Annotated in this window: 47 protein-coding genes (1 of these 47 running past the window's edge); 24 read left to right on the forward strand and 23 right to left on the reverse strand. The window is 71.9% G+C overall.

Annotated elements, in window-relative coordinates; translation table 11 throughout:
• The first annotated feature begins 142 nt into the window (after positions 1-142).
• The 6 genes from EJ357_RS36650 to EJ357_RS36675 all read left to right on the forward strand — a co-directional run bounded on the left by EJ357_RS36650 (position 143) and on the right by EJ357_RS36675 (position 7,065).
• Positions 143-1,195 (forward strand): rhamnogalacturonan acetylesterase, encoded by a 1,053-nt coding sequence (locus EJ357_RS36650; RefSeq protein ID WP_126400495.1) that lies wholly within the window; start codon positions 143-145, stop codon positions 1,193-1,195.
• A gap of 70 nt (positions 1,196-1,265) precedes the next feature.
• Positions 1,266-2,954 (forward strand): DUF2264 domain-containing protein, encoded by a 1,689-nt coding sequence (locus EJ357_RS36655; RefSeq protein WP_126395963.1) that lies wholly within the window; start codon positions 1,266-1,268, stop codon positions 2,952-2,954.
• 153 nt (positions 2,955-3,107) lie between these two features.
• Positions 3,108-5,207 (forward strand): HEAT repeat domain-containing protein, encoded by a 2,100-nt coding sequence (locus EJ357_RS36660; protein ID WP_228472721.1) that lies wholly within the window; start codon positions 3,108-3,110, stop codon positions 5,205-5,207.
• Between the two features lie 216 nt (positions 5,208-5,423).
• On the forward strand, positions 5,424-5,684 hold the full coding sequence (locus EJ357_RS36665; protein WP_126395964.1) for a hypothetical protein: 261 nt from the start codon (positions 5,424-5,426) through the stop codon (positions 5,682-5,684).
• A gap of 79 nt (positions 5,685-5,763) precedes the next feature.
• Positions 5,764-6,546 (forward strand): isocitrate lyase/PEP mutase family protein, encoded by a 783-nt coding sequence (locus tag EJ357_RS36670; RefSeq protein ID WP_126395965.1) that lies wholly within the window; start codon positions 5,764-5,766, stop codon positions 6,544-6,546.
• A gap of 93 nt (positions 6,547-6,639) precedes the next feature.
• A complete protein-coding gene (locus EJ357_RS36675; protein WP_126395966.1) occupies positions 6,640-7,065 on the forward strand; it encodes an NUDIX hydrolase in 426 nt (141 codons plus the stop codon).
• Here EJ357_RS36675 and EJ357_RS36680 read toward each other — a convergent pair.
• From EJ357_RS36680 to EJ357_RS36690, 3 genes are all read right to left on the reverse strand, one after another.
• A complete protein-coding gene (locus EJ357_RS36680; RefSeq protein WP_126395967.1) occupies positions 7,052-7,780 on the reverse strand; it encodes a hypothetical protein in 729 nt (242 codons plus the stop codon). The genes EJ357_RS36675 and EJ357_RS36680 overlap by 14 nt on opposite strands.
• Before the next feature lie 37 nt (positions 7,781-7,817).
• A complete protein-coding gene (locus EJ357_RS36685; RefSeq protein WP_126395968.1) occupies positions 7,818-9,245 on the reverse strand; it encodes a prenyltransferase/squalene oxidase repeat-containing protein in 1,428 nt (475 codons plus the stop codon).
• A gap of 82 nt (positions 9,246-9,327) precedes the next feature.
• The gene (locus EJ357_RS36690; protein WP_126395969.1) at positions 9,328-9,909 is read right to left on the reverse strand and encodes a TetR/AcrR family transcriptional regulator; all 582 of its coding nucleotides are present in this window, start codon (positions 9,907-9,909) and stop codon (positions 9,328-9,330) included.
• 169 nt (positions 9,910-10,078) lie between these two features.
• On the opposite strand from EJ357_RS36690, the gene EJ357_RS36695 reads away from it, so the two are divergent.
• A complete protein-coding gene (locus tag EJ357_RS36695; protein ID WP_126395970.1) occupies positions 10,079-11,014 on the forward strand; it encodes an aminoglycoside phosphotransferase family protein in 936 nt (311 codons plus the stop codon).
• 70 nt (positions 11,015-11,084) lie between these two features.
• On the opposite strand, the gene EJ357_RS36700 is transcribed toward EJ357_RS36695, so the two are convergent.
• A complete protein-coding gene (locus EJ357_RS36700) occupies positions 11,085-12,626 on the reverse strand; it encodes a hypothetical protein (protein WP_126395971.1) in 1,542 nt (513 codons plus the stop codon).
• A gap of 18 nt (positions 12,627-12,644) precedes the next feature.
• Entirely contained in the window at positions 12,645-13,967 is a 1,323-nt protein-coding gene (locus tag EJ357_RS36705; protein ID WP_126395972.1) for a jacalin-like lectin, read from the reverse strand.
• A gap of 260 nt (positions 13,968-14,227) precedes the next feature.
• Between EJ357_RS36705 and EJ357_RS36710 the strand changes: the two genes are divergently transcribed.
• The gene (locus EJ357_RS36710; protein ID WP_126395973.1) at positions 14,228-15,967 is read left to right on the forward strand and encodes a PHP domain-containing protein; all 1,740 of its coding nucleotides are present in this window, start codon (positions 14,228-14,230) and stop codon (positions 15,965-15,967) included.
• Entirely contained in the window at positions 15,964-16,476 is a 513-nt protein-coding gene (locus EJ357_RS36715; RefSeq protein ID WP_126395974.1) for a hypothetical protein, read from the forward strand. The genes EJ357_RS36710 and EJ357_RS36715 overlap by 4 nt, the downstream gene beginning before the upstream one ends.
• 1 nt (position 16,477) lies before the next feature.
• Here EJ357_RS36715 and EJ357_RS36720 read toward each other — a convergent pair whose 3' ends face one another.
• The 10 genes from EJ357_RS36720 to EJ357_RS36765 all read right to left on the reverse strand — a co-directional run bounded on the left by EJ357_RS36720 (position 16,478) and on the right by EJ357_RS36765 (position 28,396).
• A complete protein-coding gene (locus EJ357_RS36720; protein ID WP_323377649.1) occupies positions 16,478-16,645 on the reverse strand; it encodes a hypothetical protein in 168 nt (55 codons plus the stop codon).
• A gap of 3 nt (positions 16,646-16,648) precedes the next feature.
• Positions 16,649-17,464 (reverse strand): ABC transporter permease, encoded by an 816-nt coding sequence (locus EJ357_RS36725; protein ID WP_126395975.1) that lies wholly within the window; start codon positions 17,462-17,464, stop codon positions 16,649-16,651.
• A gap of 1 nt (position 17,465) precedes the next feature.
• Positions 17,466-18,272: an ABC-2 family transporter protein gene (locus tag EJ357_RS36730; RefSeq protein ID WP_126395976.1), complete on the reverse strand. Its 807-nt coding sequence runs from the start codon at positions 18,270-18,272 to the stop codon at positions 17,466-17,468.
• Position 18,273: 1 nt separating this feature from the next.
• Entirely contained in the window at positions 18,274-19,281 is a 1,008-nt protein-coding gene (locus EJ357_RS36735; RefSeq protein ID WP_126395977.1) for an ABC transporter ATP-binding protein, read from the reverse strand.
• A 137-nt stretch (positions 19,282-19,418) separates the two neighbouring features.
• The gene (locus EJ357_RS36740; RefSeq protein WP_126395978.1) at positions 19,419-22,292 is read right to left on the reverse strand and encodes a glycoside hydrolase family 2 TIM barrel-domain containing protein; all 2,874 of its coding nucleotides are present in this window, start codon (positions 22,290-22,292) and stop codon (positions 19,419-19,421) included.
• 12 nt (positions 22,293-22,304) lie between these two features.
• A complete protein-coding gene (locus EJ357_RS36745) occupies positions 22,305-23,195 on the reverse strand; it encodes a carbohydrate ABC transporter permease (protein WP_126395979.1) in 891 nt (296 codons plus the stop codon).
• Positions 23,192-24,160 carry a carbohydrate ABC transporter permease gene (locus tag EJ357_RS36750; RefSeq protein ID WP_126395980.1) on the reverse strand — a complete coding sequence of 323 codons (969 nt, stop codon included), beginning with the start codon at positions 24,158-24,160 and terminating at the stop codon, positions 23,192-23,194. Before EJ357_RS36750 ends, EJ357_RS36745 begins: the two co-directional genes overlap by 4 nt.
• Before the next feature lie 20 nt (positions 24,161-24,180).
• On the reverse strand, positions 24,181-25,440 hold the full coding sequence (locus tag EJ357_RS36755; RefSeq protein ID WP_126395981.1) for an ABC transporter substrate-binding protein: 1,260 nt from the start codon (positions 25,438-25,440) through the stop codon (positions 24,181-24,183).
• 199 nt (positions 25,441-25,639) lie between these two features.
• On the reverse strand, positions 25,640-26,908 hold the full coding sequence (locus tag EJ357_RS36760) for an ROK family protein (protein ID WP_126395982.1): 1,269 nt from the start codon (positions 26,906-26,908) through the stop codon (positions 25,640-25,642).
• A gap of 234 nt (positions 26,909-27,142) precedes the next feature.
• The gene (locus tag EJ357_RS36765) at positions 27,143-28,396 is read right to left on the reverse strand and encodes a D-arabinono-1,4-lactone oxidase (protein WP_126395983.1); all 1,254 of its coding nucleotides are present in this window, start codon (positions 28,394-28,396) and stop codon (positions 27,143-27,145) included.
• 111 nt (positions 28,397-28,507) lie between these two features.
• On the opposite strand from EJ357_RS36765, the gene EJ357_RS36770 reads away from it, so the two are divergent.
• The 6 genes from EJ357_RS36770 to EJ357_RS36795 all read left to right on the forward strand — a co-directional run bounded on the left by EJ357_RS36770 (position 28,508) and on the right by EJ357_RS36795 (position 36,342).
• The gene (locus EJ357_RS36770; RefSeq protein ID WP_126395984.1) at positions 28,508-29,515 is read left to right on the forward strand and encodes a hydroxyacid dehydrogenase; all 1,008 of its coding nucleotides are present in this window, start codon (positions 28,508-28,510) and stop codon (positions 29,513-29,515) included.
• Positions 29,516-29,880: 365 nt separating this feature from the next.
• Positions 29,881-31,200 (forward strand): radical SAM protein, encoded by a 1,320-nt coding sequence (locus EJ357_RS36775; RefSeq protein ID WP_126395985.1) that lies wholly within the window; start codon positions 29,881-29,883, stop codon positions 31,198-31,200.
• Between the two features lie 216 nt (positions 31,201-31,416).
• Positions 31,417-32,910: a cellulose binding domain-containing protein gene (locus EJ357_RS36780; RefSeq protein WP_126395986.1), complete on the forward strand. Its 1,494-nt coding sequence runs from the start codon at positions 31,417-31,419 to the stop codon at positions 32,908-32,910.
• A gap of 241 nt (positions 32,911-33,151) precedes the next feature.
• Positions 33,152-34,243 (forward strand): ribosome small subunit-dependent GTPase A, encoded by a 1,092-nt coding sequence (gene rsgA / locus EJ357_RS36785; protein ID WP_126395987.1) that lies wholly within the window; start codon positions 33,152-33,154, stop codon positions 34,241-34,243.
• Between the two features lie 186 nt (positions 34,244-34,429).
• Positions 34,430-35,830 (forward strand): DNA-3-methyladenine glycosylase 2 family protein, encoded by a 1,401-nt coding sequence (locus EJ357_RS36790; RefSeq protein ID WP_126400500.1) that lies wholly within the window; start codon positions 34,430-34,432, stop codon positions 35,828-35,830.
• A 2-nt stretch (positions 35,831-35,832) separates the two neighbouring features.
• Complete coding sequence (locus EJ357_RS36795) at positions 35,833-36,342, forward strand: methylated-DNA--[protein]-cysteine S-methyltransferase (RefSeq protein WP_175647649.1); 510 nt, start codon at positions 35,833-35,835, stop codon at positions 36,340-36,342.
• A gap of 121 nt (positions 36,343-36,463) precedes the next feature.
• Here EJ357_RS36795 and EJ357_RS36800 read toward each other — a convergent pair whose 3' ends face one another.
• Both EJ357_RS36800 and EJ357_RS36805 read right to left on the reverse strand, forming a co-directional pair.
• A complete protein-coding gene (locus EJ357_RS36800; RefSeq protein WP_126395988.1) occupies positions 36,464-36,946 on the reverse strand; it encodes a DUF456 domain-containing protein in 483 nt (160 codons plus the stop codon).
• Between the two features lie 64 nt (positions 36,947-37,010).
• On the reverse strand, positions 37,011-38,000 hold the full coding sequence (locus EJ357_RS36805) for a helix-turn-helix transcriptional regulator (protein ID WP_126395989.1): 990 nt from the start codon (positions 37,998-38,000) through the stop codon (positions 37,011-37,013).
• Between the two features lie 971 nt (positions 38,001-38,971).
• Here EJ357_RS36805 and EJ357_RS36815 point away from each other — a divergent pair.
• Complete coding sequence (locus EJ357_RS36815) at positions 38,972-40,312, forward strand: PP2C family serine/threonine-protein phosphatase (protein ID WP_126395990.1); 1,341 nt, start codon at positions 38,972-38,974, stop codon at positions 40,310-40,312.
• 28 nt (positions 40,313-40,340) lie between these two features.
• On the opposite strand, the gene EJ357_RS36820 is transcribed toward EJ357_RS36815, so the two are convergent.
• Positions 40,341-41,657: a helix-turn-helix domain-containing protein gene (locus EJ357_RS36820; protein ID WP_126395991.1), complete on the reverse strand. Its 1,317-nt coding sequence runs from the start codon at positions 41,655-41,657 to the stop codon at positions 40,341-40,343.
• Between the two features lie 252 nt (positions 41,658-41,909).
• Between EJ357_RS36820 and EJ357_RS36825 the strand changes: the two genes are divergently transcribed.
• On the forward strand, positions 41,910-42,527 hold the full coding sequence (locus EJ357_RS36825) for a hypothetical protein (RefSeq protein WP_126395992.1): 618 nt from the start codon (positions 41,910-41,912) through the stop codon (positions 42,525-42,527).
• Positions 42,528-43,118: 591 nt separating this feature from the next.
• Positions 43,119-43,601: an ATP-binding protein gene (locus EJ357_RS36830; protein ID WP_126395993.1), complete on the forward strand. Its 483-nt coding sequence runs from the start codon at positions 43,119-43,121 to the stop codon at positions 43,599-43,601.
• Between the two features lie 101 nt (positions 43,602-43,702).
• Here EJ357_RS36830 and EJ357_RS36835 read toward each other — a convergent pair whose 3' ends face one another.
• Together EJ357_RS36835 and EJ357_RS36840 are read right to left on the reverse strand one after the other, a co-directional pair.
• Complete coding sequence (locus EJ357_RS36835; RefSeq protein WP_126395994.1) at positions 43,703-44,749, reverse strand: DUF2637 domain-containing protein; 1,047 nt, start codon at positions 44,747-44,749, stop codon at positions 43,703-43,705.
• A gap of 325 nt (positions 44,750-45,074) precedes the next feature.
• On the reverse strand, positions 45,075-45,926 hold the full coding sequence (locus EJ357_RS36840) for a (2Fe-2S)-binding protein (protein WP_126395995.1): 852 nt from the start codon (positions 45,924-45,926) through the stop codon (positions 45,075-45,077).
• A gap of 154 nt (positions 45,927-46,080) precedes the next feature.
• Here EJ357_RS36840 and EJ357_RS36845 point away from each other — a divergent pair, with 154 nt between their 5' ends.
• Complete coding sequence (locus EJ357_RS36845; protein WP_228472722.1) at positions 46,081-47,016, forward strand: GntR family transcriptional regulator; 936 nt, start codon at positions 46,081-46,083, stop codon at positions 47,014-47,016.
• A gap of 451 nt (positions 47,017-47,467) precedes the next feature.
• On the opposite strand, the gene EJ357_RS36850 is transcribed toward EJ357_RS36845, so the two are convergent.
• The gene (locus tag EJ357_RS36850) at positions 47,468-48,253 is read right to left on the reverse strand and encodes a hypothetical protein (RefSeq protein ID WP_126395996.1); all 786 of its coding nucleotides are present in this window, start codon (positions 48,251-48,253) and stop codon (positions 47,468-47,470) included.
• A gap of 326 nt (positions 48,254-48,579) precedes the next feature.
• Positions 48,580-50,253, reverse strand: a complete 1,674-nt coding sequence (locus EJ357_RS36855; RefSeq protein ID WP_126395997.1) for a PucR family transcriptional regulator — start codon at positions 50,251-50,253, stop codon at positions 48,580-48,582.
• 376 nt (positions 50,254-50,629) lie between these two features.
• Between EJ357_RS36855 and EJ357_RS36860 the strand changes: the two genes are divergently transcribed.
• The 5 genes from EJ357_RS36860 (at position 50,630) to EJ357_RS36880 (ending at position 57,367) form a co-directional block, all read left to right on the forward strand.
• Positions 50,630-51,523, forward strand: coding sequence for an FAD binding domain-containing protein (locus EJ357_RS36860; protein WP_126395998.1), 894 nt, complete (start codon positions 50,630-50,632; stop codon positions 51,521-51,523).
• Positions 51,523-52,131, forward strand: coding sequence for a (2Fe-2S)-binding protein (locus EJ357_RS36865; RefSeq protein WP_126395999.1), 609 nt, complete (start codon positions 51,523-51,525; stop codon positions 52,129-52,131). The genes EJ357_RS36860 and EJ357_RS36865 overlap by 1 nt, the downstream gene beginning before the upstream one ends.
• A gap of 5 nt (positions 52,132-52,136) precedes the next feature.
• Positions 52,137-54,521 carry a xanthine dehydrogenase family protein molybdopterin-binding subunit gene (locus EJ357_RS36870; RefSeq protein WP_126396000.1) on the forward strand — a complete coding sequence of 795 codons (2,385 nt, stop codon included), beginning with the start codon at positions 52,137-52,139 and terminating at the stop codon, positions 54,519-54,521.
• Between the two features lie 182 nt (positions 54,522-54,703).
• A complete protein-coding gene (locus EJ357_RS36875; protein WP_126396001.1) occupies positions 54,704-56,161 on the forward strand; it encodes an NCS2 family permease in 1,458 nt (485 codons plus the stop codon).
• Between the two features lie 48 nt (positions 56,162-56,209).
• Positions 56,210-57,367 carry an XdhC family protein gene (locus EJ357_RS36880; RefSeq protein ID WP_126396002.1) on the forward strand — a complete coding sequence of 386 codons (1,158 nt, stop codon included), beginning with the start codon at positions 56,210-56,212 and terminating at the stop codon, positions 57,365-57,367.
• On the opposite strand, the gene EJ357_RS36885 is transcribed toward EJ357_RS36880, so the two are convergent.
• Positions 57,313-57,671: the 3' portion of a lanthionine synthetase LanC family protein gene (locus EJ357_RS36885; RefSeq protein WP_126396003.1), read on the reverse strand. The gene runs 952 nt beyond the window's last position; the window shows 359 of its 1,311 coding nt (coding positions 953-1,311); its start codon lies off the right edge, out of view; its stop codon occupies positions 57,313-57,315. The two genes, EJ357_RS36880 and EJ357_RS36885, sit on opposite strands and share 55 nt — an antisense overlap.

A 57,671-nucleotide genomic window follows, 5' to 3' on the forward strand; every position in this document is an offset into this window, starting at 1 on the left:
TCGATTTCGCGAAAGGGCTTTCGATGGCAGGGGATTGGCAATTCTGTGAAATGAGCCCTAGCTCTAGAAAGCGCTTGCAGATCGCGGTACGGTCCACCGCCAGGCCTTGTTCGTCCGTGGAGGATTTCGACGCATGAGACGCATGAGACGTTTCAACCTCGCCGTCCTGACGGCGGTGACGCTGAGCACCGGCCTGCCGGTCCTGTCGGCCGTACCGGCCCAGGCGTACGGCGGGCAGCGCCCCCTCGGCATCGACAACTGCACCGCCACCGCCTGCCACTTCGACGTCCCGCCCGGCACCTACGACGTGCAGGTCCTCCTCGGCGGCGAGGCCGCGTCGAGCACGAGCGTCACCGGCGAGACCCGCCGCGCCCTGCTCCCCGAGACGCCCGCCCCGGCAGGTGGGCGCGTCGCCCGCAGCTTCACCGTGAACGTCCGCACCCCCGAGGGCGAACCCACCGGCCCCGACGGAAGCCCTGGCCTGGACCTTCAACTCGGTGGCGCGGCCCCCGCCCTGGCCGACATCAGGATCACCCCGGCCCGGCACGCCCGCCAGATCTTCCTCGTCGGCGACTCCACGGTCTGCGACCAGCCCGGCGACCCGTACTCCGGCTGGGGCCAGCGGCTCCCGCGGTACCTCCGCAAGGGCGTGTCCGTCGCCAACTACGCGGATTCCGGGGAGAGTACCGTCACCTATCTGGGGAACCCGCGGCTGTGGGCCACCGTCCAGCCGCAGATCCACCCCGGCGACCTGGTCCTGATCCAGCTCGCCCACAACGACAAGACGACCGACGAGGCGACCTACCGCGCCAACCTCGAAACCCTGGTGGCGGGCGTCCGGGAGAAGGGCGGCCGGCCGGTCCTCGTCACCCCGGTCGTGCGCCGCTGGTTCAACGCCGACGGCACGCTGAACAACAACACGGCTCTCCTCGTGAACGGCCTGGGCGTGGACCACCCCGCCGTCCTCCGCTCGGTCGCCGCCGCCCACGACGTCCCCCTGATCGACCTCACGGCGAAGACCAAGGCGCTGGTGGAGTCCCTGGGCGTCGAGGCCTCCAAGGCCCTGTACCTCTACGACGAGAAGCGGGACAACACCCACACCTCGGTGCACGGAGCCACGGTGTACGCGGGCCTGGTCCGTGACGAACTCGCGGCCCTGCGTCTGGTGCCGCAGGGCACGGTGCGGGTGGGATGAGCCCCTGGGGCGTCCTGACCGGAACCGGGGCGCCCCAGGCCTGACCTTCACGAAGCCGGAAAGAGAACCGATGGACCTGCCCCGGGACGACCGCACCCTCAGCCCGCACACCGGCTACACCCGAGCCCACTGGGAGGCGGCCGCCGACGCCCTGCTCGCCGCGGTGGAGCCGTACGCCACCGAGGGCCGCGCCCTCTACCACTTCCCCGGCGACCACGGGAGCTGGTCCGGGCGTCTCTCCGACGGCCTGGAGGGATACGCCCGTACGCTCCTCCTGGCGGCCTTCCGCCGCGACGAGACAGCCCTTCAGCGGTACGCGGACGGACTCGCGGCCGGCGTCTCGGGCGTCTGGCCCCGGATCGAGGACCGCGGCCAGCCCCTGGTCGAGGCGGCGTCGATCGCGCTCGCGCTGCGGCTGACCCGGCCGCTGCTGTGGGACCGCCTGGACGACCGGGTGCGGCAGCGCGCGGCGGACTGGCTCGGCGACGCCCTGACCGCCGAGGCCTGGCCCTGCAACTGGGAGTTGTTCCCGGTGACGGTGGGCGGCTTCCTGGCGGAGATCGGACACGAGACCGAGGAGTCCCGCAAGGCGATCGACCGGGGCCTGGAGCGCATCGAGGACTGGTACGTCGGCGGCGGCTGGTACACGGACGGCGACGGCCGCAAGTACGACTACTACAACGGCTGGGCGATGCACCTCTACCCGGTGCTGCACGCCTGGCTGGCGCAGGACGAACGGCTCCTGGACCTGTACGGCGGCCGGCTCTCCCGCCACCTGGAGGACTACGCCCGCCTGTTCGGCGGCGACGGCGCCCCCATGCACCAGGGCCGCTCCCTGACCTACCGTTTCGCGACCACCGCCCCCCTGTGGCTCGGTGCCCTGACGGGACGTACGCCGCTCGCTCCGGGCGAGACGAGGCGGCTGGCCTCCGGCGCCCTGAAGTACTTCCTGGAGCGGGGCGCGGTGAACGCCGACGGACTCCTCACCCTCGGCTGGCACGGCCCCGACGAGGCGGTCCTGCAAGGCTATTCGGGCCCGGCGTCCCCGTACTGGGCGAGCAAGGGCTTCCTCGGCCTGCTCCTGCCGGCGGACCACGAGGTCTGGACGGCCGCCGAGGAGCCCGCCCCGGCCGAGCGTACGGACGCGGTCACCGCGATCGCCGCCCCCAACTGGCTTCTGCAGTCCACGAGTTCGGACGGCGTCGTCCGCCTCCACAACCACGGCAGCGAGGACGTCCGCTACGACCCGTACTACACCCGCCTCGCCTACTCGACGCTGACGCGGCCCGCACCGGCGTACGACAACAGCGTGATCCTCGGCCACGACCCGAGCCGTACGGACATCGTGCCGCTGGGCGTTGGGGAGGGCTGGGCGGCGTCGCGGCACTCGGCGGGCGGCGGCGCCCGGGTGACCAGCCTCGTGCTCGCGCAGGGGGCCGTGGAGGTGCGGGCGCACCTGGTGGCGGGGGCCGAGGCGGGGACGCCGGTGAGGATCACCGGCTGGGCCTGCCGGGACGGTGTGCGCGCGGAGATCCGGCCGGTCGCGGGCCTGGCCAACGACCTCACCGGCGCCACCGGCGACGGCCCGACCCTCTTCGTCGCCCTCGCCCGCCTCACGGCCGAACCGGACCCCGCACCGCTGGGCGGCCTGGTGACCGTACGCGTGGACGACGAAGGCACGATCCACGTCCGCTGGAGCGACGGGCGGGAGATCCGCGCACGCCTGGCGGACGGCGACGGTGTCAGCGTGCGAGCCTGAGCCGCCGCGGGAGTCCGCTGCCGACGGCCGCACCCATCACGCCGAACGGCAGCAGGCCCCAGGCGGGGACGAGGACGAGGACCCAAACACGGCGTCGGTGACGTTCGCGCACAGGGGGTAGAGGTTCTCGCCTCCAGCAGGGTGCCCGTCACCGTGCTCCACACCGTCGTCCGCACGCCCGCCCGGCAGGACCGGCACACCGCGGCGGCGACCGCCGAGCCCAGAATGGGGCAGGGGAGGATGGGGATCATGGGGATCGTGGGTGGGAGAGACGGGGCCGCTGAACTGCTGGAGCGGGCCGGGCTGTTGATCGTGGGGGACCCGCAGGCGGAGGAGGTGTTGCCGACGCCTTTCGCCCGGCGTCTTGTCGTCGGGCCGGATGCCGAGCCGACCGTGACCGTCGCGGCGGACCGGACCGGCCTTGTCGCGGAGGTCAACGCCCAGTGGCACCGGCTGGCGTCCGAGGCGGGGATTCTCGGCGCGGACGGGGTGTTCCTCATCCACGTCGAATGCGTCGGCACGTGCAGGTGCGCCAGGCGCTGGTTCAGGGTTCGGCTCGGCGACGGCTGGGATCTGGCCGGAGTGCTGGGGGAGCGGCCCGGGCAGCCGGAGTTCGTCACGCTGTCGCCGGCCGGGGACGCCTTGGTGGGGGCCACGACGCAGGAGCACGAGGTCCGGCTCGTCGCCGTCGACCGGCTCCGCGAGCGGCGGGAGGAGGCGGCGCGGGCGGCGGCCGAGGAGACCCCCCAGGAGCGGGCGGCCGCCTGGGAGTCGCTGTTCGAGGAGCCGGAGCCCACGCAGGAGTTGCTGAACGCGTGGGCCTGCGGACTCTCGCTCAACGCGGCCACCCCGGCGGACCTGCGCCCCCAGCTGCTGGAGAGATCCCCCTACGCCGTGTACAGCGCCATGCCGACGGAGGTCGTGGACGCGCTGCTGGCCCACCCGGACTGGAAACTGCGGTCGCAGGCGGCCGAGGTCCAGCCGAACATCACCCCCGAGCAGTGGTCCCGTGTGATCCTCGGCGAGCGGGACGAGCGGCGCCGGTGGATCCTCACCCTGCTGGCCGCGGACCGCTGGGCCGAACTCGACGAGAACACCTGCCGCCGGCTCGCCGCCGATCCTTCCCCGCGTGTCCGCTCCGAGACCGCCCGCCTCAAGGGCCTGCCCGCCTCCCTGGCGGTCGAACTCGCCAACGACTCCGACGGCGGAGTCCGGTACGCGGCCTGCGACGTGGCATGGCCGCATCTCGACGCCCCGGCACGGGAGGCGCTGCTGACCGACGCCCAGGGCAGGGTGCGCGCGGCGGCCAGGCTGCTGCACCACCGGGAGCACCCGATGCCCCGCTCGGTGTACGACGCCCTGGACGTCAAGACCCCCGCACTGGAGGCCTGCCGCCTGGAACGCGACCTCGCCGAGCACCTGGCACACCACGGCGAGCACGCCGAGCGCCGCGCCCTCGCCGGAAACCCCCGCCTCGACGCGGACCTGGTCGCCGTCCTCGGCGACGATCCCGATGCCGCCGTCCGCTTCGAGGTGTCGACGCGTGCCGACCTCACCGAGGACCAACGCGCGGGCATCCGCATCGACTTCGACCCCGGCATTCACTACTACCCGCTCGACTGGATCGTCGACCTCCACCACGACCACGACGCCATGCGCCGCCTGGCCGCCTCCTCGCACCCCCTCGTCCGCCGCAGCGTGGCCCGCGCCCGGCGCCTCCCGCCGGACGTCGTCGAGCGCCTCGCCCAGGACGAGGACCGCGTCGTCCAGCTCTTCCTCGCCGAGTCCTGCGACGACGCGCCCGCCGAGATGCTCATGCGGGTGTGGCAGTGGTGGACCGGCAGCCTGAGCACCCCCGACCGCCCGCGCGGCCACCCGAACTTCCCCCGTCAGGACCTCCTGCGCTACGCCGACGACCCGAACCCGCGTATGCGCACACTGGCCCTCGACGACCCGGAGTCGACACCCGAACTGGTGGAGCGGCTCAGCCGGGATCCGAGCGAGGAGGTGCGCTACCGGGCCGCCAGGGACCCCCGCCTGTCGGCGGTGGCCGCAGCACGGTTGCTGGAGGACCCGCGCGACGACGTCCGGCAGGCCGCCGCCCTGCATCCCCGGCTGCCGGTGCGGATCCTGACCGACCTGCTGCGGGGCGCCGGCAACGCGGAGACCGCCGCCCGCAATCCGGCGCTGCCCGTCGAGGTCGTGCGCCGGATGGTGGAGCGGATCAGCGGTCCCGCGACGGAAGGCGGGTGATCGCGGCGAAGGTCGCCAGGGCCGCCAGGGTCCAGGCCACGTGGACGCCGTACTCGCCCCACAGCGAATCGGAGGCGGCGGGTACGAGGACGTGGGCGAGCCGGTCGACGACCCATCCGACCGCCGGCGCCGCCGCGAAGGCCGGCCAGCGGTGCGGTACGCCCTTAGGGGCACCGGCTGCGCCGGGTGACGTGGCGTCCCCCGGGGCAGCCAGCCGTGCCGGGACTGGGACCTCAGGGCTTCAGGCGGGCGTTCGCCGAACTGCGTTCCTTCGTCGCCGAGCCGGCGCGCGACGGCATGGTCGCCTCGGACGGCACCGTGACCGATCCGGGCGCGGTCGTGGCCGCCGTCAACTCCCGGCCGGGCCGCTTCCAGGCGCTCACCAGGGCCCTCGCCGGCGGCGCCAGGGACGCCGTTCTGTCCGCGGTGCAGGGCGGAGTCGCCGCCCTGGTCACGGCCCTGGTCCGGCCGATGTGATCGATGTGCCGGTCCGGTCGATGTGACCGAGCCGCACACTTCGGCGAGCACCGAAGCGACCCGGCTCTAGCGTGCCGGGATGACCGACAAACCCTTCACCTCCCTGCACCGCACAGGCCGGCCCCTCCTGCTCCCCACCGCCTGGGACCACGCCTCCGCTTCCGCCTTCGCCGAACAGGGCTTCCCGGCGATCGGCACGACGAGCCTCGGTGTCGCCGCGGCCGCCGGTCTGCCCGACGGGACGTCGGCCACCCGTGTGGAGACGCTCCGCCTCGCCCTCACCCTCGGCTCCGAGCCCTACCTGCTCTCCGTCGACGCCGAGGACGGGTACAGCGAGGATCCCGCCGCAGTGGGGGAGTTCGCCCGGGAGCTCGCGGCCGTCGGCGCCGTCGGCATCAATCTCGAGGACCGGATGGGTTCCGCCGCCCTGCATGCCGCGAAGATCGCGGCCGTCAAGTCGGCCGTACCGGACCTCTTCGTCAACGCCCGCACGGACACGTACTGGCTGGGCGACGGTGACCGTGCGCAGACCACGGCCCGGCTCGACTCCTACCGACGGGCCGGTGCCGACGGAGCGTTCGTCCCCGGACTGACCGACCCCGGGGAGATCGCCGCCCTGGTCAAGAGCCTCGACGTGCCCCTCAACATCCTCTACTCGCCGGGCGGGCCCACCGTCCCGCACCTCGCCGACCTCGGCGTGCGCCGCGTCAGCCTCGGATCGCTGCCGTACCGGCGGGCACTCGGCGCGGCCCTGGAAGCGGTCGCGGAGATCCGGGCGGGCCGCACACCGCGGGGCGCCACACCGACGTACCAGGAGGTCGACGCACTCAGCCGCCGGGAGACCGCCCACGGCGCGACCTGACTCACAGCGGCGGATCGCGCGTTCCTGTTACCGTTGACACTTTCCCGGGTATCAGACCCTTTGGACTCATCACCGGCGAGGGACCGAGGAACCATGACCATGGACATCCCCGGCGACAGGCGACTGGCGGCCGCCGTCGTGATGGACGACAAGCAGCGGGTGCTTCTGGTGCGCCGCAGCGAGAAGGAGCGGTTCCTGCCGCGCGTGTGGGGCGTTCCCTGCGGGAAGCTGGAGCCCGGTGAGAGTCCCGAGGACGGCGCGCTGCGGGAGTTGAAGGAAGAGACCGGACTGCTCGGCGAGGTCGTCCGCAAGGTCGGCGAGTCGTCCTTCCTCAGTGACTACCGAGGGCACGAGATCAAGAACTGGCAGGAGAACTTCCTGGTCCGGCCCTTGTCCACGGCGATCACCCTGCCCGAGCCCGACCAGGACTGCGTCTGGCTGGCCCCGGCCGAGCTGACCGCGGTCGACATCGACGACTACAACCTCGACATCGTCCGGCAGGCCTTCACACAGCCCTGAGCCGCTCCGCCAGTTCACGCAACGCGTCGAGATAGTCCGGCACCTCCAGCGGGACCTTCGCCACCGCACCCGGATGCGGTCCCGCCGCCGTGAACACATCGGTGTGCGGCCGCCGTTCGGCGCCGGTCTCCAGGAAGAGCGTGACCGTCGGCGCGTCCGTGTCGCACCAGGCCCGGTGCAGGGTGTGCGCGGGCAGCGCGTACGAACTGCCCGCCGCGTACTGCCCCACATGCGTCAGCCGCAGTCGCGCCGGACCGGCCGGCCTCAGCACCCAGTCCGCGGACCGCTCCGCCAGCGACTCCTCGTAGCGGGCCGCCGCGATACCGTCGGCCTCGTCGCGGACCTCGTACAACTCCATCGCCAGCCGCCCCTGGACGACGTAGGACGCCAGCGGTGAACGGTGGTTGTGGATGTCCTCCTCGCCGATCGCGCCCGTGCCCGGATGCCACACGTGCGCCCGCAGCATGTGGCGCGGGCCGCCGTCGATCAGCAGCAGCTTGTCGAAGCCGAGGACATGACGGTACGACAGCCGAGCGCAGCCCACCGGATCGCCCTCGCCGGACGCGAGTTCGGCGACCAGTTCCCACAGCCGGTCGGGGGAGCCGAGTTCGGTGACGACCGAGCGTGCGGCGGCCGCCAGCTCGTGCTCGGGCAGTTCAGCGTCCAGCGCCCCGGCCAGCCGCCGTCGCGCCGCCAGGACCTGCCGACCGCCCATGCACTCATCCTCCAACAGCCGCTCTTCACCCTTGAGTTCAGCCACCCGGCTGATACATCCATACGGCATGCGCGCGCAGCGCCGACAGCCCCTGATAGGTCATCCACATGGGCCGCCGCAGCTCGGTGCCGGCGCCCAGCCCCCAGTACCAGGTGCCGTCCGCCTGCCCCGCCCACACCGCGGCGAGGGCCCCGTCCAGCCGTACCCGCCACTCGTCCTCCAGCCCGTCGCCGCGGGCGATCTCCAGGGCGCCGGGGGAGAGCAGGGCGCGGACCAGCCAGGACGCGGTGAAGTGCCGTACGTTCAGCACCTCGTGGCGGGAGGGGTCGTCGGTGCGGGGCCGGCGTACCTCCTCGTGCAGGTTCTCCAGGTCGGGGCAGGTGTCGTGCGGTGCGTCCGGGCAGGACAGCAGCCAGCGGACGCCGTCCTCGCGGGCGGTCCTGGCGCGGGCGGCGCGGGCGTCGCCGTCCTCGCCCAGGACCCGGGCGGCCCGGTCGAGGGCGACGACGGCCTGGGCGGTGTGCAGCGGGGACGGTCTGCCGTACGGCGGCTGCAGCCGGTAGCCCCAGCAGCGCAGGTGCTCGCGGCGCGGGTCGCTGATCGCGCCGTCCGCGAGGGCCTCGCGCAGCACGGGCAGGCTCTCGGAGCGGGGCGCGGCGCGCAGCAGCCCGCGCAGCACCGTCGTCACCACATGGGTCGACTCCCTTCCCGCGCGGTCGAGTTGGCGCGTGAAGCCGCTCGTGCAGTGGTCCACCTCCGCCGCCAGCCGCTCGGCGGACGTGCCCGCCCGGGCCAGCGCGCCCAGCACCAGAGCGGTGACCTCCGGACGCGCCTCGGACCCCTGCGACCGCGCCGACCAGCCACCGTCCGGCAGCCGCAGCCGCCACAGCGTGTCCACCAGGTCGCCGGTGCTCAGCCGCCCGTCCGGCACGCCCAGGTCGAGCATGATGTGCAGGCCGTACGCGGTGCCGACGGGGGTGGGCCGGGACGGCGAGTCCTCGCCGAGGGAGTGCGGCCAGCCGGTGAGCCGCCCGCTCTCGGGGTCGTCGACCACGGACACCTGGTCGACGAGGGTTTCGTAGGCGGAGGCGAAGACCTTCGGGAGCGGGCCGGGCGCCCCCGGCGCCATCGCGGCGGTCCCCACGGCGGTGGCCCGTGCGGGATCCGCCGCCGCTGCCGTCCTGGCCCGCAGCAGCGCCGCCGCCAGCCACGCCGCGACGGAGGTGCCGACTCCGCTGATCCCGGCGATCACATACCGGGCTGCCGAACCCTCGATGGAGCCGGGCAGCACACTGAACAGGAACTGGAACACGCCGTACCCGGCGGCCAGACAGCCGAGACCGCCGAGCCAGCCGACGAAGCGCGCCGGGGGTGAGTCGTCCGCGGGTTCCTCGTCGGGAGCGGGAGGGGTGGGGCCGGGCTGACGGGACCTCAAGGGGCCGCGTCCGAGCTGCTGTTGGGACAAGACACGCTCCCTCCCCCGTGGCGGCGGCGTGTGACCTCCGCGAAGCCTCCAGTCTAAGTGGTCAGGGTGACAACTGGGGCGGTCACCGGCCGCGCCCGTTCCGCGGCCAGTTCACAAGTGCCACGTGCAGGGCGTCGACCGCGCGGTCCCAGGACTCCCGTACGTCCCGTGGCGCGCCGAAGGCGCCGGCGGACTCCAGTGCGCAGTAGCCGTGGAAGGTGCTGCGCAGCAGGCGGACGGCGTCGGTGAGGTCGGGTTCCTCCAGGTCGTAGGCGCGGAGCATGCCGTAGGTGATCTCGGCGGTGCGGCGCATCGCGGGGGAGTCGGCGACCAGGGCCTGGTCGACCCGGATCTGGGTCGCCGCATAGCGGCCCGGGTGCCGCAGGGCGTACTCCCGGTACGCGTCCGCGAAGGCGGCGAGCGCGTCCTTGCCGGCGCGTCCGGCGACGGCGGCGGCGATCCGGTCGATCATCTCGCCACCGGCCAGCAGGGCGACCCGGGCCCGCAGGTCCCGCAGATTCCTGACGTGCGAGTACAGGCTCGCGTCCTTCACCCCGAAGTGCCGGGCCAGCGCGGAGAGGCTGACGTTCTCGAACCCCACCTCGTCGGCGAGCTCGGCGGCGGCCGCGGTGAGACGGTCGGCGGTGAGTCCTGCGCGGGCCATGGGGTTGGCTGACCTCCGGATACGAACGTGGCCTAAAAGCTCTAGGGAACATCCTAGGTAGGTCAGCGGTCCGCGAGGAACGCCTCCAAGGCGGACTGACGGAAGGGCCGAGGGGTTGACTGGCCGAACGGCCCACGGCTGGTCGATCGGCCGACTACCGTTGCCCCGCATGACCCACACCGAGATCGAGATGACCGAGGAGCTGATCCGGGACCTGCTGCACGACCAGCACCCCGACCTCGCCGAACGCCCCGTCCGACTCGGCGCGCGGGGCTGGGACAACCAGTTGTGGCGGCTCGGCGACGACCTCGCCGTCCGGCTGCCCTGGGCGACGCAGGGCGCCGACGAGCTGTTGCGCAAGGAGCACGCATGGCTGCCCGGCCTCGCCCCGAGCCTGCCGTTGCCGGTCCCGGTCCCGCAGCGCCTCGGCGAGCCATCCGAGCGGTTTCCGCGGCCCTGGATCGTCACCACCTGGGTACCGGGCTCGCCCGCCGACCGCGACCCCGTCACGCGCGGCGCCGAGGCGGCCGACACCCTGGCCGCCTTCCTGACGGCTCTTCACCGGCCCGCCCCGGACGGGGCGCCCGCGGGCCGTGACCGCGGCGGGGCCCTGGCCGACCACACCGAGGGGTTCGCCAGGCAGCTCGCCTCGGCCGTCGAGATGGGGCTGGTCCCCGACCCGGACGCCGTCCGTGCGGTCTGGGAGGACGCCGTCGCCGCGCCCCGCTGGACGGGCCCGGCCGTATGGCTCCACGCCGACCTGCATCCGGCCAACGTCCTCACCGCGGACGGCACCATCGGCGGGGTGATCGACTTCGGCGACCTGTGCGCGGGTGATCCCGCCTGCGACCTCGCCGCCGCCTGGATCCTGCTGCCGGAGGGCGCCGAGGACCGTTTCCACGCCGCCTACCGGCCCACCCCCGACGCCGCGACCCTGCGCCGCGCCCGCGGCTGGGCGGTGGGGCGCGCTCTCAGCGGCCTGCTCATCGGAGAGGCGGGTGTCCGGGGCCGCCCCGGAGGCAAGCCCAGCTGGGGCCCGCCGGCCCGGGAGTCCTTGCGGCGCCTCACCGGAGCGTCCCCCAGGAGCCCGGCTGCACGTAGTTGATGCGGGTCAGCTTCAGCTCGACCAACGGCTGCTGCTGTGCGTCTGTCAGGCGGCGCGGACCGGACCGTACTCAGCAGCGCCTGCCCTCCGCCCGCACCAGCGCCACGTCCTCCGCCCGTACGCGCAGGGCGTGGCGGGTGGTGTCCTCGCCGCGGGCGGGGGCCGGGTCCCAGAGCCATACGGTGTCGCCGCTCGCCTGGAAGGAGAGCACCGGATGCCCGGTCGGGACGGGGCCGTTGATGACGGGTGTCTTGTCGCCCACGGGCTCGACGCAGACGAGTTCGGGCCGGATGCCGAAGTAGGCCGGGGGACGCCGGCCCTCGGCGGCCGCGTTCATCGTCCGGTCGGCCGCCTTGTCCAGGTCGTCCAACGAGATCTGCACGACCGTCAGGACCGCGACGATCCCCGCGAGCACCAGCATCAGCCGGAAGAACCCGCTGACGGGCGCCTGCACATTGAAGTGCCGCGCCCAGCCGGCCAGCGCCACGAGCACCAGGACGAACGCCACGGCCACGGCCAGCGGCCGGAACGCCACCGCGTACTGCCAGTAGAAGCCCACGTGCACCGCGCCGGCCGGAACGCCGAACAACTCCTCCAGGTACACGGCGTGCAGGAACGCCCCGACCCACGGCATGACGAACGGCAGCGGCGCGGCCAGCACGGGCAGGAACCACTGCACGTTGCGGCTGAACCAGGAGGCGCTCAGTGCGTACCACAGCCCGAACAGCGTCAGCCCGATGCCCAGGACCATGCCCAGCCCGGTCAGCAACCCGGACAGGTCCGTGTCCGCGGAGCGCCCCCACATCCAGCCGACGAACGTCATGGCGCCCGTCAGAATCACGCCGCAGCCCAGCCGGACGAGCTTCGGAGGCGGTGCGTTCGAGGTCATCCACGCGCCCACCGGCCAGCAGATGGCGGCGGGGACCAGCACCGCGGCCAGCCGCCACGGGGAGGCGAGGGCGCCGAGCACGACGCCGCTCGCGACGCAGACCAGCACGGTCGCGCAGACCACCGCGATCAACCCCGCGTCGCGATGCGGAGCGGCCGATCCGGTCCCGGTCCGGGGTCCCATGGCCCGGCGTATGTCGTGCGTGTCGGGGTCGAACGGCGGCCCGCCGATGTTGCGTGCCGCCAACTCCGCGAGCGCGCGGTCCCGTTGCTCGTCGGAGTGCTCCCCGCGCAGGTGCAGGGTGTGCCGTACGTCCAGCCCGCCGACGGCGATCCAGTGCTCGGCCAGCCGCCGCAGGACCGGGCCCGCGTCCTGCGGCGCCTTGCGGTGCACGTGGTAAGTGGTCTGCCACTCGGCCGGCTTGGGCGGGATGAGCTTGCTCTCGCGCACCCACAGGTCGAGCTTGCGCCGCCCGGCGAGCGACGTGAGCCGTTCGACGGCCGTCGGCCGAGCGGTCCAGCGGGAGCCGTGCACGGGGATCTCGACGACGAGCGCGGCGTACCCGTCGTCGACGGTCACCGAGTCACCGTTGCGCGCGGGCCGTACACCCCACCCCTGGGCGGCCAACACACCGGTGGCCAGCTCCAGTTCGTCCTGGTCGTCACGGACCTCGACGACCAGGCGCACCCTGCGGTTGTACGGTCCCTGTGGCTCCGGTGTCACCGGGGAAGTCTCGCACCGTCAGCCGATCGGCGCGTACAGCACCCCCAGCTTGTCGATCTCGTCGCCCGACCGCCCCGTGAAGCCGACGATCTGCCAACCGGACGGCGCCGAGAAGGTCTTCGTGTCCGACGTCGCCGTTCCGGAGGACAGCGTCCGGCCCTTGTCCGTGGTGAACGACGCCGAGAAGATCCGTGTGCGGCCGTCCTTCTGACCCTGGGTCAGCTTTACGGCGGTGAGGTGTTCGCCGGATGCCAGGGTCAGGGAAGCGGCCGTGCCGCCCGTGCCGCCGTGGGTGAGGGCGGTGCCGCCGTCGTGGGTCAGCGAGACCGCGTCCAGGCGGGAGGCGCCGCGCAGGGTGAGGGTGCGGGGGGCGGGGGTGGCCGGCAGGTCGTCGGCGTCGTTGAAGGCGGTGCCGTGCGGGCCGCCGAAGAAGTCGCTCGCCCGCAGGGACGAGTCGACGGTGTAGGAGAAGTCGACCGTGTGCGGGAAGTGGTCGGAGAGGTGCTTGCCGTCCGCGCGGAGGAACTTGGCCCAGTCGTTGTTGTAGCGAGTGGCGTTGAGGGAGACCAGGTCGCTGCCGCGGTACAGGACCTTGTCCACGACCTCGCAGTCGTTCGTCGGGGCCGCCGAGTCGCACAGCAGCGCGTCGCTGCCCGCCGCCGGGGGCGTACCGCCCTTGATCAGTCGCACCCAGGCGTCCGTCAGACCGTTCTCGGCGACCAGCGTGCGGATGTTGTCGCCGGTGCGGGTGTAGCGGGTGTTGGTGTCGCCCATGACGATCACCGCGTTGCCGGACGAGTTGGCCTGGATGAAGTCCGACAGCTGCTCGACGTTGGCGCGGCGGGCGGCGAGCGCGGCGTCGTCGGAGTCGGCGTTGGTGTGGACGTTGTACAGGTCCACGAACACGCCCTCGGCGAGGCGTACCCGGGCGAGCGTGAAGCCCTTCGGGGTCAGGCAGTTCGTGCCGGTGCAGTTGTTCCACTTCACCCGCTGGAAGTCCTCGAAGGGCTGGTCCGAGAGGGTGTTGAGGCCGTCGCCGATGGCCGCTCCGCCGCTGGTCGCCGTGCGGTACGGGTGGGCGTCGTTGGCGTACAGCGACGCGTGGTAGTTGAAGTCCTCCTGGACGTTCACGATGTCGTACGGGGCCAGACGCTGCCCGATGAGCGGCGTGTTCGTCTCGGGGTCGCTGTCGCCGAGGCCGAGGGGGAGGCCGGCGACGTTGTACGTCAGGACGTTGAAGGTGCCGGAGGTGGCGGCCGTCGCGGGCGTGGCCGCGGTGGTGGTGAGGCCGGTGAGGGCCAGTGCGGCTGCCGCGAGGGTGGCTGTCAGTCGTCTTCTCATGGTGGGGGTGTCTCCGGTGGGGTGGGGAACGGCCAGAAGGTGAGCCGTGCTCAGGTTCGGTGTCAACCAGGGTGACGTACAAGGGCGGTTGGGGAAACAGTGAGGGGCGTGGCGTTCCGCCGTGTGCGGGGCACCGGGCGGCCACCCGCCGCTCGTTCAACGTTCACGTTTCGCCTTGATCCTCCACAGACGGCGCAGAAGCGCAGGGGGAGGCGGCTGCGGACGGCAGCCGAAGAAGGCAGCGGCATGGGGAGGCGTTCATGGGTCACGGGCACGCGCACGGTCATCACCACCACGGACACGGACACGGGCACCACGGCTCGCACGATCCGGCGGCGTCGTCCGACGCCCTGCCCGCCGCCTTCGACATCTCCGTCCCCGACGAGGCCCTGACCCCCGAACAGCAGTCGCGCCGCGGGCTGCTGCGCCGGGCCGGTCTGCTGGGCGCCGGGCTGGCCGCCGGCAGCGTCGTCGCACCGACCACGGCCGCCGCCGCCCCGACCGACGCGTCGCCCGCGTCCCCCGCATCGGGCGGCCGCAGGACGAACGGCTTCCTGTGGCTGGCCGGTGACCACCACATCCACACCCAGTACAGCAGCGACGGCAAGTACCGCGTCGTCGACCAGGTCCGCCAGGGTGCCAGGCACGGCATGGACTGGCTGGTCATCACCGACCACGGCAGCGCGACCCACGCCAGGATCGGCGTCGAGAAGGTCAACCCGGACATCCGGGCCGCCCGCGCCGCCTACGAGGACACCCTCGTCTTCCAGGGCCTGGAGTGGAACATCCCGGGCGCCGAGCACGGCACCGTCTTCGTGCACGCCGGCAAGAACGAGGTCGCCGTCCTCAAGCAGTTCGAGACCGACTACGACGGCAGCGTCAAGGGCGCCTCCGACTCCACGCCCGCCAACGAGGCCCTCGCCGTCGCCGGCCTGAACTTCCTCGCCGGGCAGGTGGAGCGCCGCAAGGTCAAGGACGCGCTGATGCTCGCCAACCACCCGGCGCGGCGCGGTGTCGACTCCCCGCACGAGATCCGCGGCTGGCGCGACGCGAGCCCGACGCGGCAGATCGCCGTCGGCTTCGAGGGCGCCCCGGGCCACCAGGCGGCAGGCCTGCCCGCGCCCCTCGGCATGGCCCGTGCCCGCGGCATCTACGACAACAACCCCAGCGCCAACTCCTTCGCCGGCTACCCGCTGGAGAGCTACCGGACCTGGGGCGGCTTCGACTGGATGACCGCGACCGTCGGCGGCCTGTGGGACAGCCTCCTCGCCGAGGGCAAGCCGTGGTGGATCACCGCCAACTCCGACTCCCACCAGGTCTACGCCGACACGGCCGTGCGCGGCACCGGCGGCGATTTCAACACCGACGGCCGCCACCCCGACCCGGTGTACGGCGGCCAGATCGACATCACCCAGGGCGACTACTGGCCCGGCCAGTACAGCCGTACGCACGTCGGGGCCGACGGCTTCTCCTACGCCGCCGTCATGGACGGCATCCGCGCGGGCCGCGTCTGGGTGGACCACGGCCGGCTCATCGGCGGCCTCGACGTCCGCGTCACCGGTGGCCGCCGGTGGGCCACGCTGGGCGGCGCCCTGCACGTCCGCAAGGGCACGAACGTCACGCTGACGGTGGACGTGGCGCTGGCCGGCGGCCCCAACTGGGCGGGCTTCGTGCCGAAGCTGGCCCGCGTCGACGTCATCCAGGGCGATGTGACCGGCCCGGTCGCCGACAAGGACACGTTCACCGCGCCGACGGCGAAGGTGGTCAAGTCGTACGAGGTGAACAAGTCGACCGGCATGGTCCGCCTCACGTACGACCTCGGCAAGGTCGACCATCCCGTCTACGTCCGCCTGCGCGGCACCGACGGCAACCGGACCGCGCCCGGCCCGATGGGCGCCGCAGTCGACCCGGCAGGCCCGGCCATCGACGTCGTAGGCGACGCCGACCCGTGGCGAGACCTGTGGTTCTACTCCAACCCGGTGTGGGTCCTGCCCTCGTGACGCCGCACGTCCTGACGGTGGACACGGAGGTCCGGGACCTCCGCACGGCCGACCACCTGCTCCACACCCTGGCGGCCGAACTCGCCCTCCCCGAGGGCACGTTCGGCTGCACCCACCTGGTGCGCGGAGAGCGCCCGCACGTGGCCCTCTCCCTCACCCTCCCGTCCGAGCCGCTCCTGCGTACCGCCCAGGAGCGGCTCACCGCCCGGGGTCACGAGGTGTCCCCGGGCTCGCCGGACACGGTGGGCCGGGCGGTGATCTACCCGGGCGTCTCGTCACTGACCGGCACCCTGACGATCGCCGACGTGCTCACCCACTCGGCGATCGACCGCGTCACGGTCCTGGGCGCGACCGGCCGACCGTCGCCGGAGACAAGGCTGGTGACGGGGGATCATGTCCGTCCGCAGTGGCAGACCGGCGAACTCGTCCTGACCGCCATGCCCGCCGTGGGCGGCACCCTCGTCCCCTTCGAGGTGCCCGATCCGACGCCGTGTTGCGCGGACCACTGACTCAGGCAGCCGGATTGAGCCCGTTCGACAGCCCGGTGTAGGCGGGCTTCGCCCCGTAGCCCTCGTTGTACGGCAGGGCGGCCCCGTACCCGCTGAAGGTCCCCGGCACCCACGAGTACTTGTCCGCCAGGCTGCCGCCGACGCCCCCGAGGTTGCCGGGCCGCCGCACCCGTTACCCGTTCACCCCCGTGTAATGCCGCAACGCCCACCGCCACACCACCCGCGACGCCAGATACAGCGCGACCCCGAGCAGCGGAGAGGCCGCCGCCAGCCAGTAGGGGACGCCGATGTCGTGGTCGTGGCCCGTGAGTACGGCGGTGGGGAGGTAGGCGACGAAGGCGAGCGGGAGGGCGTACGTCAGGAAGCCGCCCACCGCCCGGGGGAGGACGTTCAGCGGGTAGCTGCCGAACGTGCCGAGCAGTTCCTCCAGCCAGCGGCCCCAGTAGTCGGCGGCCGGGAAGCGCAGGCAGGCGCCGGCCACCGCGGTGAACAGGGCCGCCTCCAGCAGCATCCCGCCGATGACCGCGGCGATCAGGTACGAGACCCGGCCCGCTGTCCACTCCAGCTGACTGCGGCTGAGCGCGCCCACCATCAGGCCGGCCGCGACCGTGAGGTCGCCGATCGCGTTGGTCGGGAAGTAGGCGAGCTGGACCTGGCGGTGCACCGGCATGGGGCGCAGGAGATAGACGTCGATCCTGCCCTCCTGGACCTGCCGGCCGATGAAGTGCATCCGGCCCAGGAAGAGCACGAACAGTCCGTGCGCGAGCATCCGGATCGCCGGGATCAGCAGGACGTCCGAGCTGTCCCAGCCGCCCATCCCGGTGAACCGCGCCAGCAGCACCGTCGCGAACACGATCACCGACACCTGCCAGATCGCGCCGATCGCAATGTTCAGCAGGAACTCCGTGCGGTACTCCATCGCGGCCCGGATGTTGAGCAGCGAGACGCGCCACACGATGCGCAGGGACTTCGCGGTCTTCAACGACATCTCAGCCTCCCTGCGAGATCACGCGCCGCGCGGCCCGCCGCCACACCCACCGGGTGAACAGCGCCAGCACGATGACCCACGCGGCCTGGATCGCCAACTGGGCGCCCGCGTCGGACAGTTCGATGCGGCCGACGTAGATCGACAACGGCACGCTCAGCGTCGCCTGGAACGGCAGGAAGCCGCTCAGCGTGATGAACCAGTCCGGGAAGAACCACAGCGGCGCGTACACCCCGGACAGCAGGTTCTGCGCGAAGATCAGGATCAGCATCGCGGAGTTGTTGCGGATGGTGAAGAAGCACAGCTGGTCGAGGGTGAGCATGACGTAGTACAGGACCCACTGGCCCAGCAGCATGCTCAGCACGAACACCCCGGCCACGGCGGCCGACCCGGGGGGTTCCACGACTCCGGCCGCGAGGCACACCGCGTATCCGCCGAGTGCCCACGCCAGCCCGTACAGCTGCTCGCCGAGGGCGCGCAGGGCGTAGTAGCGCTGAGGCGGCAGCGGGCGCAGATACCAGTAGACGATCGTGCCGAAGTGCATGTGCTGAAGGACCGTGTCCCGCCCGGCGTACTGGTCCAACTCCCGTAGCCGGGAGGCGAGTACGGCCATGACGGCGTAGGTGACCGCCTGGTCGCGGCTCAGTCCGGCTGTGGTGCCCGTCTGGGCGTACAGGCCGCGCCACAGCGACGCCACCAGGACCACCTGGACGGTCAGCCGCAGCAGGACGGCCGTCATCCGGGGCGGTGTGTGCAGTTCGCCGAGCGGCGTGACGCGGGCGGCGCGCCAGCCGTGCAGTACGGCGGCCATCTCAGGCACCCTCCGGCGCCGGCCCGGCCTGCACGTACGCGGCCCGCATCACGTCCTCCAGGTCCGCTTCGTCGAGGGCGAGGTCCGTCACCTCGTACCGCTCGATGACCTGCTTGAGCGCCTGGTGCACGGTCGGCGCGTCGGGACCGTCCGGCCCGAAGACCGCCTGCGGGCCCTCGCGCCGCAGCAGCGCGATGCCCGGCAGCGCGCCGACCTCGGTGTGCGGGTCGGCGAGCGTCACCCGCACCTGCCAGGTCGAGCCGAACCTGCGGCGGATCTCGTCGAGGGTGCCGTCCAGGACGAGCCGCCCGTGGTTGATCAGCACGACCCGCTCGGCGAGCCGCTCGACCTCCGTCATGTCGTGGGTGGTGAGCAGCACCGTACGGCCGCGCTCCTCCACCTGGTGCCGCAGGAACTCCCGCACCTGCTCCTTCACCACCACGTCCATGCCGATGGTCGGCTCGTCGAGGAAGACGACCGGCGGGTCGTGCAGCAGGGCGGCGGCCAGATCGGAGCGGACGCGCTGGCCGAGGGAGAGGTGGCGGACCCGGGTGTCCCAGAAGGAGGAGAGGTCCAGGAGGTCGTCGAACTCCGCCAGACGCGCCGTGTGTTCTGGCTTCGGGACCTCGTAGATGTCGCGCAGGATCGCGAACGACTCGCGCACCGGGAGGTCCCACCACAGCTGGGTGCGCTGTCCGAACACCGTGCCGATGTTGCGGGCGTTGCGCTCGCGCTCCTCGTACGGCACCACGCCCGCGACCCGGGCCTCGCCGGACGTGGGGGTGAGGATGCCGGTCAGCATCTTGATGGTGGTGGACTTCCCGGCGCCGTTCGGGCCGAGCAGGGCGAGGAGTTCGCCCGGGGCGACGGAGAAGGTCACGTCGCAGACGGCGTGCTTGGCGACGCGCTCCGGGTTGACGAGTGAGCGGAGTGCTCCCGCGAAGCCGGGGCGGCGGGTCGTGGTGTGGAAGGTTCGGGACAGACCGCGAACCTCGATATTGCCATTCAAGCGACATCAACTCCCTTGTGGTGAACGCAAGTCGCGGCCGGTCGGCATCTCTGCCGACCGGCCGCTGGTGGCTCTCCGACGCTGTCGGAAAGTCGATCAATCGGTCAATCGATTTACAGGTTCCTTGCGAATGTTTCTCACTCGTGGTTCGAGAACACGAAAGAGAACTCCGCAGGCTCGGCCTTCAGGAAGTACTGCGGTAGCGGGCCGGGGCCGCACGACTGCGAACCGATGCCGTGCTGGCCGTGGTCGAGGTTGATCCAGAGGGTGTCGCCCGGCGTGAGGTCGGTCAGGTGCCGGGCGGCGTCCAGCTGTTCGTTGGTCCAGGGCCGGGCGCTGAACCAGAACTCCGGGACGCCCTCGATCCGCAGCCCGCCGAGCTCCGCCCAGCGGACGTCGGCGGCGGCGCCGTTCTCCTGCGGGCGGACGTACGGGGTCTGCATGTGCTCGATGTCCGGCATCCACTGGCCGAGCCTGGAGGCGGCCCGGGTGTCCGGGTACGCCTCGCCACTGCCGCCGAAGTACAGGACCTCCCGCGCGGAGTCGGCGGCGATCCCGAAGCGGATGCCGAGCCGCGGCAGCGGCAACGTCCAGTCGCCCTCGGGCGTCACGGACACGGTCAGCTTCAGCAGGGTGCCGTCGGACGTCCAGCGGTACTCCGTGCGCAGGCCCACCTCGGCGGCGGCGGGTGCCACCCGGGTGCGGACGGTCAACGCGTCGTCGCCCAGCTCCACGGCGTCCAGCCGGTGCTGCATCCGGTGCAGGCCGAGCTTGCGCCACAGCACGCCGTAGCGGGTGTCGTCCTGCCAGGACGCGCCCTCGTCGTTGTCCGTCGTCGCCCGCCACACGTCGAGGCGCAGTCCGGTGACATCGACGCCGCAGATCGACGTCGGCCGGCCCGAGCGGGCGTCGAAGGTCCCCGGGCCGAGGGTGATCAGGTGCTCGCCGCGCGCGGGCCGCTGCGAGGCGGTGACGGACACGGGTGTGCGGGCAGCGACGGTGCCCTGGCCCCACGCCACCTCATGCCCCTTGGGCCCCCAGGGGGTGTCCGCGGCGAGCAGCGCGCGGACCGTCCACAGGACCTCCTCGCCCTGGCCGTCCGGTGCCGCCGTCGGCAGTTTGACCTCCGCCGACTCGCCCGGCGCGAGCTGCGGCACCGCGAGCGTGTGAGCGCCCGTGGGGAAGCCGTCCACCGAGTAGAAGAACTCGTACTCCAGGTGCGAGAGATCGCCGAAGTCGTACGCGTTCGTCACCCGCACCGTGCCGTCCGCGCCGTCAGCCTCGATACGGACCGGCTCGATCACCTTCTTGTACTCGACGAGCCCCGGCGACGGCGTCCGGTCCGGGAAGATCAGCCCGTCGCAGACGAAGTTGCCGTCGTGCAGCTCCTCGCCGAAGTCGCCGCCGTAGGCGTAGCCCAGCTCGGGGTGCTTGATGCCGTGGTCGATCCACTCCCAGATGAAGCCGCCCTGGAGCCGCTCGTACCGCTCGAAGATCTGCTGGTAGTCCGCGATGCCGCCCGGGCCGTTGCCCATCGCGTGCCCGTACTCGCACTGGATGAAGGGCAGCCCGCGCCGCTTGTGCGTGCCGCCGTCCAGGCTCTGCCCGATGCGCTCGACCTCCTCGTGGGAGGCGTACATCCGCGAGTACACGTCGGTGTCCCGGCAGTCCCAGTCGCCCTCGTAGTGCACGAGCCGCGAGGCGTCCCGGCCGTGGATCCACTCGGCCATCGCGGTCAGCCCGCGTCCGGTGCCGGCCTCGTTGCCGAGGGACCAGAAGACGATCGACGGGTGGTTCTTGTCGCGCTCGACCATGCGGGCGGCGCGGTCCAGCAGGGCCGGGGTCCAGCGGTCGTCGTCGACGGGGTTGTCACGCCAGGCCTGCTCGGTGAAGCCGTGGGTCTCCAGGTCGCACTCGTCGATGACCCACAGGCCGTACTCGTCGCACAGGTCGAGGAAGGCCGGGTGCGGCGGGTAGTGCGAGGTGCGCACCGCGTTGAGGTTGTGCCGCTTCATCAGCAGCACGTCCTCGCGCATGGTCTCCAGGTCCAGCGCGCGGCCCTTCTCGGGGTGCCACTCGTGCCGGTTGACGCCCTTGAAGAGGACCGCCTTGCCGTTGACCTTGATCAGGCCGTCTTCGAGGACGACGGTACGGAAACCGATGCGCAGCGGCACCCGCTCGCCGGCCGTGACCAGCTCGCCGTCGTACAGCTTCGGTGACTCCGCTGACCACGGCTCGACCGCGACGGTCACCGGCTCGCCGGTCGCGACATCGATGTCGAGGGCGGGCACGGACACCCGCCCGTCGACGTCGGAGTCGACGCGCAGGGTGCCCTCGCCCGTGCTGTGGTCGTAGGAGGCGTGCACGAAGAAGTCGCCCGCGCTGCCCGCCGGGCGGTGCAGCAGGGTGACGTCACGGAAGATGCCGGGCAGCCACCACTGGTCCTGGTCCTCCAGGTACGAGCCCGCCGACCACTGGTGCACACGGACGGCGAGCACGTTGCCCGTCGGCTTCAGCAGCTGCCCGACCGCGAACTCGTGCGGCAGCCGGGAGCCCTTGAACTCGCCGATGTCCGTGCCGTTCAGCCAGACACGGGCGCAGGACTCCACGCCGTCGAAGCGGATCACCGCCCCGCCGTCCGCCGGCCAGTCCGCCGGCAGGTCGAAGACCCGCAGATGGTCACCGGTCGGGTTCTCGGTGGGCACGTGCGGCGGGTCCACCGGGAACGGGTAGAGGTGGTTGGTGTAGATGGGCGAACCGAACGCGCCGTCGCCCTGCAGGACCCAGTGGCCCGGGACCGCGACCTCGGCCCAGCTTTCGGCGTCGTACCCCGGCGCGGCGAAGGAGTCGTCCTCGGCGTCGGCGGTGGCCGACAGACGGAAGCGCCAGCTGCCGTTCAGGGACAGGGACTTCGCGTCCGAGGAGGCGTACCAGGCGCGGGGCGGAAGGGCCCCGCGGCCCGGGGAGACGTCCTCCACGTAGTCGGCGGACGGGGTGGTGCGGAAAGACATCGGTCTCCTTGCTCAGCCCTTGATGCCGGTCTGCGCGATCCCCTGCACCAGCCAGCGCTGGAGGAAGAGGAACACGAACACCAGGGGCAGGATGGAAATGGCCGTGGCCATGAAGATCAGGTGGTAGTTGACGGTCTGGTTCGTCATGTACGACGAGAGCGCGACCTGGACCGTCCACGCGCTCGGGTCCTGGCCGATGACCAGCGGCCACAGGAAGGCGTTCCAGCCGTTGATGAAGGTGATCGTGGCGATCGCCGCGAAGAAGTTCAGCGAGTTCGGCACGACGACGCGCCAGTAGGCGCCCCAGTAGCCGAGCCCGTCCACGCGTGCCGCCTCCTCCAGTTCTTTCGGGAACCCGAGGAAGTACTGCCGGAACAGGAAGCACGTGAAACCACTGAACAGGCCCGGAATGATGAGACCTCGGTAACTGTCCACCCAGCCGAGGGACGACACGAGGACGAAGCTGGGCACGAAGGTGACGGCCGTGGGAACCATCAGGGTCGCCAGGACGGCGTAGAACACCTTGTTGGCGTGCTTGTACGGGATACGGGCCAGGCCGTAGCCGGCCATCGAGCAGATCAGCAGGATGCCCGTGGTGTGCAGGACGGCGACGACCACGGAGTTCCACAGGGACTGGGCGAAGTCGACGGTGACGTCGTCGAACGGCTCGGTGATGTTGCCCCACTGGATGGAGGTGGGGAACCACTTCCACTCCTCGCCCGTGATCTCCTGGTCCGTCATCAGCGCGTTGCGGACGATCAGGTAGAAGGGGACGAGGAAGAGGAGCGCGGCGACGCCGGTCGCGATGTACAGACCGGTGTTGCCCATGACGCCGCCGCCACGCCTGGTCTTGGCCTTCGCCGGCTTCGTGACCTTCCTGAGGTCGGGTGCAGTGGTGGTCACTTGGACTCCTCACCCCTTCCGAAGCCCATGATCTTGCCCTGGAACAGCGTGACGACGCAGATCAGGAGGGTCAGGACGACCGCGCCCGCGCTGCCCGCGCCGTAGTTCTGGTTCTCGCCGAGGGCCATCTTGTAGAGCTCGACCAGCGGGGGCTGGCCCCAGGTGGCCTTGGGGAGCAGGTTGAAGAACTCGTCGAAGGCCTGGTAGGCGGCGATCAGCAGGAGCAGGATCACCGCGGTGGACGTGGCCCGCAGCTGGGGCAGTGTGATGTACCGGAAGGTCTGCCAGCCCGACTTGGCGCCGTCGATGGCGGCGGCCTCGTACAGCTCCCGCGGGATGTTCTGGAGTGCGGCCAGGAACAGGATCATGTAGAAGCCCGACTGGAGCCACAGGCGTACGGTCACGATGACCAGCCAGTACCAGGGCGGATCCGGGTTCGCCAGCCAGGCGACGTTGTCGATGCCGAACCAGCCGATGACCGTGTTCATCAGACCGAAGCGGACGCCGTTGAAGATGGACATCTTCCAGATCAGCGCGGCGGCGACATAGCTGACCGCGGTCGGCAGGAAGAACACCGACCGGAAGAACGCCCGCATGAACCGCAGCCGGTTGACCAGCAGTGCGAGGCCCAGCGACATGGCCCAGGTGGCCGGCACGATGAACGCGGCGAACACGGTGAAGGTGACGAGGGAGTTCCTGAAGTCGGCGTCCGTCAGGATCTGCTTGTAGTTGTCGAAGCCGACGAACTCGCTCGGTGTGACGGTGAAGCGGGCCTCGAAGAAGCTGAGATAGATGCTCCAGCCGATGGGCACGAAGACGAAGATCACCAGGCCGGTCAGGAACGGCCCGGTGAAGAGCCAGAAGTTGAAGGTGCTGTTCGCCGTGAGGCCCCGCCGCGGCCGGTCCTTGGAGACCTTGGCCGAGGCGGGGTTCTTGGCGACCCCGCGTGTGGTGGTGGTCGACATGTCGAGATCCGTCCGGCGGTCTATCCGAAGAGCTTCTTGAGCTCGGCGTCGACCTTCTTCTCGCAGGCGTCGAGCGCGGCCTTCGGGTCACCGTCCTTGCGGACGGTGTTGGCGATCACGTCCCAGAACGCGGCGATCATGGCCTGGGTCCAGCCGATGTTGTCGAAGTGGCCGAACTCGTTGAAGAGCTTGACTCCCTCGGCCGGCAGACCGGACTTCAGCTTGGTCGCGGACTCCGCGAGGGAGGTGCGTGGCGGGATGTGGAAGCCGTACGAGGTGGCGAAGTCCTCCTGGTACTTCTTCTGGTCGATCCACAGCCACTTGACGTATTCCTTGGCCGCCTCGACGTTCTTGCCCTTGGCGTTGACGAACATCGACCAGCCGCCGTTGTAGACCGACTGCTTTCCGGCGGAACCGACCTTCGGGAAGGGGAAGATGCCGATGTCGTCGCCGAGCGCCTTCTGCATGGCCGGCATGGCCCACATGCCGCACCACTGGATCGCGGTCAGGCCCTGGATCAGGGCCGACGGGTCCCACGAGTCGGCGGGGGCGTCCAGGAGCAGGTTGCCGCTGGTGAAGAGACCGCGCAGCTGCTTCAGGCCGTCGGCGACGGCGTCGGTGTTGAAGGCGGGCTTGTTGTCCGCGGTGAGGGTGTCGGCGCCGGCCGACCAGATCAGCGGGCGGTCCACCGAGGTCAGGTCGTTGCCGAGGAAGATGCCCTTGACCTTGCTGGTGGTCAGCTTGTCCGCGGCCTCGATCAGCTCTTCCAGCGTGGTCGGCACCTCGACCTTCGCCTTCTCGAACAGCGAGGGCCGGTAGAAGAGGAACTGCGGGTCGTCGATCATCCGGACGCCGTATATCTTGCCGTCGACCGTGTGTGACTTGATGTCGGCCGGATTGAAGTCGTCCTTGACCGGATCGATGATGTCGGTCAGGTCCGCCACCTGACCGCTCTTGACCATCTGGATCTGCGGGTGGAACTCGAAGACGTCCGGGGCGTTGTCGGTGAGCAGCGCGGCGAACAGCTTCTGCTCGAAGTTGTTGCCGGTGATCCACTGCGTGGTCACGTCGGCCTTGTCGTAGGCCTTCGCGTACCTCTTGACGGCCTGCTCGACGCCGGCCTCGCCATACGCGTGGAAGTACTGGACGAGGCCGTCGCCCGAACCTCCGCCGCGCCCGGTGTTGCTGCCACACGCCGCGAGCCCGCCGGCGGCGGCCAGGCCCAGAGCGGCTCGCAGTGCGGTACGGCGGTCGAAGTTCCTGCTGCTCAATGCCGACATGCTGACGTCCTTGTCTCGAGTGCGGCTGCGCCCTGCGCCGGTGGCTGATGCGGCTCAGCGCCAGGTGGCTCAAAAGGGGTTGCGGTGCGGGACGTTAACCTTCGGCTAAGGCTTCGGCAAGGGGTTGGACGAAGTCTGCACGAAGCGTTGCGCAACGTTCGGAATACCGGACGTAACGGGGTCGGGTCCCTGCCCGCCGTCACACGGGTGGTGCGGTACGACTCCTTGCGCGGTCGGTGCGTTTCGCCGTCCTGTGCCCCACCGACGGGGTCTTCTGGCCGACCGACTGCAGCGCTCCCTCCAGCGCGAACGTCGCCGCGCCGAGGCACACCGGGTCGGTGGGAATGGGGGAGAGGACGATCCGGGTGGCGGCCAGGGGCCGCCTGAGCGCATGCCGGGCCACGGCCTCGCGCACCTCGTGCAGCAGCGGCTCGCCGAGGGTCGCGGCGACCCAGCTGCTCAGCACGACGACTTCGGGGTTGAACAGGTTCACCAGGTCCGCGATGCCCGCGCCCAGATAGCGGGCGGTGTCCCGGACCACCTTGAGTGCCACCGGATCGTGCGCGGCGACCCCACGGGCCAGCGCGTCGATCGTGGCCGTCTGGTCCTCCGGGTGCAGCAGGGTGCTGTCGGCGGCCAGCTCCCGCAGGTTCACCATGATCCCGGGCGCGCCGACATACGTCTCCACACAGCCGTGGTTGCCGCAGTGGCACGGCCTCCCGTCCAGCACGAGCGTCGTATGGCCCCACTCGCCGGCGCTGTTGCTCACGCCCCGGTGCAGCCCGCCGCCGAGCACGAGCCCGGCGCCCACACCGGTGCCGAGGTTGACCACCACGGCGTCCCCGCTGCCGCGCACGGCACCGAACCACAGCTCGGCCACCGCGCTCGCGCGCAACGGGTTGTCCATGTACAGGGGATAGGCGATGTGCTCGGCGAGCAGGGCGAGCAGCGGCACGTCGTGCCAGTCCCAGTTGGGCGCGTACTCGCAGACGCCGGTGTCCCGGTCCACCTGCCCCGGCACGCTCACCCCGACGCCGAGCACCCGGGCGCCCTCCACGCCGGCCTGCGCGACCACCGCTCCGACGGCGGCGGCGACATGGCCGACGACCTGCTCGGGGCGGTTCTCGCCGGGGCGCATGTCCTCGTCGGCGCGGGCCAGGACGTTCAGGGCGAGATCGAAGAGCTCGACCCGGACGTACGTCTCCGCGATGTCGACGCCGATCAGCGCGCCGCCGGACGCGTTGACGGCCACGAGCCCCCGGGGGCGGCCGCCGGCCGAGTCCTCGAACCCGACCTCGGTGATCATCCGGAGGTCGAGCAGCTCGCCCACCAGGGTGGCGACCGTGGCGAGACTGAGACCGGTGGCGGCCGCCAGCTCCTGCCGCGAGGTGGGCGACGAGGCGATGATCTGGCGCAGCACCTCGTAGCGGTTCGCGGTGCGGATGTCACGTGATGTGCCGCGCTTCATCGAACTCCCCTCACTGGCAAGCACCGTTGCTTTCGGACCGGCTGGGGGTCCGGGGGCTGTCCCCCGGGAAAGCACAGCACCGGGCTGCCCCGTCCCTTCGGTCCAGGCCGGGTCGACGTCGGCACCGGCGCGGCGCAAGGCTATGGCGTGCGCGGACTTTCGACAAGGGGTTAGGAAAGGGGCTGTAGAAAGTCTTTCCGCTGGAAGGGCCCGGTGCGAGGGTACTGGCAAGTATCAGCCCTCGAGGACATCCCGCACAAACGCGTTGGCGAACTTTCCCGCCGGGTCCAGTTCCCGCGCCAGCGCCCGGAAGTCGGCCAGCCGCGGATACCGCCCGCGCAGCACCTCCGCCGGCACCGTGAACACCTTCCCCCAGTGCGGCCGCGGCTCGAAGGCGTCGAGTGCCTCCTCCAGCCGCCGCACCACCGGCAGGACGGCCGCGGTGTCCGCGATCCAGGTGAAGTGCAGCGCCACCGTGTCCCGGCCGTAGGAGGGGCTGAGCCACTGCTCGTCGGCGGCGACCGCGCGCACCTCGCAGGTCTGCAGTACGGGGGCGGCCGTTCCCCGTATCCCGTCGACGGCCCGCAGCGCCTCGACGGCGCACCGGCGCGGCAGCAGATACTCCGACTGCAGCTCGGCCCCGCTGCTCGGCGTGAACTCAGCCCGGAAGTGCGGCAGCCGCTGGTGCCACGGCCCCGGCACCCCGAACTGCTCCGTGCAGTTGACCGCCGGCATCCCCGGCACCGGGTGCAGCTTCTCGGTGGCGGGCGCGGCCCACGGGAAGTCCGGCAGCGGCTGGTCGGTGCGCCGCTTGAGCCACACCTGCCGGAAGCCGGGCTCGCGCCAGTCGGTGAACAGGCTGACGCTGTACGCCGCCGCCATCACCGTCTCGAACTTCCCCAAGTCCAGTCCGTCCAGCGGCAGTTCGGTGAAGATGTGCTGCTCGACGTCGAAGGACGGCTGCAGGTCGAGGGTGAGCGCCGTGACGACACCCAGGGCGCCCAGCGAGGTGACGGCACCGCCGAACCGCGGGTCGTCCCGGCCGACGGTCACCACCGAACCGTCCGCCGTCACCAGCTCCACCTCCCGCACGGACGTGGCCAGCGAACCGTTGCCGACGCCCGACCCGTGCGTGCCGGTGGCGACCGAGCCGGCCACCGAAATGTGCGGCAGGGAAGCCATGTTGGGCAGGGCGAGGCCGTGCGCGTACACCGCGCGGGCGAGTTCGGCGTACCGTACGCCGCCCGAGACCCGGACCGTACGGGCCTCGCGGTCCACGTCGATCGCCGGCGGCAGGGCGGCGATCGACAGCAGGACGCCCTCGGGGCCCGGCTCGGCGATCGCGTTGAAGGAGTGCCCGCTGCCCAGCACCCGCACCCTCTCGCTTCCGGCGACCAGGGCGCTGATCGCGTCGAACGAGTACGGCCGGTGCAACTCCTTGGCGGAGAAGGTGATGTTGCCCGCCCAGTTGGTGATCGTCTCGGTCATCCTTGCCGTCCTTCAAGGTGAGTGCCTGTGCGTTGACCCTCTCATCCGCTGCTGCCTACGGTAGAGAACGCTTTCTCATCGCCCCTCACCCTGCCGAGCGGAGGCCACGCCTTGACCCAGCGGGCGCACGCCGTGTTCGCCATGTCCTCCCACAACGTGCCGCTGGTCTTCCCGCCGGAAGTGCTGGCGCGGCTGCGGGAGTCGGTGGACATCGACCCCGGCCTGGTGGCCGAGGACTTCACGGACCCTCGCCTCGCGGACGCCCTCGCCCGCACCGAGATCCTCGTCACCGGCTGGGGCTGCCCCCGCCTCGACGCGGCGGTCCTCGACGCCGCACCGAAACTGCGCGCGGTGCTGCACTCGGCCGGCTCGGTCAAGAGCCTCGCCACGCCCGAGCTGTGGCGGCGCGGCATCGCGGTGAGTTCGGCCGCCGTCGCCAACGCCGTGCCGGTCGCCGAGTACACGCTCGCCATGATCCTGCTCGCCGGGAAGGACCTCTTCGCCGCCCGCGACCGCCTGCGCGGCGAGCGGGCCTTCCCCGGCTGGGGGCTCGTCCCCGGCATCGGCAACCACGGCCGCCGGGTCGGCGTCATCGGCGCCTCCCGCATCGGCCGTAAGGTGCTGGAACTCCTGGGCCCCTTCGACCTGGTCCCCAGCCTGACCGACCCCTACGTCGACGAGGCGGGCGCCGCCGCGCTCGGTGTCCCCCTCCTCCCGCTCGACGACCTCCTGCGCACCTCGGAGATCGTGACGATCCACGCCCCCGAGACCCCGCAGACCCGCCATCTCATCGGCGCCCGCGAGCTGGCCCTGATGCCCGACGGGGCGGTCCTGATCAACACCGCCCGGGGCGGTCTGCTCGACCACGACGCCCTGATCGCCGAGCTCCGCACCGGCCGCCTCTCCGCGATCCTCGACGTCACCGACCCCGAGCCCCTGCCCGCCGACTCCCCCCTGTACGACCTGCCGGGCGCCTTCATCACCCCGCACCTCGCGGGCTCCCAGGGCAACGAGGCGGCCCGCCTGGGGCTCGCGGTCGCGCGGGAGGCGGAACGGCTGGCGGCGGGCGGGGAGGTGGCGTACGCGGTCGATCCGGCGGTGCTGGAGCGGGAGGCATGAGCCACGGCGGGCACCGGCGTCGGCGCGCCGCGCGCTGACGTGCGCGGCACGGCCGCGCCGCTGGGGGAGTTCGGTCGGCCCGCCTCGACGCCGTCGCCGGGCGCTGTTCGTGCGCCCGGTTCAGGGCGGGAAGGTACTTCGCCGGGGCCTCGTGTTGGCCGCCACGCCCGCCGGTGCGGGCTTGCCATGCGCGGGAACGCGCGCGACGGCGACCGGGGGACACAAGCCCGAAGCGTCCCCGCGGCCACCTCCTACTCCCCCCATCCCCTCGCCGCGACCGCCCCGAGGGGCCCCGGCGCCGCTCACGCCCGGCCGGGGGCATACCGTGAGGAGTCGTACGCCAGAGAGCCGGGAGGAGATTACGGATGGGCAGCCGCACCGCACTGGTCGAGGATCTGATGGAGCGATTCCCGCACGTACCGCGGGAAGCCGTTTTCAAGGAGGATCTGCTCCGGGGCGGGGTGGCCTTCGATCCCTCTGCCCTCAGCGACAACGAGGACGGCGAGGTCAAGCCGAAGTCGTACTTCATCTTCTCCTTCGACCACGGCACCCTGCCGGAGCTGGGCGAGGCAGCGCTGCGGCGACCGCCGGAGGAGATCATCCTGACCGGCGGGCCGTACGACCTGCGGCGCACCGTCGTCTCGGTGCGGGTGAACCCGGCGTCGCCGTATCGCGTCGCCGCCGATGACGACGGCGTCCTCGGCCTCTACCTCGACGGCAAGCGGATCGCCGACGTGGGCGTGCCGCCGATGCCGGAGTACTACCGGCACACCCTCGCCAACGGGAAGTCGGTGATGGAGGTCGCCCCGACCATCCAGTGGGGCTACCTGATCTACCTCACCGTCTTCCGGGTCTGCCAGTACTTCGGCGCCAAGGAGGAGTGCCAGTACTGCGACATCAACCACAACTGGCGCCAGCACAAGGCGGCCGGGCGTCCGTACACCGGGGTGAAGGACGTCGAGGAGGTACTCGAGGCCCTGGAGATCATCGATCGGTACGACACGGCGAAGGCCTCCACCGCCTACACCCTCACCGGCGGCGCGATCACCAAGACGGTCTCGGGGCGCGACGAGGCCGACTTCTACGGCCACTACGCCAAGGCCATCGAGGAGCGCTTCCCGGGCCGCTGGATCGGCAAGGTCGTCGCACAGGCGCTGCCGCGCGACGACGTGCAGCGCTTCAAGGACTACGGCGTCCAGATCTACCACCCCAACTACGAGGTGTGGGACGAGTACCTCTTCAAGATGTACTGCCCGGGCAAGGAGCGCTACGTCGGCCGCGACGAGTGGCACAAGCGCATCCTCGACTCGGCCGAGGTCTTCGGCGCGCGCAACGTCATCCCCAACTTCGTGGCCGGCGTGGAGATGGCGGAGCCCTTCGGCTTCACGACCGTCGACGAGGCCATCGCGTCCACCACCGAGGGCCTGCGCTTCTTCATGTCCCACGGCATCACGCCCCGTTTCACCACCTGGTGCCCCGAGCCGACGACCCCGCTCGGCAAGGCCAACCCGCAGGGCGCGCCGCTGGAGTACCACATCCGTCTGCTCGAGGCCTACCGCGCCACGATGGACGAGTTCGGCCTGTCCTCGCCCCCCGGCTACGGCGAGCCCGGCCCCGGCCGCGCGGTGTTCTCGGTGAGCTCCTTCATGGACAGCCTTCCCGCGGGGGAGTCCACGACGGTATAGACGGTGTGAGTGAGTTGGCGGTACGGGTGAGACGGACGGGACTTGTATCCGTACAAGTGGTTGGAGTTGCGGGGACGCGACGGTCTGTCATGACATCTGAACACGACGCTTGTCAGTTGTGTTGAATACGTGAAAGGCTCATGCCCTGCCGCGAGGTTCCCCCCAACTCCACTGCCAATATGGCGAGTTGACCTCGCATGTGGATGCAGGAGACTCATGCCCGACCTGCCGACTCCCCAGGACGCCACCGAGGCCGCGCTGTTCTCCGAGTGCTGGGACGCCGTGCTGTCGTACGCCGACCTGTGCACGGCCGGCTCCTCGGCGGCCAACCAACTGGCCGCGGAGGCCTTCTCGGCCGGCATACGCGAGGCCCGCGAGGCCGAGACCGGGAGCTTCAGAAGCGCGGGCCGCCGCTCGGCCCGCCTGCCCCGGATCCCGCTCCTCCTGACCGCCGTACGCTCCACGGCGGCCGCCTGGGAGGAGACCGGCCAGGGCCACAAGCTCGACCCCGACCTGCGCCTGTGGCTCAACTCCGACAAGGCCGCCCGCTACACCGGACCGCCGCTGCAGCGCCCGGTCGCGCTGCGCGGACTGCGCGACATGCAGGAACCGGACGCCACGCTGCTGTGGCTGGCCGAGGTGGAGGCGCTGCCGCTGCCCGCCGTGGCCCGCCGGCTCGGCCTCGACCCGGACACCGTCTCCGAGGAACTCGCCCAGGTCCGGGGCCTGTTCCGGGACCGCTGCCAGCGCAACCACCTCGACACACCGATGGACGCGCACTGCCGCAGCTACGCCCGCCTCCTGGACGCCGTCACCCGCTCGACCGGCGCCGACACCCCGGACGACCTCTCCCGCCACCTCGCCACCTGCGTGCGGTGCGCCGAGGCCGCCGCCTGTCTGCGGCTGCACGGCGGCGGGCTGCCCGGGGCCCTCGCCGGCGGTGTGATCGGCTGGGGCGGCCTCGCCTACCTGGAGCGCCGCCGCCGGGCCGCCGAGGTGCGGCTCGGTGCCCGACGCCCCGACCCGGCGGACGCGGACGGCCCGCCGAACCCCGGCGCGCACAAGGCGCGCGTCGTGCGCAACGGCCTCCTCGTCGCCGCCGTCCTCGTCTCGGCGCTCGCCCTCGCGGTGTCGGTGATGCCCGCCGGCTCCACCGGCGACGGCAGCACGGCGGGCGGCGACCCCTCCGACCGCCAGCCGGTCGCCGGCCCCGGCTTCTCCGCGCCGGTGACGTCCGCCACGCAGGCCGCGTCGGACTCGCCGGAACCGTCGAGGACGACCCCGCGCCCCGACTCGCCCGAGCCGAAGAACCCCGACCCGGAGCCCCAGGGCACCACGTCGTCCACGGCCGACGAGGACGACCCGGACCCGTCCCCGTCCACGAGCGAACCGGCGACCTGCGGCGTCGAGTACGACCTCGTCAACGAATGGCCCGACGGCTTCCAGGCCACCGTCACCGTCACCACCGAACGGGCCCTCGACGACTGGCGCGTCGCCTGGTCCTTCCGCGACGGCCAGGAGGTCGGCCAGATGTGGGACGCGAGCTTCGCCCAGAACGGCTCCCGGGTCACGGCCAAGGCCGCCGACTACAACCGGACGGTCCCCGCGGACGGCACGCTCTCCTTCGGGTTCATCGCCTCCTGGGAGGGCGAGAACTCGGCCGCGTACGACTTCTCGTTGAACGGGCACGACTGCGCGAAAACCAGTTGACGGGTGTTCGTGGGGCCGGGCTACAGTGACGGCTGTTCAGGGCGGTGGCCGGTGGCCGCCGCCGTCGAGCGGACGTATCCGACGTAGGTGAGGAGGTGTCGACCGATGGCTGTCATTGCGATGGGCGCTGCCCGCATCCAGTTCATCAAGTCCACCTCCGTGGCCGCCGGCTGAACTCACCCGATCTCTCCGCGTCATGCGTACGCGGCTGCCGGGGCCGCCCTTTGTGAAGGGTCACCCGTTGACTTCCACCTCTGTTTTCTCCGCGTTGGCTCCCTACGGCTGGGACTCGGCCTGGGCCGACGCGTTCACCCCGTACGACGCCGAGGGGCTGCTGCCCGGGCGGGTTGTGCGGGTCGACCGCGGGCAGTGCGACGTCGTCACCGCCGACGGGGTCGTACGGGCCGACACGGCCTTCGTCACCCCGCACGATCCGATGCGGGTCGTGTGCACGGGGGACTGGGTCGCCGTCGAACCCGCCGGGAGCCCGCGGTACGTGAGCGCGTATCTGCCGCGCCGTACCGCCTTCGTGCGCTCCACCTCCTCCAAGCGGTCCGAGGGGCAGATCCTCGCGGCCAACGTCGACCACGCGATCGTCGCCGTGTCGCTGGCCGTCGAACTCGACCTCGGGCGGATCGAGCGGTTCCTCGCGCTGGCCTGGGAGTCGGGCGCGCAGCCCGTCGTGGTCCTGACCAAGGCCGACCTCGTGCCGGACGCGGTGACGCTGTCGCATCTCGTCCAGGACGTCGAGACGACGGCACCCGGGGTGCCCGTGCTGCCCGTCAGTGCCGTGGACGGGGACGGGCTCGACGTGCTCGTCGCCCTCGTCTCCGGCGGTACGTCCGTGCTGCTCGGGCAGTCCGGCGCGGGCAAGTCGACGCTCGCGAACGCCCTGCTCGGCGAGGACGTCATGGAGGTCCAGGCCGCCCGGGAAGTCGACGGCAAGGGGCGTCACACGACGACCACACGGAATCTGCTCGCCCTGCCGGGCGGCGGGGTCCTGATCGACACCCCGGGGCTGCGCGGCGTCGGGCTCTGGGACGCCGAGACCGGCGTCGGCCAGGTCTTCTCGGAGATCGAGGAGCTGGGCGAGCGGTGCCGTTTCCACGACTGCGCGCACGAGGCCGAGCCGGGGTGCGCCGTGCTGGCCGCGATCGAAACCGGTGAGCTGCCCGAGCGGCGGCTGGAGAGCTACCGGAAGCTGATGCGGGAGAACCAGCGGATCGTGGCCAAGACCGACGCGCGGCTTCGGGCCGAGATCAGGCGGGACTGGAAGCGGAAGGGGGCGGAGGGGCGCGCGGCGATGGAGGCGAAGCGGGGCCGTTGGCGGTGACGGTTCCGGTGTCCGCTTGGCCGTGTCCGGGGGCTGCCGCTCCCCCGGCCCCCCGGCTTCGGCCCTGAACGGGTCTCGTCCTCAAACTCCCTCAGAGGGGGCACCCCCCAACGGGCTGGTCGGTCAGCGCCATGTCCGTTTTCCGCTGGCCCGCCCCCTCGCCGACGGCGGACACTGGACCCCGTGATGGACGAAGACACCAGGTACGAGGCGGTACGCAGCCGGGACGGTCGTTTCGACGGCGAGTTCTTCTTCGCCGTCGAGACGACCGGCATCTACTGCCGCCCCAGCTGCCCGGCCGTCACGCCGAAGCGGCACAACGTGCGGTTCTTCGCGACGGCCGCCGCCGCGCAGGGCTCGGGTTTCCGGGCCTGCCGACGGTGTCGGCCCGACGCCGTGCCGGGGTCCGCCGAGTGGAATGTGCGCGCCGACACGGTGGGGCGGGCGATGCGGCTGATCGGCGACGGGGTCGTCGACCGGGAAGGCGTCTGCGGGCTCGCCGCGCGGCTCGGCTACAGCGCCCGGCAGGTGCAGCGGCAGCTCACCGCCGAGCTCGGCGCCGGGCCGGTGGCGCTCGCGCGGGCCCAGCGGGCGCACACCGCGCGTGTGCTCCTGCAGACCACCGAGCTGCCGATCACCGAGATCGCGTTCGCCGCCGGGTTCGCCAGCGTGCGGCAGTTCAACGACACGATCCGGGAGGTGTACGCGTCGACGCCGAGCGAACTGCGGGCCGCCGCCGCGCCGAAGGGCGGTCGCGGCGCCCGCAGTGCCGGCACACCGTCGGCCGGGATACCGCTGCGGCTGGCGTACCGGGGTCCGTACCGGAGCGGTGCCGTCTTCGACCTGCTGGAGCGCGAGATTGTGCCCGGCGTCGAGGTCGTGACCGGGCCGCCCGGGCGTCGGACCTACCGGCGCACGCTCCGCCTGCCTCACGGCACCGCAATCGTCGCCGTCGACGAGCGGACCGGTGCCTCCAGGGCACGGGGCGGCGCCCATCCGGGCGGCTGGCTCGACGCCCGTATCCACCTCACCGACCCCCGCGACCTGACCACCGCCGTCCACCGGCTGCGGCGGCTGTTCGACCTCGATGCCGATCCGTACGCCGTGGACGAGCGGCTCGGCGCCGACCCCCGGCTCGGGCCCATGGTCGCCGCCCGGCCGGGGCTGCGCTCGCCCGGTGCCGCCGACGCGGAGGAGTCGGCGGTCAGGGCACTGGTCGGACCGGCGCGGGCCGAGCGGCTGGTGGCGCGGTACGGCAAGGCGCTCGACTCGCCCTGCGGCAGCCTCACCCATCTGTTCCCCGAGGCGGCGGTCCTCGCCGACGCCGAGCCCGACGGTCCTCTGGGCGCGCTCACCGCCGCCCTCGCCGACGGTGCCCTACGGCTGGACCCCGGCGCCGACCGGGACGAGGCGCGGCGTGCGCTGCTCGGTCTGCCCGGCCTGGACGCCCGTACCGTCGCCGTCATCCATGCCCGCGCCCTCGGCGACCCGGACGTCGCCCCACCCGGCGTCGACGTCCCCGACAGCTGGCGCCCCTGGCGCACCTATGCCTGGCAACACCTGCGCGCAGCAGGGGAGTTGGAGTAAGCATGACCACCCTGAACGCCCTCCACTGGACCGAGCTCGACAGCCCGCTCGGCCGCATCCTCCTCACCGCCGACCCGACGACCGGTGCCCTGACCTCGCTCTCCGTGCCCGGGCAGAAAGGCGGCCGCGCCGTCCAGGACGGGTGGCGGCACGACCCCGCGCTCTTCCGCGCGGCCGAGGAACAGCTCGCCGCCTACTTCGCCGGTGAACTCAAGGAGTTCCAGCTGGAGTTGCGCAGCGAGGGGAGCGAGTTCCGGGAGCGGGTCTGGGCCGCCCTCGGCACCGTTCCGTACGGGGCCACGACCACGTACGGCGAGGTGGCCGCCCGCATCGGTGCGCCCCGCGCCGCGGTTCGGGCCGTCGGCGGCGCGATCGGCGCCAACCCGCTGCTGATCCTCCGCCCGTGCCACCGCGTGATCGGCGCCGACGGGTCACTGACCGGGTACGCGGGCGGCCTCGACCGCAAGGTCCGGCTGCTGACGCTGGAGGGCGCGATCCAGGGCAACGCGTGACGGACCATCGCGTGACGGGCATCGCACCTCCATCTGTACGGCGATTCATCGGAGCTATCTCCCGGTGCAACGTCGAGAAGGGGTCCTGGTCGTCGATCTCTAAATACAGAGACCCGATGTATCAGCCCGAGAACACCGCTCCGACCCACGCCGCCGCGATCAGCTGGCACGTGAACAGCTCCGCCAGCACACTCGACCCGCCCGACCGCATCGCCGTCCTCAGCGCGGCCCTCGCCTCGCCGTGGCGGCCCAGGCGGCGCCGTTCCTCGACGTAGATGCCGGCCATGAAGCCGGGGATGGAGCCGAGTACGGGGATCAGGCAGAAGCCGAGGAACGAGCCCACCCCGGCGTACACCGCCATCCGAGGCGTGGCGCCGCTCTCCCGCAGCCGGCGCGGCGGCAGTGCCCAGCGCGCCACCTGGGAGAGGAACAGCGCGACGGTGGCCCCCACCAGCACCCACCACGCGACCGGCTGGGGGTCCTGCAGTGCCCACCACATGACCGCGGCCCACACCAGCCACGACCCCGGCACCCCGGGCACCAGCACCCCGCAGAGGCCGAGCAGGAGGACCAGGCCGACCAGCACGAGGTCCCACACTCCCATCTGACCAGAGTGCCGGAGCCCGCGAGGACGCGCAGATCAGCGTGGTCGCCGGGGGTGCGCCCCGTCACCCCTGCCGCTCCCGCGCCACCCACCCCCGGTCGTACGCGTGCCACCCCAGCTGCAGCCGGGTCGTCACCCCGGTCAGCTCCATCAGACGCTTCACCCGGCGCTGCACGGTCCTCAGGCCCAGGTCCAGCTGCTTGGCCACGCTCGCGTCGGTCAGTCCGGCCAGCAGCAGGGAGAGCACCTCCAGGTCGGTCTCGTCGGGCCCGTCCGGCTGCTGCTCGGTGATGCCGGACGTGCCGAGGCGTATCGGCAGCGCCTCCCGCCATACCGACTCGAACAGCCCGGAGAGCAGCTCCAGGAGCCCGCTCGCGTGGACGACCAGGGCGGCAGGCTCCGCGGTGTGCGAGGTGAGCGGGACGAGGGCGAGGGTGCGGTCGGCGATCACCAGCTTGGTCGGGACCCGGTCCACGACCCGCACCTGTTCCTCGCGGCCGAGCGCGGCGGACAGCTCGGTGATGCCGTGCGGCTGGTCGAGGACCGAGCGCTCCAGGACCACGCGGTAGCGGACGCCGCGATCGGCGGCCTGCTCCTCCGCGTCGTTCTCCGTGCCGGTGACGGCGACGGGGCTGCCGGTGACCAGCGTGCACACCTCCTCGCTCGCCCCGAGCTGGAGCTGCAGGAAGCGCTGCGACACCGCGGCCGCCCCGATCACCACCTCGACCAGGTCGTGCACGGCGGGTTCGGCGGCCGCCGCCCGGTACTCCTCGGCGAGCATCGCGGCCGCCAGCTCCGCCCGCTCCAGCTCGTGCCGCTGCTGGGTGAGCAGCGCGCCCAGCGCCACCCCGGGCGGTGCGGCGACCCAGCGGCCGGGGCGGGCCGAGGACTGGGCCGCGAGACCGTGCCGCTCCAGACGGCGCAGGGCGCGCTCGGTGTCGTACTCGCCGAGGGTCAGCCGTCGCGCGAGATCCGGTACGTCGGCGGCGCCCACGGACACCAGGGCCCGGTACGCCGACTCGTGCGTCTCGTCGAGACCAATCGCTCCCAGCATCGGGCCGCGCCCCTCCCCAGGTCGAACACCGGTGTCCGGTCCGTGGCGGAAAGCGGCCACGGCGCAAAACCGCCTCCGCACATCATCGCCGCACCACCTGTGACTCTGCCAAGGTGTCGCCACCGCAGCATCAACCGTCGCCCGCTTTGCCCGACTTGGGCAGTCTTGGCCTGTGCTTTCGCGCCCGTGGGCAGGCGGCAGCACGGAAAGAGACGATCTTGGGGAGGAGCGATACCGCGTACGGCCCTGGGCGCGGCGACCGCCGCCATCCTGGCCGTCACGACAGCCGTACCCACGCACGCGGCAGACGCCGCACCGACATATGCGGCAACCGACGTACCCGCACCCGTGGCCACCGACGTGCCCACCGACGGGCCGGGATCGCTGACCGGCGCCGGCTCGCGGGCCACCCCCGGTACCGGCGCCGGCTCCGTCGTCACCCTCGTCTCCGGCGACCGCGTCCTCGTCACGTCCGGCGACGACCTGTACGTCTACCCCGAGGGCGCGGCCTCGTCCTCGACCCGATCGACGGTGTCGCCCTCCCTCGGCGGGCACCCTTCCGCTCGGCACTGGACGAGAACGTGTACTAGCAAGGCATAGCGATGCTATTCCTGAGGTACACGCTGCCCGAGGACGGCCTCAAGACACTCCCCGCCGAGGGCGGTCAGGCGATCACCCTCACGGCTACGGGCCACGCGGGCTACGAGCCGGGGGAGTTGACCGACGTCGCGCACGGTCACATTCAGGGCCGTCCTGACCGACGCGAACGGCACCTCGGTCACCCAGATCGTGAGCCGGGCCCACGACGTGCGCTGACGCGCGCGAAGGGGATCCGGGCCCGGGTCACACAAAAGTCGCCGGGCGGCTCTCCCGTGGGGGGTGGGGCTGCCCGGCGACCTGTGTCGCCTCTTGGGGTCGGATTTTCCGGATGCCCCGTTTTCATCCGGCCCGTGCGGTGGACAATTGGGGGCATGAGCCAGCAGGGGGGAAGGCCCACCGGTCACGAGGACGACTGGTGGGGGCAGCTGTACGGCGACTCCGCCGAGGACACGGGCGCCACGGCCGCGCCGGACTCGCTCGACGACCGGTTCGCCTCGGCGGCGGGGGTGTCGGGCAAGAGCGCTGCGGTTCCGGCGCCACGGGCGGGCGCGGACGCCGTGGAGGTTCCGTCGACCTTCCCGCCCGGTCTGCCGAGGCCGCCGGGATTCACGGTGGAGGAGCCGGGACCCGCGGTGGAGCCACCCGGAATCGCGGTGGAGGCACCGCCCCCGGAGCGCGCGACGCCGACGCGTGAGGACGACGAGCCCCGCACGGCGACCCACGTGGACGTCCCCACCCGCCTACCGGCCCCCGTCGACTACGTGGGCAGCGGCCCACCCACCTACGCCCCCGAACCCACCGCTCTTCCGCCCGCGGACCCCGACGACCTCGACGACCTGGTCGCCGACACCGTCCTGGACGGCGCGCACTACGGCGCCTGCACCCTGCGAGCCGTCTCCCTGCGCGGCGACTCCGCCCGCTACCGGGGCGAACCCCGCCGCGACTCCCTGCTCACCGCCCGCTTCGGCACCGGCGAACACGCCCTGATCCTCGTGGCGATGGCGACCGGCGCCCGGGCCACCCCGAACGCCCACCGCGCCGCCGCCGAGGCCTGTCACTGGATCGGCCGGGCCGTCGGCCGCAGTCATCCGCAGCTCGCGGAGGACATAAGGGCCGCCCGGCGCGCCGACCTGAAGTCCGGCCTGCACCGCCTCACCGACCGCAGCCTCGGCAAACTCCGCGCCAGCGCCGCGGAACAGGGCATAGAGCCGGAGGAGTACGCGGCGACCCTGCGGTGCCTGCTCCTTCCCGCCGACCCCGACTGCCGTACCCGCGTCTTCTTCGGCGTCGGAGCGGGCGGACTGTTCCGCCTGCGGGACGGCGAGTGGCAGGACATCGAGCCCCGCGTCACCGACGCCACCGGCGAACCCGTCGTCGGCTTCGGCTCGTTGCCCCCCGAGACCCCCGAGGGCGACCGCCTCACCATGGACCTCGGCATCACCACACCTCCGAGTCCCTACGACCCGGCGCCCGAGCCGCCCCGCGAACCCTTCCGCTTCCGCGCCTCCGTCGCCCGCGCCGGCGACACCCTCCTGATGTGCACGGGCGGCCTCGCCGACCCGCTGCGCGGCGAACCCGAACTCGCCGCCCACCTGACCGGACGCTGGTCCGGCCCCGAACCGCCGGGGCTCGCCGAGTTCCTCGCCGACACCCAGGTCAGGGTGAAGGGGTACGCCGACGACCGTACGGCCGCCGGCGTGTGGGAGGCGTGAGGAGACGACCCGCCCCCGGCGGTACGGCTCAGCCGTATGTCATCCACTTGCGCGCCGAGGTGTCGTACTCGTACCGCGGCAGTCCTTCGGTGCTCGTCGTGCGGAACGGGCGGCCGTGGTCGTCGATGCGGACCGTGCCGGTGCGGCCCTGGGAGGACCAGTCCAGCTCGAGGTACCAGCTGCAGTCGCACCCCTCCGTCCGCGCGTCGATCAGCAGCACCTCCGGGTCCTCGTCGGACACGCGGTACGGCAGCCGCATCGCCGGGATCGTCACGCCCGTGTCGTTGCCGTCGACCGGGCGTGCGATGGGCCGGTCCTTGTCGAGGTCGACGTCGAAGTAGCGGGGCGTCAGCGCTCCGCCGCAGCCGTTGTTCATGGCGTACGCGTTGCCCTCGGCGGGTGCCGAGCGGCCCACGACGCGTACCCGGAGCGCCTTCAGGACGACGGCCGCAGACGACCGCCCCTGCACGCTGATCTCCACCAGCGTCTGCCGTCCGTGCACCGCGCTCTGCGACGCCGCCCAGGCCGCGGCGTCCTGCGGGGCCGGCGGCGGGGGCACCTGCTGCGGGGACCTGGTGACGACGTAGGTGTGGCCGCAGCCGGCCTGCCAGACATGGGAGTCGGTGCTCCAGGTGAGGGGGACACCGGTCGAGGGCGGCTCCTGACCGGCTCCCTTCGAGGGCTTGCCGGCGCTCTCGGTGGGCTTCGCCGAGGGCTCCTCGGACGTGCCGGACGAGGGCGAGGAGGTGGTGGGTGAGGGGCTGGGGGACTTGGCCGACTTCGGGCGGGGGGTGGCCGCCTCCGTCGTACGGGGCGGATCGGTCGCCTGGACGGAATCGCTCGCCCGGGGACCGTCGTCGTCCGGCAGCGCGGAGAGGCTGCCGAGCGTGGCGAGGAGTGCCGTCGCCACTGCGGCGGAGACCAGGAGGCGTCGGCGCCGGTACCACGGGCGGCGGGGTGGCTCGGTCGGTGCCTCGTCGGGCATCGCGGAGGAGGAGCCGTCCGCGGATGAAAGGTCGCTGTCCGAGGGGGCGTTGCCAACCGTAGGAGCAGCGGGCGTCGTCGCGGGAGGGCTCGCCGTCCGTGCCCGTTGGCGCGCCGCCACCGCCAGGATCCACAGCCGGTGCAGCTCCAGCCGCTCCTCCGGCGTCGCCTGGCACAGCGCGGCGAAGCGCTCCACGGGTGCGAAGTCGAGGGGGACCGCGTCACCGGCGCAGTAGCGGTGCAGCGTGGAGGTGTTCATGTTCAGGCGGCGGGCCAGCTGGCCGTAGCTGCGGTCGGTGCGTTCCTTCAGGCGTCTGAGTAACGCCGCGAACTCCTGGACGTCGTCCTGTACTTCCGACACAGTTCCCCCGCGTCCTCACCGTCCCGGGACGGCATCCCAGGCACTCCATATACCTGCACGTCAGAAGGGCTGGGATGGTTCCACCGTCGCGGATCCGGCGGCGGAGCTTGCGGCCGTCCGCTGTGACCGCTGATGCTCTTGGTGTCGCACCGACCGGGCCGACAGGGCCGGGAGGCCGGACGGACCATCCGGCCCCGGTGACGACCCTCTTTGCGATCTTTCACGCTCTCATCTCACTCACGGGGGACATCCATGCCCAAGCGCACCCGAGCCGGCATGCTCGCCGCACTCGCCGTCGCGGGCCTCGCCGCAGGCGCCGCACTCTCCGCCGCACCGGCCGGCGCCGCGACCAAGGCGCCCGCGCCGAAGTTCCTGTCGGCCTCCCAACTCCCGCCGCACCCCTCCTCCGCCTGGACCGCCGGCAAGGTCACCGACGGCGTCCCGGAGGAGATGCAGTACTGCTTCGGCGAGGCACTGCTCGCCTACGACTCCCGCTACCGCACCTTCCGCACCGACCTCGAGACCAATGCCCAGCAGCTCAACGTCGTCGTCGGCGACAACGCCAAGGCCAAGGCCCTCGCCACGCGCCTCAACAAGGAGGTCCGGTCCTGCGTCGAACGCAGCGACGCCGACCCGGAGATCGAGGCCGAGTACCGGAGCTACGGCAGCCTGCCGGTCGAGGAGGGCGCCCGCGTCCACGGCGTGCACACCCGCGCCTCCTGGGGCGCCATGGACATCGGCCTCCTCTCCGTCGGCCGGGACGGCGGCACCGTCACCGTCGTGCAGTGGGGGCAGATGGGCGACTTCACGAGCGCGCCGGTGAAGGCCTTCAAGAAGACGACCACCACCGCGGTCAACAAGCTCTACTGACCGCCGCGCCGGCGGGGCCGCCCTCCCGGACGGGGGTCGGGCGGGCGGCCCCGCACCATCGGAACGCCCCTTCGCGCAGGCCGCACCATCCCGGCTGAACAACCGATTTCCGGCCAGTTTCGCCGCCCTCGGGCACGAGCGCCGGGAGCGCCTCGGTGCCGAGCCCCAACCGTCACACCTCTGCGTCGGGTACGGCGGTAGCGGCAGGCGGTAGTCGGCGAGCGGACCGATCCTCCACCGTCAGGAGGTCTCCATGCCCGTCGGCATGTGGTCGTGCGGGACTGCCCTGGTCGGCCGCCCCGGCCGGAAGCAGAAGAACCGCCTCGCCTCCCCTCGCCGGAACCCGTCCCCGGCCTGACGGGAGCGTGCGTGGCCGGTGGCCGACACGGTTCGTCCGTCGCGTACGACGACTCCCGGGCGGCCGGTGGGTGACGTTCCAGGATTCATCCACCGGGCCCGGGCCGCCACAACGATGGCCGAACACCCGGTCGTTGACGATTCGACATGACTGTCGGGGGTCCGTCCGGGAAATGGTTCCCGTGAACGTGTTCGAGCAGGAGGGGAACGAACATCGGCACGCGGGCGGGGGTCATGAAGAGGCAGGCATGGGGAGGCGGTCCCACGACATTCGGGGCCTCCTCGGTGGAGGCGGTGGAGGGCAGGGCCGCGAGCGCCGGGGAACACACGCAGACGCCTCAACTCAGGCGCAGACTCGGGCGGGCGGACCTGCGCGCGGTCCCGGAGGCACGCAAGGCACTGCGCGAACTGTTACGGACCTGGGGAAGGCCCGGACGATCGGACATAGCCGAACTGCTCACCAGCGAACTCGTCACCAACGCGATGGTGCACACCGACCGTGAAGCGGTCCTGACGGCCACCGTCGGACCGGGCGGACTCCGGGTGGAGGTGCGGGACTTCGTGTCCCGCAGGCCCAGACCGCGCGTACCGAACGCCGACGACGGTACGAACGGCAGAGGCCTGCTCCTGGTCCAGTCCCTCGCGGACGCCTGGGGTGTGCAGCCGCACGGCGTGGGGAAGGCGGTGTGGTTCGAGCTCGACGCGGACGCGGCGTAACACGTACGCGGCTCCGGCGTGACGACGTACGACAACGGGAAGGGGCGCGACCCGAGACCTGGGTCGCGCCCCTTCCCGTCGACGAGAGGCGTGCGGCGTTCTCAGCCGAACTGCTGCTCGAGGTCCTTGAGCTTGCGCTCCAGGGAGTCGAGTCGCGGCAGCGCCATTGTGTCGTCCTCCGCGGTGAGGTCGACGGTCACCGGGTCAGAACCGGTGCGTACGGGCTGCAGTGAGGGACGTGAGCGTACCGGCAACTGTTCCGGCGTGGATATGGCAGGCTCCGCGGAGACTTGGGCCGAGGCGCGCTCCAGGGCCGCCTGCGGCTCCACGTGCCGTCCGCCGCCGCCGCGGCCGACGAAGCCGCGGTGGCCCCGGCTGATCGCCTTCAGCTGGGCACGCTCCATGCGCTGCTGCTCGCGCCGGCGCAGGCGGGCCGTCTCCTTCTGCCGCATGTCCTCGCGGACCTCGTCGACCGCCTCGTCCAGGCTGCGCACGTTCTCCAGCAGCATCAGCGACCAGGCCTTGTAGGTCTCGCGGGGCGCCCGCAGCCAGCGGACGATCCGGATCTGCGGGAGGGGCCTGGGCACCAGACCCTGCTCGCGCAGGGCGGCCCGGCGGGTCTGCTTGAGCGCCCGGTCGAACAGCACCGCCGCGGACAGGGACATGCCGGCGAAGAAGTGCGGGGCGCCGTCGTGGCCGAGGCCCCTGGGCGCGTGCACCCAGTTGAACCAGGCCGCGGCGAACGCGAACGTCCACACGAGTATGCGGGAGCCGAGGGCCGCGTCACCGTGGCTGGCCTCGCGGACGGCGAGTACGGAGCAGAACATGGCCGCGCCGTCGAGGCCGAAGGGCACGAGGTACTGCCAGCCGCCGGTGAGGCCGAGGTTCTGCTCACCGAAGCCGACCAGGCCGTGGAAGGAGAGTGCCGCGGCAACGGCCGCACAGCAGAACAGCAGGACGTAGGAGACGGTGCCGTACAGGGCTTCCTTGCGCCGACGGCGCTCCTCGCTGCGCTCCCACGAGTCGTCCGCGCTCGTGTCCTTCCCCGCGGCCTTCCCGCGCCGGAGCACCGCTATCGCCGCCAGCAGGCCCAGGAGCAGGACGGCGCCCGGAAGCAGCCAGTTCAGCGATATGTCGGTCAATCTCATCTGGGGTCCCTTGCATTGGGATAGGGCGTAACGCCCGCCATAGTGGCCCAATCCCACCGGCCCTCAGAGGGTTTCGGGGCAAGAGGCCGCCAAGGAAGTGCAAGGGGATGCCCAGGGCGGCGTTCTGCTCGAACTGCCGCTTGAGGGGCGGGAGTTGAGTTCGAGCAACACTACCCGTACGGGTGGTTCCAGGAAAAGTTCCTGCGCGGAGTGAGGAATTTGTGAAACGCCTGTAACCGTAACGGGTGTCGCGCTCTCGGGTGATCTTACGGCACGGCGGATTACAGCCACGTCTGAGGGGGGCTCAGCAGGCAGTGACGGTACCTCAGCCGGCGGCGGCCAGAAGCTTGTTGACCCGGTCCACGTCGCAGGTGCGCGGGCAGGTGGCGCAGGTGTCCTCGGGGCGCACCGTGTAGAACATGCAGCAGCTCGCCCGGTCCCGGGTGGGCAGTGACTCGCCGTTCGGGCCGGTGAGTTCACGGAACGCGGCCGAACCGACGTACGGTTTCGTCGCGCCCGGCAGCAGCAGCTCCAGCTCGCGCCGTGCGCGGTCCTGCTCGCCGTCGCCGAACAGGTGGGCGACGTACCACAGGCCCTCCACGACCTCGTCGGTCGCCATGCCCCACAGGGCGCGTCCGCGTCGCCGCATGCGGGGTCCGAAACCGCCGAGAACGGGTTCGAGGTGCTCGGCGACGGCCGTACGCACCTCCGCGCGCAGCGCCTCCTCGTCCGGTACGACCCTGGCGCCGGGCAGCGTCGCCGCCGGGTCGTCGGGGAGGCAGGCGAAGGTGGTGGGGCTGGCGGCGAGGCGGCCTATGGGGAGGCCGGGGGCCGTGCGGTCGTAGGAGACATGTGTCACGGGGAAGCGGGGGACACGGTGGAGCAGGAACCAGGGCACGGTGATCAGCAGGCAGACGGGCCAGGCGTAGCGGTGCAGGCCGAAGCTGGCGACGACGTCCGGGCGTGCGGGCTGTCCGTAGTCGCGCAGTACCTGTGCGTCGTCCCATGCCAGGAACGCGTCGAGGCCGGCGCCGCCCTCCGCGAGCGCCGTGGCGGGGATCCAGCCGCCGTGTTCGGGGAGGTGCTCGTCGCCGGTCGGCTGGATGATGTCGAGCCCCGGGAAGGCCTCGGTGAGACGGGTGTACGCGTCCGCGAGGGCTATGGGGGGCACGGGCATGGGGGCCGCCGATTCGCTCGACTTCAAAGGTAAGGCTTACCTTACCCAAGATCGCTGCGGTTTGAACTGTCGAGTTCTGCGCCTAAGGTGCTTGACGGGCGAGTAACAACCCGCCGTAATGACGCCAAGTACCGACACGTCCGGAGGAGGACCCGTGAAGCAGGGCGCGCAGGGCTCCGCGGAAACGGGGAATCCACAGGTCTCGCAGAGCCCGCGTGTTTCGCGGGTCTCGGATGCCTCGGGGGCGTCGGGTGTGCCGAGGGTGCCGCCGCAGGGCGGGGGCGTGGACCGGGGCCCAGGTCTGGGCGCGGGCGCGGGGCTGGGTTCGGGTCCTGGTCTGGGTCCGGTGTCGGGGCAGACCCGGTCCCGGGAGACTTCGGGAACTTCGGGGACTTCGGGGACACCGGCGGCTCGTGGTGAGCACACCCACAGTGAGCAGCCCATTCCGCGGCCGCGGCCGGTCCTTCAGCGGGTCTCGGTGCGGGGGCAGATCCTCGACGCGCTGCGTACGGCGCTCGTCACCGGTGACCTTGCGCCCGGGGAGGTCTACTCGGCTCCCGCGCTCGGCGAACGCTTCGGGGTCTCCGCGACGCCGGTTCGCGAGGCCATGCAGCAGCTCGCGTTGGAAGGGGCCGTGGAGGTCGTTCCCAACCGGGGGTTCCGGGTGGTCGAACGCGGGGCCCGGGAGCTGGCCGAGCTGGCCGAGGTCCGTGCGCTGATCGAGGTCCCGGTGATGCTCCGGCTCGCACGCACCGTCCCTGCCGAACGCTGGGCGGAACTACGGCCGTTGGCCGAGGCGACGGTTCGCGCGGCGTCGACCGGGTGCCGGGCGACGTACGCGGAGTCGGACCGCACCTTCCATCGCGCCGTGCTCTCCCTCTGCGGCAACGACCAACTCGTCCAGATCGCCGACGACCTCCACCGCCGCGCCCAGTGGCCCCTGGTGAGCCCAGCCCGCCCGACCGGCCGCGGCCATGCCGACCTCGTCGCCGACGCGGCGGAGCACACGGCGTTGCTGGACGCGTTGGTCGCCGGGGAGCTGGAGGTTGTGCGGTCGTTGGTGGGGGAGCACTTCGCGGGGGCGGGCTGAGGTTGTCGCGTCCCTGCCTGCGGCGGCCTGTGCGGGTGGGGTGGGGGTGCGCGTAGCGCCTGCGGGTGGGGTGTGGGTCGGGGCCGTGCCGGGGGGTGTCCGTCCTCGGACCGGCGGTTGGACTTAGGCCGGGAGGTGCCGCGTGTTGACGCCGGCCACTGCGGGCGGACACCCCCCGACACGTCCCCTTCCCGCCGTACGCGGCCGCCGGGTGCGTGGGGGTACGCGGCCACCTCTCGGCGCCGGTCCCGGCATTCCAGCCCGTCCGGCGTTTGAGGGCGAGGTGGCGCCATCCCCGGTGGGCCGTCACCTCTGGACGCCGGTCCCGGCATTTCAGCCCGTCCGGCGTTTGAGGACGAGGCCCTTCGGGCCGATGCGGGGGTCTGGGGGCGGCAGCCCCCAGGGACGGGACGGGTAGGGGCGGCGGGGGCGAGGAAAAGGCTGGGGCGGGTCACGCCGTGGCGGCCGCCCCCGGGGTGGGGGGAGTCAGTTGGTGGGCGAGCCATGTGGGGACGCCGCCCAGGAGGCGGAACAGGCGGCGGGCCTCCTCGCGCAGGCGCGACGCCTCGGGTTCGGCCTCCGCGTCGGCGAGGGAGGCCAGCGCGGGCGCCGTGCCCACCAGATAGCCCAGCTCCTCGCGGATGCGCAGGGACTCGGCGAAGCCGTGGCGGGCCTCCGCCAACTCGCCGTCGCGCAGGGCGAGTCCGGCCAGGTGACGCCAGGTGAAGGAGAGGAGGAGCGGGTCGGCGTGGGCCGTCGCGCCCGCATGGGCCCGCCGGTACGCCGCACGGGCCGCCTGGGGGGAACGCGCGAGGTTCTCCGCGAGCAGCCCCCGCCGGAAGTCCAGCACCGCCCGCCCCGCCGCCCCCGGAGGGATCAGCGCCGCCGCCCGCCCGAGCGCGGCCCGCGCCTCGTCGGCCCGGTCGCGCACTGAGTGCAGGGTCGCCGCGTAGGCAAGTTGCCCGCGTTCACAAGCGGCCGCCCCCCGCTCGTCGTCGCTGTGGGCCAGTGCCTCGGCCGTGCGCAGCGCGTCCTCGGCCTCCTCCCAGCCCTGCTCGGTGTAGAGACACCGCTCCACCAGCAGCGCGGCCCGCTGCAGCGCGGCCTGAGCGGTGACCGGCTGGAGCAGGGCCGCCGCGTCCGCCCAGCAGGCGCGTGAGCGCAGCCGCCATACCGCGGTCTGGAGTGGATCGTCACCGGCGGTCGTTCCGTTACCAGACATGGCGGTCTGCGCCACCTCGCCCTCCCCAAGCTTCTGTCCTGCGGATCAGCTCGGGGTCGCGGGGCAGGGCACGCACAGCCGTGGCGGCGGCGTCGGTTCGCCGCGGTAACGGCTGGTCGACACGGCTCCTCCGCCTCGCAACTGCACGCACCACGCCCTGCTCACCGGCGTCGCCGGGCACTGTCCCTCCAGCGCGCCATCGAGCTGTTGAGTGGTGGCGGCATCTCAGCACGAATCTCCGGGCCCGGCCAAGAGGGTGGGTGAAGGATTTCACAAAGTCGTGGGACAGGGGCGGCACTTGGTGCCATCCCCGTGCCGCCCGTGCGAGGGGTTCCGCGAGGTCAACTCATCCGCAATGCCAAGAAGAAATCCAGCTTGTCCTCCAGGCGCGAGAGGTCCCGGCTCGTCAACTGCTCGATCCTCCCCACTCGGTAGCGCAACGTGTTGACGTGCAGGTGAAGGCGGGTCGCGCAGCGGGTCCAGGAGCCGTCGCACTCCAGGAAGGCCTCCAGGGTGGGGATCAGTTCGGCGCGGTGGCGGCGGTCGTACTCCCGGAGCGGGTCGAGCAGGCGTGCCGTGAAGGCCCGGCGTACGTCGTCCGGTACGAACGGCAGGAGCAGGACGTGCGAGGCGAGTTCCTGGTGGCCTGCCGCGCAGACCCGGCCCGTACGGGCCGCCGCCACCCGGCGGGCGTGCCGGGCCTCCTCCAGGGCGCCGCGCAGGCCCTCCGCCGAGTGCACCGCCGCGCTGACGCCCAGGGTGACCCGGCCGTCGTCGTCCAGGCCCGCCGACAGCGGTTCCCGGATCGTGTCGAGGAGCGCGTCGGCGAGGATTCCGGCCTCCGAGCCGTCGTGCTCCGTGGAGACGGCCGGCAGGGGGACCAGCGCGATGGCCTCGTCGCCCATGTGGGCCACGGCGATGCGGTCGGAGGGTTCCGGGCCGGTCGCCAGGGGGTCCACCAGGATTTCCTCCAGGAGGGACTGGGCGATCGGGCCCGCCTCGATCTCGCCGCCGTCCCATTCGACGCGGGCCACGACCACCTGCCAGTGCGGGGCCGCGCCGAGGCCCGGCAGCAGCACCGGGGCCGCCACCCGCAGGCGGGCGGCGATCTCCGCGGGGGCCGCGCCCGTCTGGACCAGTTCCAGGACCTCCTGGGCGAGGCGGCGGCGGACCGTGCGCGCCGCGTCCCTGCGGTCCCGCTCCACCGAGATCAGCTGCGTGACGCCCTGGAGGAGGTCGAGCCGCTCCTCGGGCCAGTCGCTCGCGTCCGCCTCCACGGCCAGCAGCCAGTCCGACAGCACGGTCTCGCGCACGTCCCGCGCGGCCTGCGGGGCGCGGCCGCTGCTGCGGATCGGGAACAGGGAGTACGTCGTCGTGCCGAGGGTCATCCGGTGCGGGCCGCGGCGGCCCGTGCGGGCGGCCGACAACTGCTCCGCCGCCAGCCTCGCGCACACCTCGGCGGGCAGCGCCGGGGCCGCGACCTTCGGGTCCGCGATCAGCCGCCCCGTCGGCGACAGCACCCACGCCCGCAGGTCCAGGTCCGAGCCGAGGAGGTCGAGGACCACGTCCGGGCCGCCGCCCGCCGGGCCCGACGTCATCATCCGGCGGTGCCGGTCCACGACGGCCGCGAGGTCCCCGGCCCGCTCGCCGCTCACCTGCCGTACGACGTGCTCGGTGATCGTCGCGAACGCCACCGACTCGTGCACGGCGAACAGGGGGAGCCGATGGCGGGCGCAGGCCAGGACCAGGTCGTCGGGTACGTCCCCGAGCTCGGCCTCGCCCGCGGCCAGCGCCACCACGCCGTTCTGCACCAGGAGGTGCACGAAAGGGTCGGAGTCCGCGGCGTTCCGCCGCCAGGCCAGCCCCGTGAGCACCAGCTCACCGCCCGAGAGATAGCGGCTGGGGTCCCTGAGGTCGGTGGTCATCACACCGCGCACGGTGCGGTCCAGCTCGTCCTCGCCGCCGAGCAGCTTGAGGCCCAGCGCGTCGGTGTCCAGCAGTGCGCGCAGCCGCATTCTCGTCGCCGCCGTTCTTTGTCTCGAAATCTACGATGGATCTATGAGGGTCGTGATGTGAGCGGCCCGTTCGAGGACCTGTGGGTGGTGACCGGCGTCTGCCGGGCTGTGTTCCGGCTGTGTCCCTGGTCACAAGGGCTGTAACGCACGTTTCCACGGAAAAACGAGGAGGTTACTGGTGACCTCTGTTCATACGAATCTACAAGATGCCCGCCCTGGCCAGCCAACTCCTTCATGGTTTCCGTGACTGACAGGGTCGGAGTTCGGCGCTGTGTACTGACGTCAGTCCTCGTTAACAACACATGAACGAGCCGGGCCCGTCGCACCTGATCTGGCTCAAACCGTACGACCCACCAGACGAAGGAGAGAGTCGGTCATGGACTTCCTTCGCCCCGCCAGCTGGGGGGAGGCGCTCGCCGCCAAGGCCGAGCACCCCACCGCTGTGCCGATTGCGGGTGGCACCGATGTGATGGTCGAGATCAACTTCGACCACCGCCGGCCCGAGTACCTCCTCGACCTGAACCGCATCGGCGACCTCGAGGAGTGGGAGGTCGGCGCGGACAGCGTGCGGCTCGGGGCCTCGGTCCCCTACACGAGGATCATGGAGAACCTGCGCGGCGAACTGCCGGGTCTCGCTCTCGCCTCGCACACGGTGGCCTCCCCGCAGATCCGCAACCGCGGCGGCGTCGGCGGCAACCTCGGCACCGCCTCCCCGGCCGGCGACGCCCACCCCGCCCTGCTGGCGGCCGGCGCCGAGGTCGAGGTCGAGTCGGCCCGGCGTGGCACCCGGCTGATCCCGATCGACGCGTTCTTCACCGGCGTGAAGCGCAACGCGCTCGCCGCCGACGAGCTCATCCGGGCCGTGCACATCAAGAAGGCCGACGGGCCGCAGCAGTTCTCCAAGGTGGGGACCAGGAACGCCATGGTCATCGCCGTGTGCGCCTTCGGTCTCGCGCTGCACCCCGAGACGCGCACCGTACGGACCGGGATCGGCTCGGCCGCGCCCACCCCGGTGCGTGCCAAGGCCGCCGAGGAGTTCCTGAACGCGGCGCTCGAAGAGGGCGGCTTCTGGGACAACGGCAAGATCATCACCCCGTCGGTCGCCCAGCGGTTCGCGGACCTGTGCTCCGCCGCCTGCAACCCGATCGACGACGTCCGGGGCACGGCGAGCTACCGCCGCCACGCGGTCGGCATCATGGCCCGCCGCACGCTGACCTGGACCTGGGAGTCGTACCGCGGCACCGCCGCTCACGTGGAAGGGGTCGCCTGATGCGCGTCAACTTCACTGTCAACGGACGTCCGCAGGAAGCCGACGACGTCTGGGAGGGCGAGTCCCTGCTGTACGTGCTGCGCGAGCGGATGGGGCTTCCGGGCTCGAAGAACGCCTGTGAGCAGGGCGAGTGCGGGTCTTGCACCGTTCGTCTCGACGGGGTTCCGGTGTGTTCGTGTCTGGTGGCCGCCGGGCAGGTCGAGGGCCGTGAGGTCGTCACCGTCGAGGGGCTCGCCGACTACGCCAAGCAGCGTGCCGAGGGCGGCTGCGCGACCGGTGCGTGCGGTACCTCGCTTCAGGACGCCCAGCCGGGGGTCCCCTCGGGCGAAGCCTGGGGGAGGGCCGCCAAGGGGCAGGACTCGCAGACCGGCGAGGGCACCGAACTCTCCGCGATCCAGCAGGCGTTCATCGACGCCGGTGCCGTCCAGTGCGGCTTCTGCACCCCGGGTCTGCTGGTCGCCGCCGACGAGATGCTGGAGCGCAACCCCAGCCCGAGCGACGCGGACATCCGCGAGGCCCTCTCGGGCAACCTGTGCCGCTGTACCGGCTACGAGAAGATCATGGACGCGGTCCGCCTCGCGGCTGCCCGGCAGGGAGAGGCGGTCTGAGCCACATGCCCACCAACGGCGCTCCCACCAAGATCACCCAGGGGTCCAGGACCAAGGGCGGCATCGGCGAGTCGACCCTCCGCCCGGACGGCACCCTCAAGGTCACCGGCGAGTTCGCGTACTCGTCCGACATGTGGCACGAGGACATGCTCTGGGGCCAGATCCTCCGGTCGACCGTCGCGCACGCCGAGATCGTGTCCATCGACACGAGCGAGGCCCTCGCCACGGCAGGCGTCTACGCCGTCATGACGTACGACGACCTGCCGACCGACGTGCGGAACTACGGCCTGGAGATCCGGGACACCCCGGTCCTCGCGCACGGCAAGGTACGCCACCACGGCGAGCCGGTCGCCATCGTCGCCGCCGACCACCCGGAGACGGCCCGCCGGGCCGCGGCCAAGATCAAGGTCGACTACCGCGAGCTGCCCGTCATCACCGACGAGGCCTCCGCGACCGCCCCGGACGCGATCCTGGTCCACGAGGGCCGAGATGACCCCCACGCCGGCCATGTCCCGCACCCGAACATCGTGCACCGCCAGCCGATCTTCCGCGGCGACGCGGCCGAGGCCGCGAAGCGGGCCGACTTCGTCGTCAAGGGCGAGTACACCTTCGGCATGCAGGACCAGGCCTTCCTCGGCCCGGAGTCCGGCCTCGCCGTGCCGGACGAGGACGGCGGCGTCCACCTGTACATCGCCACCCAGTGGCTGCACAGCGACCTGCGCCAGATCGCGCCCGTCCTCGGCCTGCCCGAGAGCAAGGTCCGGATGACGCTGTCCGGCGTCGGCGGAGCCTTCGGTGGCCGCGAGGACCTGTCGATGCAGATCCACGCCTGCCTGCTGGCGTTGCGCACGGGCAAGCCCGTGAAGATCGTCTACAACCGGTTCGAGTCCTTCTTCGGGCACGTCCACCGTCACCCGGCCAAGCTCTCCTACGAGCACGGCGCCACGAAGGACGGCAAGCTCACCCACGTGAAGTGCCGGATCGTGCTGGACGGCGGCGCGTACGCCTCCGCCTCCCCGGCGGTCGTCGGCAACGCCTCCTCGCTCAGCATCGGACCGTACGCGGTCGACGACGTCGACATCGAGGCCGTCGCCCTCTACACCAACAACCCGCCCTGCGGCGCCATGCGCGGCTTCGGCGCCGTCCAGGCGTGCTTCGCCTACGAGGCGCAGATGGACAAGCTGGCCGACGCGGTGGGCATGGACCGGGTGGAGTTCCGGCAGCTCAACGCCATGGAGCAGGGGACCGTCATGCCGACCGGGCAGCGGGTCGACTCCCCGGCGCCGGTCGCCGAACTCCTGCGCCGCGTCAAGGCGATGCCGCTCCCGCCGGAGCGCCAGTGGGAGAGCAGCGAGGGCGCGGACGTACGGCAGCTGCCCGGCGGCCTCTCCAACACCACGCACGGCGAAGGCGTCGTACGCGGCGTCGGCTACGCGGTCGGCATCAAAAACGTCGGCTTCTCCGAGGGCTTCGACGACTACTCCACCGCCAGGGTGCGCATGGAGGTCGTCGGCGGTGAGCCCGTCGCCACCGTGCACACCGCGATGGCGGAGGTCGGCCAGGGCGGTGTCACCGTCCACGCGCAGATCGCCCGCACCGAGCTGGGCGTCGCCCAGGTGACGATCCACCCGGCGGACACGCGGGTCGGCTCGGCGGGTTCGACCTCGGCCTCCCGGCAGACGTACGTCACCGGTGGCGCGGTCAAGAACTCCTGCGAGCTGGTCCGGGAGAAGGTCCTTCAGATCGGGCGCCGCAAGTTCGGCTCCTACCACCCCGCCTGGGCCGACGCCGAGCTGCTCCTGGAGGGCGGCAAGGTCGTCACCGACGGCGGCGAGGTCCTCGCCGACCTGGTCGACGTCCTCGAGGACGAGACGGTCGAGATCGAGGCCGAGTGGCGGCACCGTCCGACCGAGGCCTTCGACCTGCGCACCGGCCAGGGCTTCGGCCACGTCCAGTACTCCTTCGCCGCGCACCGCGCCGTCGTCGAGGTCGACACCGAGCTCGGCCTGGTGAAGGTGATCGAGCTGGCCTGCGCCCAGGACGTCGGCAAGGCCCTCAACCCGCAGTCCGTCGTCGGCCAGATCCAGGGCGGTACGGTCCAGGGTCTCGGCGTGGCGGTCATGGAGGAGATCGTCGTCGACCCCAGGACGGCGAAGGTGCGGAACCCCTCCTTCACGGACTACCTCATCCCCACGATTCTCGACACGCCGACCATCCCCGTCGACGTGCTCGAACTCGCCGACGACCACGCCCCGTACGGGCTGCGGGGCATCGGCGAGGCCCCCACCCTGTCGTCGACCCCGGCCGTCCTCGCGGCGATCCGGAGCGCGACCGGGCTGGAGCTCGACCGGACGCCTGTACGACCGGAACACCTCACCGGCACGGCGTAAGGAAACCCAGTAGGAACTCTCCGGGCGGCGCCGGGAACGTCACACTTCGCCGCGCCGCCCGGAGTACCCAGTTCGTTCGTCTCGGGCCGTCCCCCGGGTCGTGCGGCCGCAGCACCTTCCCAAATCCCGCAATCTTCCACGCAACACGCGGGTGCCCCTTTGAACCTTGGGAGTAGGCCCACATGACCCAGCAGTCACTTGAGCCGGCGACCGCAGCCGAAGACGCGGGAGAAGGCACTCGCGTCCCGGCCGGCAGGTCCTGGCTCGACCGGTACTTTCACATAACCAAGAGAGAGTCCACGATCGCGCGCGAGGTGCGCGGCGGCATCACCACCTTCATGGCGATGGCGTACATCCTCCTGCTCAACCCCCTCATCCTGTCCGGCAAGGACGCGGCGGGGGACACCCTCGCGCAGAAGGCACTGATCACCGCGACCGCGTTCGCGGCGGCCTTCACCACGCTGCTGATGGGCTTCTTCGGCAAGGTGCCGCTCGCCCTCGCCGCCGGCCTCTCCGTCTCCGGCGTGCTCGCCTCGCAGGTCGCCCCGCAGATGACGTGGCCGCAGGCCATGGGCATGTGTGTGATGTACGGCGTGGTCATCATGCTGCTGGTCGTCACCGGCCTGCGCGAGATGATCATGAACGCGATCCCGCTCGCGCTCAAGCACGCGATCACCATGGGCATCGGCCTGTTCGTCGCCCTGATCGGCCTGGTGAAGGCCGGCTTCGTGCATCAGGGCGAGGCGACCCCGCTCAGCCTCGGCCCGGCCGGTGAACTGGCCGGCTGGCCGGTGCTGCTCTTCGCCGCCACGCTCCTCGCGATCTTCATGCTCCAAACGCGCGGCATCCCCGGCGCGATCCTGATCGGCATCGTCGGCGGCACCGTCCTCGCGGTCGCCCTCAACGCACTCGACGTCATCGACCCCAAGCAGTGGGCCAGCGGCGCTCCCGAACTGCACGGCAGCGCGGTGTCCATGCCGGACTTCTCGATCTTCGGCAACGTCGAGTTCGGCGGCTGGGGCGAGGTCGGTGCCATGACGGTCGGCATGATCGTGTTCACGCTCGTGCTCGCCGGGTTCTTCGACGCCATGGCGACGATCATCGGCGTCGGCACCGAGGCCAAGCTCGCCGACGACAAGGGCCGGATGCCGGGCCTGTCCAAGGCGCTGTTCATCGACGGCGCGGGCGGTGCGATCGGCGGCGTGTCCGGGGCCTCCGGCCAGACGGTGTTCGTCGAGTCGGCGACCGGCGTGGGCGAGGGTGCCCGTACGGGGCTCTCCTCGGTGGTCACCGGCCTGTTCTTCGCGGCCTGCCTGTTCTTCACTCCGCTCACGGCGATCGTGCCGGGCGAGGTAGCCGCGGCGGCCCTGGTGGTGATCGGCGCCATGATGATGATGAACGCACGGCACGTGGACTGGGCCGACCGGGCCACCGCGATCCCGGTGTTCCTCACGGTCGTGATCATGCCGTTCACGTACTCGATCACCGCGGGCGTCGCGGCCGGCGTCATCTCGTACGTCGCCATCAAGATCGCTCAGGGCAAGGCAAGGGAGATCGGGGCATTTATGTGGGCCCTGACAGGCATCTTCCTGGTCTTCTTTGCCCTCAATCCCATTGAGAGCTGGATGGGGGTGCACTAGCCGGTGCCTGAACCGCCCTCCGCACAACAGCGTTGAGGAGACCGACAGATGCTGGACATCGCCGAAGATCTGCACCGGTGGGTCGAGCAGGGACGTGACTTCGCCGTGGCCACCGTGGTGGCGGTCGGCGGCAGCGCACCCCGCCGGCCCGGCGCCGCACTCGCGGTGGACGCCGACGGCACGGCGGTCGGCTCGGTCTCCGGCGGCTGTGTGGAGGGCGCGGTCTACGACCTGTGCCAACAAGCGCTCCAGGACGGCGAGACCGTCCTGGAGCGCTTCGGGTACAGCGACGACGACGCCTTCGCGGTCGGCCTGACGTGCGGCGGCGTCATCGACATCCTTGTCACGCCGGTACGGGCCGCCGATCCGGCCCGCCCGGTGCTCGCGGCCGCGCTGCGGGCGGCCGCGGGCGGGGAGGCGGCGGCACTGGCACGGATCGTGTCCGGGCCGCCTGACCTGATGGGCCTCGCCCTTCTGGCCGGCCCCGACGGCTCCTACGAGGGCGGCTTCGGCGCCCACCCCGAACTGGACCGCACGGTCGCGGCGCAGACGGCCGCGTTCCTGGACGCCGGCCGCACCGGCACCCTGGAGATCGGCGAACAGGGCTCGCGCTGCGGAGCCGCGCTCACCGTGCTCGTCGAGTCCTCGGTCCCGCCGCCCCGGATGATCGTCTTCGGCGCGATCGACTTCGCGTCGGCGCTGGTGCGGATCGGCAAGTTCCTGAACTACCACGTGACGGTGTGCGACGCCCGCCCCGTCTTCGCGACGAAGGCGCGCTTCCCGGAGGCCGACGACATCGTCGTCGAGTGGCCGCACACCTACCTGGAGCGCACGCGGGTCGACGGCAGGACCGTCCTGTGCGTCCTCACGCACGACGCCAAGTTCGACGTACCCCTGCTGCGGCTCGCCCTGCGCCTCCCGGTGGCGTACGTGGGCGCGATGGGCTCGCGCCGCACCCATCTCGACCGGAACGAGAGACTGCGCGAAGTCGGCGTCAGCGAACTGGAGTTGGCCCGCCTCCGCTCCCCGATCGGCCTGGACCTCGGCGCCCGTACGCCCGAGGAGACGGCCCTGTCGATCGCCTCCGAGATCGTCGCCGACCGGCGCGGCGGCAGCGGCGTCTCACTGACCGGCGCGCACACGCCGATCCATCACGACGCCACGTCCACGTCGTCGCCGACGGGGCGGATCGGGTCGGTGGCCTGAGCTCGCGGCACCGGCTGGTCGGGCCAGGAGAAGGCGTACGCCTGCTCACCGCCCCGGCCGATCCTGACGTACCGCAGGAGCTCACGGACGATCCCCGAACTGCCCATGGCCCACCCGGTCTCCGGTTCCCGGGCGCTCGGGGTGGCACGGAACTCGACGTTGGACCAGCGGGCGCCGTCGGCGTCCCGGGTGGCGTGGGCGGCGATGTCCGCGACGAGGACGTCCGCGAACCCGGGGGAGTCCCCCTGCTCGGCGATCCGGTCGCAGGCGAGGGCGAGGACGCCCGCGGTGCCGCAGCAGCGGC

The sequence above is a fragment of the Streptomyces cyaneochromogenes genome, assembly GCF_003963535.1.
Classification (GTDB): Bacteria; Actinomycetota; Actinomycetes; order Streptomycetales; family Streptomycetaceae; genus Streptomyces; species Streptomyces shaanxiensis.

Bases quoted from the DNA above. Each gene is read 5' to 3' on its own strand.
- EJ357_RS36800 (WP_126395988.1), bottom strand. From the start codon at position 36,946: ATGGGAGTGTGGGACCTCGTGCTGGTCGGCCTGGTCCTCCTGCTCGGC.
- EJ357_RS36865 (WP_126395999.1), top strand. From the start codon at position 51,523: ATGCGCGTCAACTTCACTGTCAACGGACGTCCGCAGGAAGCCGACGAC.
- EJ357_RS36815 (WP_126395990.1), top strand. From the start codon at position 38,972: ATGAGCCAGCAGGGGGGAAGGCCCACCGGTCACGAGGACGACTGGTGG.
- EJ357_RS36870 (WP_126396000.1), top strand. From the start codon at position 52,137: ATGCCCACCAACGGCGCTCCCACCAAGATCACCCAGGGGTCCAGGACC.
- EJ357_RS36855 (WP_126395997.1), bottom strand. From the start codon at position 50,253: ATGCGGCTGCGCGCACTGCTGGACACCGACGCGCTGGGCCTCAAGCTG.
- EJ357_RS36790 (WP_126400500.1), top strand. From the start codon at position 34,430: ATGGACGAAGACACCAGGTACGAGGCGGTACGCAGCCGGGACGGTCGT.
- EJ357_RS36760 (WP_126395982.1), bottom strand. From the start codon at position 26,908: ATGAAGCGCGGCACATCACGTGACATCCGCACCGCGAACCGCTACGAG.
- EJ357_RS36740 (WP_126395978.1), bottom strand. From the start codon at position 22,292: ATGTCTTTCCGCACCACCCCGTCCGCCGACTACGTGGAGGACGTCTCC.
- EJ357_RS36710 (WP_126395973.1), top strand. From the start codon at position 14,228: ATGGGTCACGGGCACGCGCACGGTCATCACCACCACGGACACGGACAC.
- EJ357_RS36730 (WP_126395976.1), bottom strand. From the start codon at position 18,272: ATGGCCGCCGTACTGCACGGCTGGCGCGCCGCCCGCGTCACGCCGCTC.
- EJ357_RS36875 (WP_126396001.1), top strand. From the start codon at position 54,704: ATGACCCAGCAGTCACTTGAGCCGGCGACCGCAGCCGAAGACGCGGGA.
- EJ357_RS36835 (WP_126395994.1), bottom strand. From the start codon at position 44,749: ATGAGATTGACCGACATATCGCTGAACTGGCTGCTTCCGGGCGCCGTC.
- EJ357_RS36725 (WP_126395975.1), bottom strand. From the start codon at position 17,464: ATGTCGTTGAAGACCGCGAAGTCCCTGCGCATCGTGTGGCGCGTCTCG.
- EJ357_RS36680 (WP_126395967.1), bottom strand. From the start codon at position 7,780: ATGGGCGGTCGGCAGGTCCTGGCGGCGCGACGGCGGCTGGCCGGGGCG.
- EJ357_RS36830 (WP_126395993.1), top strand. From the start codon at position 43,119: ATGAAGAGGCAGGCATGGGGAGGCGGTCCCACGACATTCGGGGCCTCC.
- EJ357_RS36690 (WP_126395969.1), bottom strand. From the start codon at position 9,909: ATGGCCCGCGCAGGACTCACCGCCGACCGTCTCACCGCGGCCGCCGCC.
- EJ357_RS36805 (WP_126395989.1), bottom strand. From the start codon at position 38,000: ATGCTGGGAGCGATTGGTCTCGACGAGACGCACGAGTCGGCGTACCGG.
- EJ357_RS36880 (WP_126396002.1), top strand. From the start codon at position 56,210: ATGCTGGACATCGCCGAAGATCTGCACCGGTGGGTCGAGCAGGGACGT.
- EJ357_RS36655 (WP_126395963.1), top strand. From the start codon at position 1,266: ATGGACCTGCCCCGGGACGACCGCACCCTCAGCCCGCACACCGGCTAC.
- EJ357_RS36670 (WP_126395965.1), top strand. From the start codon at position 5,764: ATGACCGACAAACCCTTCACCTCCCTGCACCGCACAGGCCGGCCCCTC.
- EJ357_RS36840 (WP_126395995.1), bottom strand. From the start codon at position 45,926: ATGCCCGTGCCCCCCATAGCCCTCGCGGACGCGTACACCCGTCTCACC.
- EJ357_RS36755 (WP_126395981.1), bottom strand. From the start codon at position 25,440: ATGTCGGCATTGAGCAGCAGGAACTTCGACCGCCGTACCGCACTGCGA.
- EJ357_RS36860 (WP_126395998.1), top strand. From the start codon at position 50,630: ATGGACTTCCTTCGCCCCGCCAGCTGGGGGGAGGCGCTCGCCGCCAAG.
- EJ357_RS36780 (WP_126395986.1), top strand. From the start codon at position 31,417: ATGCCCGACCTGCCGACTCCCCAGGACGCCACCGAGGCCGCGCTGTTC.
- EJ357_RS36825 (WP_126395992.1), top strand. From the start codon at position 41,910: ATGCCCAAGCGCACCCGAGCCGGCATGCTCGCCGCACTCGCCGTCGCG.
- EJ357_RS36650 (WP_126400495.1), top strand. From the start codon at position 143: ATGAGACGTTTCAACCTCGCCGTCCTGACGGCGGTGACGCTGAGCACC.
- EJ357_RS36765 (WP_126395983.1), bottom strand. From the start codon at position 28,396: ATGACCGAGACGATCACCAACTGGGCGGGCAACATCACCTTCTCCGCC.
- EJ357_RS36750 (WP_126395980.1), bottom strand. From the start codon at position 24,160: ATGTCGACCACCACCACACGCGGGGTCGCCAAGAACCCCGCCTCGGCC.
- EJ357_RS36705 (WP_126395972.1), bottom strand. From the start codon at position 13,967: ATGAGAAGACGACTGACAGCCACCCTCGCGGCAGCCGCACTGGCCCTC.
- EJ357_RS36695 (WP_126395970.1), top strand. From the start codon at position 10,079: ATGACCCACACCGAGATCGAGATGACCGAGGAGCTGATCCGGGACCTG.
- EJ357_RS36795 (WP_175647649.1), top strand. From the start codon at position 35,833: ATGACCACCCTGAACGCCCTCCACTGGACCGAGCTCGACAGCCCGCTC.
- EJ357_RS36675 (WP_126395966.1), top strand. From the start codon at position 6,640: ATGACCATGGACATCCCCGGCGACAGGCGACTGGCGGCCGCCGTCGTG.
- EJ357_RS36775 (WP_126395985.1), top strand. From the start codon at position 29,881: ATGGGCAGCCGCACCGCACTGGTCGAGGATCTGATGGAGCGATTCCCG.